This is a genomic window from Siccibacter turicensis LMG 23730 (assembly GCF_000463155.2).
In the GTDB taxonomy this organism is placed as follows: Bacteria; Pseudomonadota; Gammaproteobacteria; order Enterobacterales; family Enterobacteriaceae; genus Siccibacter; species Siccibacter turicensis.
The window spans coordinates 1-57,671 of sequence record NZ_AWFZ01000048.1 but is presented as its reverse complement, the minus strand read 5'-3'; the positions used below and the strand labels follow the sequence as shown (position 1 = coordinate 57,671).

Genomic DNA, 57,671 nt, shown 5'->3' with positions numbered 1-57,671 from the left:
GGGCTGTGAAAATCGGGTGTGGCTGGGGTATCGCCGCTCGCCTGAAGGCACGCTGCACTTTTACGGTGACAGCGAAGGACGCATCGTGCGGGGGTTGCTGGCGGTGCTGTTAACCGCCGTGGAGGGGCAGCCTGCCGCCACGCTGCGCGACGCCGATCCGCTCGCGCTGTTTGATGAGCTGGGGCTGCGCAGCCAGCTGAGCGCATCGCGCAATCAGGGGCTGGCGGCGCTGGCAGCGGCAGTCAGGCAGGCGGCGAGCCAGCCGTAAGGGTTGACTACGCGGCGGCGTCGCGCGCCGCTTTCGCCAGCAGCTTTTTAAGGGCGTGGGACACGGCAACAAAGCCAAAGGTAGCGGTGACCATGGTGGCCGCGCCAAATCCCGAGGCGCAGTCCATGCGTTTCGGGCCTTCCGCCGTACTTTTCGCCGCACACACCGAGCCATCCGCCTGCGGATAGACCAGCGCTTCGGTGGAAAACACACAGTCTACGCCAAGCTTGCCCTTGCTGTTCTTCACCACGCCAAAATCACTTTTCAGCCGCTCGCGCAGCTTCGCCGCCAGCGGATCCTGAATGGTTTTTGCCAGATCCGCGACCTGGATCTGGGTGGGATCGATCTGCCCGCCCGCGCCGCCGGTAGTCACCAGCGGGATCTTGTAGCGGCGGCAGTAAGCGATAAGCGCCGCTTTAGGGCGCACGCTGTCGATGGCGTCAATCACATAGCTGAAGCCCTGATTCATCAGCGTGGCGACGTTGTCCGGCGTCACGAAATCATCCACGACGGTTACGCGGCACTCCGGATTGATCTGCCGAATGCGCTCCGCCATTACTTCGGCTTTAGCCTGGCCCACGGTTTCCCGCAGAGCGTGGATCTGCCGATTGGTGTTAGTGACGCACACATCATCCATGTCTATCAGCGTGATGGCACCGATACCGGTCCGGGCCAGCGCTTCCGCAGCCCATGACCCTACACCGCCGATACCGACCACGCAGATATGGGCCGCCGCAAAGTGGGCCAGCGCGGATTCGCCATATAAACGTGCCGTACCGCCAAAGCGCTGGCGCCATGCGTCGGTGAGAACTACAGACATGAAAACCTCTGGGAATATTAAGTCGTGTCGAAACGGGGCACGCACGACGGAGGGAGGCCCCTCCGTCACGCCGATCAGCCGCTAAAGACGTTACCGGTTCCACCAGTGCCGGGGGCGTTTTTCAGCACCCATACGCGGCCATAATGGTTATACCAGCCGGCACGATGCCCGGCGTCCGGGCCAATGCCCTGATAGATGTCAAAGTGCTGGCCTTTAATTGCTCCGCCAACATCCAGCGCCACCATCAGGCGAAGCTCATATTGTCCGTTAAATTTTCCGTTATTGTCCAGCAGCGGCACTTCAGCCAGCAGGGTGGTGCCCGCCGGAATGATTGAACGGTCTGACGCCACCGAGGCGCGGCCAATCAGCGGCACGGCGCTGGCGCCTTTCACCGGAGCATAGGACTGCGGTTTAAAGAACACAAAGGACGGGTTCTGCTCCAGCAGTTCGCGCACTTCCGCCTCGCTGTGGGTTTCCCCCCAGTGGCGAATCGCCTGCATCGACATATCTTCCCGCTTCACTTCCCCGCGATCGATCAGCACTTTGCCGATGCTGCGGTAGGCATGGCCGTTCTTGCCGGCATAGGCAAAGAAATTGAGCGGGCTGCCGTCGCCGAAATCGATATAGCCGCTGCCCTGTACGTCCATGATGAAGTTATCCATCAGGGAGTTGCTCCAGGCGATGACGTAGTTTTCACTCAGCGCCCCGGCGTAGATCTCCGCGCGTGACGGCAGGCGACCGCGCTTCGGCGGCATACGGTAGATGGGGTACTGGAATTCACCCTGGCGGGTATGGCGCGCCTGTATCACCGGCGTGTAGTAGCCAGTGAACTGTACGTTACCGTAGCGGTCGGCCCCTTCCATCTGCCAGGCATTAATACCGAACTGGTTCAGGTTACGGGTATCGCCCCCGGCGCGTAGCCACTCCTGCACCGCGCTATAGATGTTGTTCTGGCTGCCATAGAGACGCGGCGAGGCGCTGCGGATCTGGTTCACCTGCTCATAGAAGTCGCCGGCGTTAATCGGCGCACCAACGGCGTCCGGCTGGTTAACTAACGAAAAAGGCTGTGTGAATTTACCGTCGCTGTACTGCTGCCCGCGGTCGGTAGGCTTAGAGGTACAGGCGGCAAGCAGCGCAATCATTGCCCCTGTTAACAGATAGTGTGCCCAACGTCCTTTCATGATCTCTCCGGAATTTTCACGGCGTGCGAAGGAAGATAGCAAACCGTACCTGGGATTGAAATGTGAAGCCGCTGCCGCGCGGCAAATGCGCCTGATAATTGAACAAATGGCCGGATAATTAGCCAACCTGAGCCAAACTTCGAGATTTGTTGGAAAAAAGGGTTGCATCAAAGAGCGAGCGGAGTATAGTGCGCTTCCACGGACGCGGGGTGGAGCAGCCTGGTAGCTCGTCGGGCTCATAACCCGAAGGTCGTCGGTTCAAATCCGGCCCCCGCAACCAATTACGATGCTGGCATCAGCCAAAAGCACGTAACAGTAAGTGAAGTAAGATGTAGTTAGACGGACGCGGGGTGGAGCAGCCTGGTAGCTCGTCGGGCTCATAACCCGAAGGTCGTCGGTTCAAATCCGGCCCCCGCAACCAACTACTGATAAATAAGCACCCTTACGGGTGTTTTTTTATGCCTGCTATTCAGCGCCGCCGCAAAAAACGGCGCGTTATCCGCGCCGTGCCATTCTCGCCCCATCGGCAAAATAGGCTTCAATCCCTGCCAGAATAGATTCCGCCACCTGCTGCTGAAACGCCGCGGTGCGCAGCTTCCGCTCTTCCTCAACGTTACTGATAAACGCCGTCTCCACCAGAATCGACGGGATCTCTGGCGCTTTCAGCACCGCAAACCCGGCCTGATCGACGCTGTTCTTGTGCAGTTTGTTAACCCCGCCCAGTCGTTTAAGCACCTCTTTACCAAACTTCAGGCTGTCGTTGATGGTCAGGGACTGCACCATGTCGAACAGCGTGTGGTCGAGGTAGCGGTCACCGCTCTTGCTCACCCCACCGATGAGATCCGCGGCGTTCTGGGTCTGGGCCAGGTATTTGGCGGCGGTACTGGTCGCGCCCTTCGTCGACAGCGCAAATACCGACGAGCCGCGCGCGGCGCGGTTGGTAAACGCATCGGCATGGATCGACACAAACAGATCCGCCCGTTGCTTCTGGGCTTTAGCAACGCGCACCTTCAGCGGGATAAACACATCCTCGTTGCGCGTCATAAAGACCTTCATGTTGGGTTTCTTTTCAATCAGCGTGCGCAGACGGCGGGCAATCTGCAGCACCACATCCTTCTCACGAGTTTTGTATTTGCCGATGGCGCCGGGATCTTCCCCCCCGTGCCCCGGATCGATCATGATGACGATCGGACGGTCGCGCCCCGCCTTGCCTGGCTGCGGCCCGGACGGCGTTTTTTTCTCCAGCTCGCCCTTGTTGTAATCTTCAAGCAGCGCCAGCAGCGGATCCTCGGAGTGATCGCCGTTCGCCGGATAGAGATCCATCACCAGGCGCTCTTTGAACTCTGCCACCGGTGCCAGGGCAAAAAGCTGCGGAGAGACGTTCTGCTTCAGCTCGAACACCATTCGTACCGTGTTAGGGTCAAATTGCCCGACGCGCGCCGACTTAATAAAGGGATCGTCGCTGCGGATCTGGTTTCCAAGCCCTTTTAATACCGAGTTAAGGCTGATGCCTTCGATATCCACCACCACGCGTTCGGGGTTGCTCAGGGCAAACTGGCGGTACTTCAGTACCCGGTTGGATTCGATAGTGACACGCGTATAGGTTGATGCAGGCCAGACGCGGACGGCAATGATCTGGCTCGACGCCGCATGGCCGACCTGACTGACGCTTAGCAACCACATTGCCCCCGCCCCCTGCAACAAATGACGGCGGCTTACGCCTGAGTTGGATCCTGACATGCCACTCCCGAATAAATAACCTGAAATGCTGCGTACATTCTTAAAATTGGAGGAAAACTTTAGCGAAAGGCGCTAACGCTGTCATCTATTAAAGGGTAAACGTTATGTCACATCTCCTTCACGCGTAAGGCTTATCCTGAGGCAGGAATAAAATTCGTGCTTGCACCCTCGGCGATAAAAGAATAAAAATACAAAAATTACGAATAAAAATTCAATGAGGGTGTGCCGTGGTTAAGGAGCGTAGAATCGAACTGGTGCAGGGATTCCGCCATTCAGTTCCTTATATAAATGCCCACCGGGGCAAGACGTTTGTCATCATGCTGGGCGGCGAAGCCATTGAGCATGAAAACTTTTCCAGTATCGTCAACGACATCGGCCTACTGCATAGTCTGGGTATCCGGCTGGTGCTGGTTTATGGCGCCCGTCCCCAGATTGACGCCAACCTGGCGGCGCATCATCACGAGCCGGTTTATCACAAGCACACGCGCGTCACCGATGCCAAAACCCTTGAACTGGTTAAGCAGGCCGCGGGTCTGCTGCAGCTTGATATCACCGCACGCCTCTCCATGAGCCTGAACAACACGCCGCTGCAGGGCGCGCATATTAATGTGGTCAGCGGTAACTTTATCATTGCCCAGCCGCTGGGCGTGGATGACGGCATCGACTACTGCCACAGCGGACGCATCCGCCGCATTGATGAAGAGGCGATTCACCGCCAGCTCGACAGCGGCGCCATCGTGCTGATGGGGCCGGTGGCGGTATCGGTCACCGGCGAGAGCTTCAACCTGACGTCAGAAGAGGTCGCCACCCAGCTTGCCAGCAAGCTGAAGGCGGAAAAAATGATCGGTTTCTGTTCCTCACAGGGCGTAACCGACGACGACGGCAACATCATTTCGGAGCTGTTCCCCAACGAGGCGCAGGCGCGGGTGGAAGCGCTGGAAGAGAAAGGCGACTATCACTCCGGTACGGTGCGCTTTCTGCGCGGGGCGGTGAAAGCCTGCCGCAGCGGGGTTCGCCGCAGCCATCTGATCAGCTATCAGGAAGATGGCGCCCTGCTTGAAGAGCTGTTCTCCCGGGACGGCATCGGCACGCAGATTGTAATGGAGAGCGCCGAACAGATTCGCCGCGCCACGATCAATGACATCGGCGGCATCCTTGAGCTGATTCGCCCGCTTGAGCAACAGGGGATCCTGGTCCGCCGCTCCCGTGAACAGCTGGAGATGGAGATCGACAAGTTCACCATCATTCAGCGGGATAATCTGACTATCGCCTGCGCCGCGCTCTACCCCTTCCCGGAAGAGAAAATCGGTGAGATGGCCTGCGTGGCGGTGCACCCCGACTACCGCAGCTCGGCGCGGGGAGAAGTGCTGCTCCAGCGCATTGAGCTTCAGGCGAAACAGATGGGGCTCAGCAAGCTGTTCGTGCTGACGACGCGCAGCATTCACTGGTTCCAGGAACGCGGTTTTACCCCGGTGGATATTGATTCGCTGCCGGAAAGTAAAAAAGAGATGTATAACTATCAGCGTCGCTCGAAGGTGCTGATGGCGGACCTGACCTGATATTAGCCGGGCTCCTTCGGGAGCCCTGTGCTATTCCTGCGCCTCAAAAATCGCCATTAATCCGCTGCGCCGTTCAATGCGCGTATCAATCGCCTGCTCCAGCACCCGCTCGCTGGCATAGAGCGAGAGCCTGCTGCGCGCCCGGGTGATGGCGGTATACACCAGTTCACGCGTCACTACCGGAGTAAACTGCGTTGGCAGCACCAGCGCCGCGTGATCGAACTCCGAGCCCTGTGACTTGTGCACCGTCATGACCCAGGCGGTTTCGTGCGCTGGCAGTCGCCCCGGCTGCACCGACTTAATGGTGCCGTCCGGCATCGGGAACCAGACGCGCAGTCCCTGGCCGCGATCGAGCGCGATACCAATATCACCGTTGAATAACCCAAGCGCGCTGTCGTTACGGGAGATCATAATCGGCCTGCCCTCGTACCAGCGTGAAAGCGGATCGACCTGTATACGGCGCTTGCGCACCAGCACCTGTTCGATCTGCTCATTCAGCCCTGATACACCAAACGGACCGTCACGCAGGGCGCACAGCACCTGGAAACGGCTGAAGCCGGCCAGCACGGCCTCGGGCGACGCCTGCTGCTTCACGGTCTCCAAAAACGCCTCGTAGCTTTGCGCCAACGCCTCTACCATCGCCACACACTCCTCGCGGCTGTGCAGGGGATGCAGTGCGATGTCGGCATACCCCTGCTGCAGAATGGTGTTCACCGCCAGGGTATCGCTGCGGTTCACCGCCGAGGCCAACTGGCCGATGCCGGAGTCACTCCCGAAGCGGTAGCTCTTTTGCAGCAGGCACAGCGCATCACGCAGCGGCCCGGCTCGCCGCCCTTCGCCGGTCGGCAGTTCGCAGCCAGTGATGCGCTGTAGCTCGCCCGCCCGGGCAGAGGTGTAACCATGGCTGGCAAAATGGCACACGTCGCCCAACACCGCGCCCGCTTCAACCGAAGCCAGCTGATCGCGATCGCCTAAAAAGATCACCCGCGCCGCAGGGGGAAGCGCCTCGATCAGCCGCGCCATCATCGGCAGGTCGATCATCGACGCCTCATCCACCACCAGCACATCAAGGTGAAGCGGGTTCGCGGCGTGATGACGCAGACGCTGGCTACCGGGCTGGGCGCCCAGCAGGCGGTGAAGCGTGCGCGCCTCCGCGGGAAACAGCGTTTTCTGCGCCTCGTCAATCGGCAGCTGGCTCAGCGCCTTACCGAGCGATTCAGTAAGACGCGCCGCGGCCTTACCGGTCGGCGCAGCCAGCTGGATACGCGGCGGTTTGCCGTTCGCCATCTGCACCAGCGCTGCCAGCAGCTTGGCTACGGTGGTAGTTTTTCCGGTACCCGGCCCGCCGGAAATCACCGAGATGCGCCGGGTCAGCGCCACCGCCGCGGCCACTTTTTGCCAGTCGGGCGTCTCCTGATCGGGAAACAGCGCGTTAAGCGTGGCGGCCAGCCTGACTTCATCATGCTCCACCGGCTGGTTGCCGTCCCGGAAGAAGCGCGCCACGCACTGCTCATTGCGCCACATGCGGTTCAGATAGAGGCGGTCGGCGATAAGCTTGAGCGGCGCAGGCGTTTCCTCATGCTCCTGCGCCACCGCCACCGAACGACACAGCGTGTCGCGCCAGTCCTTGGGCGCCCCCGCCTCGCTGAACAGCGCCTGCGCGAGGTCCGGGTCACGCCATGCGAAACAGCGTTGCGGGTTCAGGCGCGCCAGCGGCAGACAAACGTGCCCTTCGCCGGCATCAAAGCTCAGCTGCGCGGCGGCAAGCATCAGCGCCGGTTCATCTTCGCCGGCGATCATCATGGCGAACTGCGCGTCCAGCGCACGCAGCCACTTACGTTCTACGGCCTGCAACAGCAGGTGGCGCATCTTCATAACGCTTCCTCGGCGGATTCACCGGCAAACAGCTGGTCCATTTTTTCAATCAACGCGCGTTCCGGGCGGGTGGAGAAGATGCCCTGTGATAAGCCGTCGCCCTCCACGCCGCGTAAAAAGAGATAGATGACGCCGCCAAAGTGGCGGTCATAGTCGTAATCGGCCATACGGTGGCGTAAATAGCGGTGCAGCGCCAGAGTATAGAGCTGGTACTGCAGGTCATAGCGGTGCGACTGCATCGCGCGCGCCATCGCCTGCCCGGTATAGGCCTCGCTGCTCTCGCCCAGCCAGTTTGATTTGTAATCGAGCAGGTAATAGCGCCCCTGCCAGCGAAACACCAGATCGATAAAGCCTTTCAGCATGCCGCGCACCTGGCGAAAGTTGAGCGGCGGGCAGCCCGCCGAGAGCGGATCGTGCTGGCGGATCGCGGCATCCAATTTCTGCGCCTGCAACGGCGAGGCAATGGGCAGGTAAAACTCCAGCTCGACCTGTTTCTCCCGGGCGCTGAGCTGGCGCAACGATACGCCGGTCTCGTTAAGCGGCGCCTGCAGAATGTTTTCAAGCCAGTCGGTCAGCACCGGCTGCCAGCTTTCATCATATCCACCGAGCTGTAACTGCTCTGCCACCCACAGGGGATCGACCGGCTGCGTGAAATCCAGGGTTTCAAACAGGCTATGCAAAAACGTACCCGGTGACGCACCGCGCGGGAAGGTGTGTGCCGACAGCACAGGGCGTTCCGTCGGCTGCGCTTCTCCGGCGGCGTCCAGATCCAGTTTTGGCATCAGGTCCTGCGCTACGCTCGCGCCGTGCTGTTGCAGGCCCGAGTAGCTGGTGACTCGCCAGTCATCAATGACGTTACGCGCCAGCGCCCGCGCGCCCAGAGGGGATGCTTCTCGGGCTGGCGGCAGCCAGGGCGAATCGTCCTCGGTGTGCGGATATCGCAGCGCAACCGGCCCCTCGCAGAAGGCCTCAAGGCAGCTGACAAGCTGTGAGGCGTCCAGCGCGTCGCCCTGTTGCAGCAGGCGCCCAATCGCGCTCTGGTGAAAATGAGTCGGCCCTTTTTTTGCCCCCCGGCCACGAAACAGCGGGGCAATCCCCAGGCTGCAGTGCCAGATGGAGCGCGTGAGCGCCACGTAAAGCAGGCGAAGATCCTCTGCCAGCCTTTCGGCTTCCGCCAGTTCAATGCTCTGCGGATTTTTGTCGAGATCCAGCACCGCTTCAAAAGTTGTGCGGTCGTGATAGAACGCCTGGTCCTGCTCGCGGAAGTTGGCGATAAACGGCAGCCAGACCAGCGGATACTCAAGCCCTTTGGATTTGTGAATGGTGACAATCTGGACCAGATGGCGGTCGCTCTCGAGGCGCAGCTGCTGGCTTGACGCGTTGGCATCCGGCTCGGCAATGTGCTGCGCCAGCCAGCGCACCAGCGCATGTTCGCTGTCGGTCTGGGCGGAGGCCTCCTGCAACAGCTCGCTGAGGTGCAGGATATCGGTCAAACGGCGCTCGCCGCCTGGGGTCGCCAGCAGATTTTCCGCCACCTGACGGTGGGTCATCAGCGCACGCAGCATCGGCATAACGCCGCGCTTAAGCCAGAGTTGCCGATAGCCGTCAAACTCCTCTACCAGCGCATCCCACGCCTGTTCATCGTTATTCAGCAGTTCAATATCCACGGCGGTCAGGCCGAGCATGCTGGTTGCCATCGCGCTTCGCAGCGCGTTCTCGACTTCAGGCGCCAGCACCGCCTGGAGCAGCCACAGCAGCTCCAGCGCTTCCGGCGTGCTAAAGACGCTGTCGCGGTTCGAGAGATACACCGAGGGAATGTTCAGCGCGTAGAGCGCGTCGCGAATCAGCGCCGCTTCATTACGGCTACGCACCAGCACGGTGATATCCGACGCCGCGACCGGACGAGCCGTTTCACCGCGCCACAGCAGTGCCTGCCCACGAAGTCCGGCGGCAAGCCAGTCGCGGATCTGGCTGGCGCAAACGCGTGCCATGAAATGTTGGTAATCACTTACTCCGACGCCATCGCCCTCCATCAGGCAGAGCGCCATCGCCGGCTGGGTTTCATTCATCAGGGTAAAACGCAGCCCGCTGTTTTTGGGCGCCGCCTTCACTGACAAAAACGGTATCTCGCTGAACAAGAAAGGATTGTCCATGCGGGTAAAGAGGCGGTTCACGCTCTCGATCATCGCTGGCGAGGAGCGCCAGTTAGTATCAAGCGTGTAGTGAGCACTAACTTCACTACGGGCTTTCATGTAGGTGAAGATGTCCGCGCCGCGGAAAGCGTAAATCGCCTGTTTCGGGTCGCCTATCAGCAGTAGCGCGGTTCCCTCCTGGCCATGCCAGATACCATGGAAAATGCGGTACTGCTGCGGGTCAGTGTCCTGGAATTCATCGATCATCGCAGCGGGAAAACGGGTGCGGATCGCGGCGGCCAGCGCCTCGCCCCCCGGCTGTTGCAGCGCATTGTCGAGACGGCTTAGCATATCGTCGAAGCCGAGCTCACCGCGTCGACGCTTCTCTTTTGCCACCGTGGCACGTATTTCTGCCATCGCCCGGGCGATCACCAGATCGCGCAGCGTCAGCGGCTGGGCCAGCAGTGCATCAATAGCGCTGAACAGCGGATGCCGTGGCGGCTCGCCACCCTCTTTGGTTCGGCTGTCGAGAAAACTCTGGGCAAACTTACCCAGCGCCTCTGGGGGCGTGTAGCTGACGGTGCTCTCCTGTGCCCAGGCATTGACCTTATCTATGTATCCCGCCTGGTTTTTACGATTAAACCGCTGACGGTTGATACCCGAATTTTCTATGAGCGCATCAAGCTCGGGCTGGGCTTCACGCCAACGGGCCTTCACGTCGTCAATCAACGCCACCAGCTTTTCATGTCGCGCTTCGATGGTTTCGTCATCGCCAGGCGGCGTTTTAATGCGTGGCGCTTCGCCGCTGAGGTAAAAGTTGATGTCACGCAGCAGCTCGTCCGGGCCTGACCAGGTTTCACTGATCACCTGCGCGATAGCTTTTGGCAGCGGGTAGCAGTGACGACGCCAGAAATCGGCGCAGGCCTGATAGCGCAGCAGGGACTCATCTTCGATTAGCCGTAGCTCAAAGGGCATGCCGGACTCGAAGGCGTTGAGGCTCAGCATGCGCTGACAAAAACCGTGGATAGTGAAGATGGCGGCTTCATCCATCTGACGCTCGGCCAACAGCAGCGTTTTTGCCGCGTGAGGTTTATCGTCAATCTCCGCCAGCAGACTGTCGTACAGCGGGTTATCGCTGTAGCCCCGTACGCAGGCTATGCGCAGTTCGTGAATATTGGCGCGAATACGGCCACGCAGCTCCTCAGTCGCCGCTTCGGTAAAGGTCACCACCAGTAGCTCTTCGACCGACAGCGGGCGAGGAAACGCATGGCTGCCGCCCAGACCGAGCAGTAACCGCAGATAAAGCGCGGCGATGGTAAAGGTTTTACCAGTCCCCGCAGACGCCTCGATAAGCCGCTCACCAAGTAGCGGCAATCGTAGAGGATCGAGAGGTTCTGCGGTGGTGGTCATTTTTTAGCGCTCATCAGAGGTAATGTTTGTTGCAGGCCGCTGATGCTGTCCCAGACCTTCCAGCCCTGGGGCGCGGCATACCCCGCCTTGCCCGGCTGCTGGCCGGAAATCTGCGAGAGAATCGCCATACCCTGCGGAGCAACCACTGCCTGGTGGAAGAAATCAGCCAGCTTTTGCGGCGTCAGCGTTTTAATCTCCGCAACCACGTTGTCACGAGAATCGAAGCGCATGTTACCACGGTCAAAGTCTTTACTCAGTTGCGACGCTTCTTCGCCCAGTGTTTGCGGCGCCTGCAGCATTTCGTTAATGACACCCTGCTTAATCTGATTAAAGGTTGGCTCGTCCAGGTTTCGCAGGCGTTTTTCTACGTCCGGGAAAAAGGCCTGATAGCGCTGCCAGAGGAATGCCGGCTGCTTATCGCTGCTTTGCAGCAGGAACCCCATGCCCCACTGGCGTCCGACGCTCATCGGGAAGGCAAACACCGCATAGCCCAGCTGCTCCTCGGTACGCAGCTGGGTATAGAACCACGGCTGCACTATCTGCCCCAGCATGGCGCTATAGGCTGCGCTGCGCGCCTCGCTGAAGCCCGTCGGGACAAAAACAGCGGCGAGCGCAGAGTCGGTCGTGCTACCCGATTTGTTAAACAGGACCTGCCGGGCATTATCCACTACCACGTCGTCGTTGCGGCACCACGCGTTGCCCTGCGATCCCAGCGTTGACTTCACGTCGCGCGCCAGCGTGATTGCCTGCTCCGGCGTCATGTTACCCACCACCATAAATTCAGGGCGGGTGTTGGTTTTCAACATCTCGCGGTACTCCATTACCTCCTTGAGCGTAATGGATGGCAGCTGGGCACGGCGCTCGTCACGCTGGTAGTAGGGCACCTGGGAGAGCATCTGTACCGGCATAATCGCTTGATCGTAGGCTTTGCCTTTTTCCGCGGAATCCATCATCTGCGTATACCAGGATTTGGCCTGCGCCAGCTGCTCGTCAGTCGCCTGGTAGCTGAAGTAGCCTTTCAGCAACGCCTGATAGAGTTGCGGCAGACGCTGGGTGTAGCCGTTAGCGTTGACCATCAGACCATTGTTGGCATTGGTGGAGAAACTGATGCCGCCCACCGCAGCCTGATTGCTCAGCTCATCCAGCGCCAGCCCCGCAAGGTAGTCGTTAAGCGCGAACAGCACCTGACGACGCGCGCTGTTCATGGCGGTTGGATTACGCAGCACCACCGACACGTCAGCACGCGGCTCACTGGCGAAATAGTGGCTGGGGCGATAAATCACCCGCAGTCCTGGCTCGTCCACCAGCAGTTCAGGCTGGGACGGCTTCTTAACCGGTTTGATCAGCGAGAAATCATCCGGGATGTAAGGGTTAAGGGTTGGCAGCGCCAGGGTAATATCGGCAGCTTTTTTCTGCCAGTCACGCAGCGTGGCGGTAGGTATTTTTTCGACCTGGTATGGCGCTTCAACAAAATAGGCCATTTTGTTGTGCGGCTCGTTTGGGCTGATATACCAGATGCGCGCATTTTCCGGCGTCATCATGTTCAGCCGCGCGTTGATGGCCTCTGGCGCATAGCGATCGGCGATGTTGACCACATCGAGCGTATGTTCAACCGGCACCCTGATCATGGTGTCAGCCAGCCACTCCACGTAGCTCATATCCCGCGTGATGGAGGGGTAACGAAAATCGAGGTCCAGCACATGGGCAAGCTCGTCGAAATAACGCTTATCGATGCCTTTTTCACGCAGCAAATTCAGGTAGCTAAAGATGGCAGCCACTACCTCATCACGCTGCGCCAGCCCTTTATCGGTTAATGCAACCGAAATGGCAAACACGCCGCTATTACCTGTCACCACCGGATCAGAGTCTGCGCGAATACCTTCCGCCAGGCCTTGTGACTGCAACCAGTCTGAGAGCGTGCCGGAAGTGCGATTGCCAATCAGGTATCCAATCAGCTCATCGGTCTTACTGCGAAACCGATCGCTGTTATTCGGAATGCGAAACTCCACGCGCACCACTTTACGCGGCTGGGCAGGCACATAATGCAGAATGAGGCCTTTCTGCTTATCGGTTACCACCGGAACGGTAATTTCGGGTCGTTCAATGGATTTGTTCGGAATACGCCCCCAGCTGGCCGCTGCGATTTTCGCCTGCTCGTCCAGGGACTTATTGCTGTAGATGACCGCTTTCATGATATTGGCGGAGTAGTACTTCTCATGAAAGGCGAGCAGCGCGTCATGCACCGGGCTTCCGGGCTTGTCGCTTAGCGTTTCCAGATTACCGCCGGAGAAGCGCGCGCCGGGGTGGGCCGGGTTAAGGGTTTCGGCGCTGACCTGCGCCATGCGCATCCCATCCCGGGAGCGAGCCAGCGTCAGCTCTGCGTTGACCGCGTTGCGTTCACGCTGGGCGTACTTTTTCGCCAGCAGCGGTTCGGCAATGGCATCTGCAAGCCGGTCAACTGCGCCTTCCAGCGCGTCGTTCTCGACTTCAAGATAGTAGGCGGTTCGATAGGGTGCAGTACTGGCATTATGGCTGCCGCCGTGCATCTTGAGATATTCAGAGAGCGCGTCGGGTTGAGGATACTTTTTCGACCCCATCAGCGACATATGTTCCAGATAGTGAGCGAGGCCCGGGTGCGTATCGGGATCCTGCAGCGATCCCACCGGCACAACCAATGCTGAAAGCGACTTCACAGCCTGAGGATCGGACACCAGCAGCACAACCATGCCGTTATCAAGGCGGATGGCCTGGTACTGACGATTATCCTTTTCGCTTTTCCTGATCGTTTCCTGTAGCGGCTGCCAGCCAGATTCGGCCTGACTCAGCGGTGCCCAGAGGGCGAAAGACAACAGACATGCGTTAATCCAGGTGCGGTACTCAGGCATTCATAAACCTCACAACATGATACTTCAGCTATTCATCATCATTTATCGCCTGCGCCTGTTTACGGCACGGGTCGTTTTACTGCACTGACTCATTCACTGGCCGCTTTGAGGCCTGGCGGGTGGGACAGGTGGCATAACGGTTAATCGGGCTGGTTAAACCGGAACAGGGGCAGCAGATAGCGTTGCGCCTGTTCAATAATCGCCGCGTGGTACTCTGGCACCATACCGCGCCACAGACGCTGATACCAAATATCACTGCCTTCACCCTCGACGATCTGATTGCCTTCAAAAGCCTGGAGCAGCTTATTGTTGGCCTTCTGCTGCGTTTCTTCATCCCACAGGATGGTATCCGAGGCCGCGTCATAGCAGGCCTCAAGCCAGGCGCCACCGCTCTTCGGCAACAGTATGAGTGGCGCGGTCATTCCATGCTGATAGCCTTCCACCAGTGCTTTCAGATAGTGCTCCGCCTGCGCCTGTTCAAGGGTCGGGAAGTGCCACTGGGTATCTTTACGACCGTAAAGCCGGCTCTCCCCCTGATGCCCCATTGCGCAATAGACCAGATGTTCGAGCCAAAGTTGCAATCCATCGCGCACACCCGGTACTGAAGGCCGCCAGCGAAGCAGACCATCTGGCTGAACATGCATCAGCCATCCCGTTAGCCGCACGCCATCCAGCGTAAGGTCAATTTCCAGGCTCTGGCTTTCAGCCCGGCCGGCAAGCACCTTATCGGCCAGCGCCTGCATCTCCGCAAGCTGCGCTTCCCAGAAGATTTCCCCAAAGGCGCCGTAGGGCAGCTCACCCGCGGCGCGGTAGCGTTTGAAAAGCGGTTCGGGGTCGCCCGCCTCTACCAGGGTATTCAACAGCTGCTGATTCAGCTGGTAGCGGCTCAGGCTATCGAGCGTGAAAGGCTCCGCATCAGGCAGCCCGGGCTCCTCAAGCCGGAAGTTGACCCCGAGACGCATCTGGAAAAATGCCCGTACCGGATGGCGCCAGAAGCGCTGAAGCTGATCGAAACTGATTTCTTCTTCAATACGTGCCGGGAGCGTTTTGATGAATGCCTCATGAGGCACACCTTCCTCACAGGCGGCTGGCAGCCACTCCCGGGCATAGCTCTGACGCTCATGGCCCGGCAGAAAATTCGCCGCGTCGAAAGGCGTGCGGGTATGCACCTGCACCAGATGCTCTTTTACGCGTCGCGCGCTCTCATCGCAGTTAAGCGCTTCGTCACCAGCCAGATAGTGACTCTGCCCGATATAGTCGAGTAGCTCCTGGACCAATACCGAAGGGAAACGCTCGCTGTTATCCTGGATGTCGCGGCCGATATAGCTGATATAGAGCTTGCGCTGCGCTGAAATCAGCGCCTCGAGAAACAGATAACGGTCATCATCGCGACGGCTGCGATCGCCGCGGACCGGTTTCTGGCTCATCAGATCAAAGCCCAGCGGAGCAAGGGTTCGCGGATATACCCCATCGTTCATCCCGAGCAGGCAAACTACCTTGAAAGGAATTGAGCGCATCGGCATCAGCGTGCAGAAATTTACCGGCCCGGCAAGGAAGCGCTGGCTGATTCGCTCCTGATCGAGCCGTTGCCCCAGTTCATCGCGCAGCAGCGTTAACGGCACGTCGCTCTGATACTGTGACTCGACGCCCTGTTCGATCATGGCCTGCCACTGTTGTTCAATCAGTGCCAGCGCGGCTTCGGTTTCCGGATCCGGCTGGAAGAATGTGTCAAGCATATCGCGGCATACCGGTAGCCATTCCGCCAGCGGCCGGGACTGAGCCAGCCCTTTGCGCCAGAGATTGAGCTGCATCAGCAAGTCGGCCAGGTGCCCCACCAGCGATGCGATAAGGCCGCTCGACTCATCGTAAGGCAGCACGTCGCGCCACTCGCCGACGCTGCTCTCCATCGCGTAGCCCAGCAGCATACGAGTGAGACCGAATTGCCAGGTATGCTGACCGGTAGCAGGCAGTGAGAAATCACGTACGTTGTCATCGTCCATTCCCCAGCGCACGCCCGACTCGTGTACCCACAACCGCAGGTAGCGAAGCCCCTCTTCATCAATATTGAAGCGAGCGGCAAGCGAAGGCACCTCCAACAGCGCCAGCACATCCTCTGACACAAAGCGGCTGTCGGGCAGCGACAGCAGCGTAAGGAATGCCTGCACGGCGGGGTGAGCCTCGCGCGCACGGCGATCTGAGATAGCAAAAGGAAGCCATCGATCCGGGCTGGCGCTGCCGAATACCGCCTGAATGTAGGGGCTGTAGCTGTCAATGTCCGCCACCATCACGATAATGTCGCGCGGCGTAAGATCGGGATCGTCTTCCAGCATCGCTAACAGACGATCGTGCAGGATCTCAACTTCACGCTGCGGGCTATGGCAGATATGAAAGGTTACGCTCCGATCGTCAAAGGCAAGCTGACGTTTTTGATCGCTGGTTTCATAGGTTTCTAACGTACTGCCTTCGATTGCGGCATTGTGCAATTCAAGCAGATCGTAATGCAGATTTTGCAGCAGCGTGCCGGCGTTGACGTCGACGAAAACGTCAAACTCTTCAAAGCGCTCCAGCCCGGAGAGCAGGAACGTATAGTCGCGCCCCAGTTTTCCCCACGAGGCCAGCAGCGGATTACCCACGTCCTGCTCGCCATCCTCATTGAACAGGGAGGGCGCAGCGTCGTTATCTTTAAACAGCGCCCGGCTTTCTGATTGCGCCGTGCGCTGACGACGCCGACTTTGCAAACGGGCGAGAAACGTCGGATCTTTTATATCGCCCCAGTAGTAACGACACGGGTTGGTAAAAAGCAGATGCACGTCGATATGCCTGCCTAACGCTTCAAGCGCCTGCAGGTAGACCGGCGGCAGCGCGGAGATCCCACAAATAAACACCCGTGAAGGCAGGCCTGCGGGACGGGATTCCGCCTTTTCGAGGGTGCTGATAAAACGTTGATACAGATTCGCACGATGCCAGCCCGACTGTCCGAGCGACGCGGTGTGCTCCACTAGCGCTTTCCACAGCGGGGCCTGCCAGAGCTGGGCATCATCCAGACCGTCTGCGAGTTCGCCTTTCTCCCAACGGCTGAGCCATTCGGGACGGTAGACTAAGTACTGGTCAAAAAGATCCGCAATGCGCGAGGCCAGCTGGAACAGTTTACGGTCATCATCATCCTCCTCCAGATAGTGGCCCAGCATCGCAAACTCGGGCCGGGAGAGCATCTGCGGCAGAATACTCATCAGCTTCCAGCTCATGCTCTGCTTGGTGAAGGCGCTCTCTTTTGGAATGCCTTCCAGTACGCTGACGAACATCTCCCAGATGAAACGCGCCGGGAGTGGAAAATCGATGTTAGCCGCTACGCCAAAGCGGCGCGCAAGGGTCATCTGAAGCCACTGGGCCATGCCGGTGCTCTGTACCAGTACCACTTCTGGTTCAAAGGGATCGTCAAGCCGCTGGCGTTCAACAATGAACTCCATGATCTCTTCCAGAACATCCAGGCGGTTTGAGTGATAAACCCGTAACATGCGTGCTCCTGACAACCCTACTGAGAAACTTCATTTATCTGACAGTGACGACGCATCACCTGCCCTTGCCGGCCCAGGGGGCTGGTTACCGTAACGGTGATGCTGACACATCCATCCGCGGATGTCTGCATCCGGCTTGCCTGCCAGCCCGGCGGTAACGGTGGCGCTATCAGATCGGCCTGGCTACTGGCGATACGCCAGAGCTGACGATACTGCCATTGCGCGGCAAAACCCTGCGTCAGAACACGGTAATAGCCCATCAACGAGGTGCTAATCACCACAATCAGCACCATCGCTACCATGACTTCAATAAGGCTAAAACCCGCCTGTGATTTCAGGGAAGCGTACATTTGCCGACCTCCCTGAAAGGGCAAAAATCACTCCAGCCATTAGAACTGGCGCTAACGCTACCGTTTTCAAGGATTGCGGCCTGCCAGAGCGTAATCGCATTGCCTTCTGCCCCGCTTTGCCCGACCAGCATCACGCGATGTTTGTCTGTCCGGCGGAGACATGCGCGGCCAGGACCATTTTCAGCGGCTCGACACTGCCATTGATCATCAGGCTGCCAGCGTTGATACGTTGCCCATGCCAGCGCGGCTTCCGCCTGTGCAAAAGCCCTGATGGCATGACTTTCGCTGGCCACCGCAAATCCGTGTGCGCTCAACTGTCGCTGCAAGCTCCCGAGCATGAGCGTGCCGGGAAGCAGCAGCATCATCGCCATGCCGATAGTTGAAAAGCCCGTTGCGCGGTTCATGGCAGGTTATAACCGGTGACCTGATGCATGACCGTTCGCGGCGTTTCACCGTAGCGTGCTGATACACCCTCAAGCGCAATGACGAACCGCGGCGCATACCCTTTTAGCGGACGCTGGCTAACCTCGAAACGCGTTACCGTAAACAGCGCGGGTTCACTGATCTTCTCCCAACCGTTACCGTTACAGGATGCAGTACCGCGTGCAATTTCGAGCGCTCCCTCGAGCAGCCGAAAGCCCGTCTGCTCCGGCTCGGCTGAGCTGGTATCCCAGGAGCCGTTGTTATTCGCATCCCAGCGGGAAATGACGCACTGCCCATCCCTGCTTAAAACCAGCCCGTCACCGCGACAGTTTCCGGCGCAATACCCCGCCCGCTGCAGATGTTTCCCCACCAGCAACGCCAGCTGCCAGAGGTCTTCCTGCACAGCAACATCCTGTGTCTGACGCAGCACGGCCAGTTGAAGGGCGGGAAGTAGCTTAACCGTGCTCAACATCAGGGTACTGCCAATCGCCACAGAGATAAGAACTTCCGGCAAAGAGAAACCATGCGTCAGTGACATGTTGTCTCTCCCGGCGTTTCGACAATACGAATCCGCCCCCACACCGAGGTCAGCACCTGCCACTCGCCGGCAGAGTTGCAAATACGAATATGGCCAGGCCAGGCGGAGTTTCGCAGACCAAAGAACGCGAGTCCTTCCGTTATTTCCACCAGGCGGATTTCGCGCCATTGCGGCATAAACTCCGTGGCGCTCCCACTGCCGCATCCCTGACTCCCGGCAGCGTCACTCGTCAGACACCATCTTTCGCCATCCCGTTTTACCCGGACCTGGCGTTCGCGGTTATGCCAGTTCGCATCGTTTCGCAGCAGCGTCAGATAGCTGCGCAGCTGGTGCACGGTTTGTATTAAGCGCTGTTGCGCCTGCCACCCCTGCCAGACGGTGAACCCGCCTGCGCTGAGGATAAGCACGATTGCCATCGCTACCATCATTTCCACCAGGCTAAAGCCCTGCTGTTTTCTGTTCATGGGCCGCAGTCTGACAGAAACATCCAACGCTTCCAGACAGAAAACCCTATTCTGGAAAGCGCCTCGGAGGAAATTTACCCCATTACATATCGGTTCAAAAAAGCTGGAAGCAAGTCCGAAGAATGACAAACAGGCATAAAAAAACCGGCGCATTGCTGGCGCCGGTTGTGCAAGGATAGGCTTCGTCAGATAGCGACGGGCGCTTTTATACCCGGGTGCGGGTCGTAGCCTTCGATTTCGAAATCGTCGAAACGGTATTCGAACAGCGAGGCAGGCTTACGCTTGATGATTAACTTCGGCAGCGGGCGGGGTTCACGGCTCAGTTGCAGGTGCGTCTGCTCCATGTGGTTGCTGTACAGGTGGGTATCACCCCCGGTCCAGACGAAATCACCCACTTCAAGGTCGCACTGCTGCGCCATCATGTGCACCAGAAGCGCGTAGCTGGCGATGTTAAACGGCAATCCCAGGAACACGTCGCAGGAGCGCTGGTACAGCTGACAGGACAGCTTTCCATCCGCTACGTAGAACTGGAAGAAAGCGTGGCAAGGCGCCAGCGCCATTTTATCCAGTTCGCCTACGTTCCACGCAGAGACAATGATCCGGCGCGAGTCGGGATCGTTTTTGAGCTGGTGAAGCACGTTGGACAGCTGATCGATATAGCGGCCATCCGGCGCGGCCCAGGAGCGCCACTGCTTGCCGTAAACCGGGCCAAGGTCGCCGTTTTCATCTGCCCATTCGTCCCAAATCGTGACGTTGTTTTCATGCAGATACGCCACGTTGGTGTCGCCATTGAGGAACCACAGCAGTTCATGAATGATGGAGCGCAAATGACAACGTTTAGTCGTTACCAGCGGGAACCCCTGCTGCAGATTAAAACGCATCTGGTGGCCGAATATAGAGAGCGTGCCGGTGCCGGTACGATCGTTTTTAGGCGTGCCCTCATCAAGCACTTTTTGCATCAGTTCAAGATACTGCTTCATGGATCCTCACGAAATTTGCTGCTGCGGGCGGCGACGGTACGCCCAGACCATCATTGCGATACCTGCCAGAATCATCGGGATGGAGAGGATTTGCCCCATGCTGATGTACTGCACCCACTCGCCGGTGAACTGCGCGTCGGGCTGGCGGAAAAATTCAACAATGATACGGAAAGCGCCGTAACCGATCAGGAACAGGCCAGAGACAGATCCCATCGGGCGCGGCTTGCGAATGAAGAGGTTGAGGATGATAAACAGCACAATACCCTCAAGCACCATCTCATACAGCTGGGAGGCGTGGCGCGGCAGAACACCGTAAGTGTTAAACAGCGTTTGCCATTCCGGATGCGTAGCCAACAGTGCGGCGTCTTCGCTGCGCGAGCCGGGGAACAGCATCGCCAGCGAAAAGTTGGGATCGACACGTCCCCAGAGCTCACCGTTAATAAAGTTGCCCAGACGACCTGCGCCCAGACCAAACGGAATCAGCGGCGCGATAAAATCAGCGACCTGGAAAAAGTGACGTTTTGTACGTTTGGCAAAGACCATCATGACAATGATCACGCCGATAAGCCCGCCGTGGAAGGACATGCCGCCGTCCCAGACGCGGAACAGATACAGCGGATTCTCCAGGAAAAGCGGCAGGTTATAAAACAGCACATAACCAATACGTCCGCCCAAAAAGACGCCAAGGAATCCCGCGTACAGCAGGTTTTCGACTTCGTTCTTTGTCCAGCCGCTGCCGGGGCGATTCGCACGGCGTACCGCAAGCCACATGGCAAAAACAAAACCAACCAGGTACATAAGGCCGTACCAGTGAAGCGAGAGCGGACCGATAGAGAAAATTACCGGATCAAACTCAGGAAAATGCAGATAGCCACTATTCATCTGTCACCACGATTCGTTGTTATACCGCTGAAGTGGACAGCGGGTGATAAGCATGCCCGCGTTGCGGACGCCATAAGGGGGCGAATCATAACATAAACGTAACCGCCGCGGGTGCTGGCGACTTTTAAAAGATGTGTAATAAACGCGACCAACACCCTGTCTGGAAAAAGGGTAATGCACACGGTTTGCGTTGTATCAGAAGCGTAAGGGACGCGTTGTTTGTTGCCATTATCCCGGTGCGCCGGAATTAACGACCGCCGCGGATGAGGCCGCCCATCCCACGTCGCTCCATAAACGCCGCGACCTGATGGCGCACTTCGGTGGCCAGCTGCGCCTCAAGGCTGCGGCGGGCCAGCGTCCGGGCATCCTCAAGATCGATATGGCGCAGCAGATACTTAACGCGCGCTACCGAGCGTCCGTTCATCGACAAGTGGCGATAGCCCATGCCCACCAGCAGCGCAACGCACATCGGATCGCCGGCCATTTCGCCACACAGGCAAAGCGAGATCCCGGCCCGTTCGGCTTCCTGTGCGATGTGCGAGAGTACGCGCAGCATGGCGGGGTGCAGGTTGTCATAGAGGTTGGCTACCCGCGTATTGTTGCGGTCTACCGCCAGCAGATACTGGGTCAAGTCGTTAGTACCGACCGAGATAAAATCGACCCGGCGCGCCAGATTCGGCAACATGAAGACCATGGACGGTACTTCAATCATCACGCCAATCGGCGGAGCGGGAATGGGGTAGCCGAGCATCTCTTCGACTTCACGTCCGGCGCGATCGATAAGCCGGCGCGCTTCGTCGATTTCATCGATGCTTGAGATCATCGGTAACAAAATGCTCAGGTTGCCGGTGGCCGCGTTGGCGCGCAGCATGGCGCGCACCTGCACCAGGAAGATCTCCGGCTGGTCGAGCGTAATACGAATACCGCGCCACCCGAGGCAGGGGTTTTCTTCGCTGATGGGCATATAGGGCAGCTGCTTATCCGCCCCGACATCGAGCGTACGCAGCGTCACCGGCTTATCATTGAACATCTGAAGCATGCCCTGGTACTGCGCGACCTGCTCCTCTTCGGAAGGGAAGCCGCTTTGCAGCATAAAGGGAATTTCGGTGCGGTAGAGGCCGATCCCATCAATGCGGCTGCCAAGCTTTTGCTCATGCTCCGGGCTTAAGCCGGCGTTTAACATCACCTGCACCCGTTCGCCGCTTTTTAGCTCGGCAGGCTGCTCAACGTCATCTTCGGCAATTCGGCTTAACTCATTTTCCTGAGTGATAAGCCGCTGGTACTCCTGCAGCAGCAGTGGCTCGGGATCGACCAGTATCTCGCCGCGGTATCCGTCCACCACCAGGGTACGCTGATGGAGAACAGAAGGCTGAATATCGGCGCCCATTACCGTCGGGATGCCGAGCGCCCGCACCATGATCGCGGCGTGAGAGTTGGACGCACCGTCGCGAACGACTACCCCGACCAGACGATCCTGGGGCAGCTCGGCGAGGGTGGTGGCAGAGAGTTCATCTGCCACCAGCACGAAACGTTCCGGCCAAGTATTTGGCCCCTGAATGGTATCATCGAGATGGAACAGCAGCCGCTGCCCGAGCGCGCGCAGGTCGCCGGCCCGCTCTTTGAGATAGCCATCGGTAAGCGCGGCAAACTGCTCGGCAAATTTCTCGACGACTTTCTTTACTGCCCACTCGGCTACCGAACCTTTATCGACTTCGTCGAACAGCTCCCGGCGCAGCCGCGCATCGGATAACAGGTGCGAGTAGAGATCGAATATCGCTGCCGTCTCTTTCTGTGCCCCCGCGGCAAAGCGTTTGCTATAGCGGCGGAACTCGGCGGCGGCTTCTTCAAGCGCGGCGGTCAGGCGTTCACGTTCAAGGCCGGTATCGAGCGTTGACGCCGCGGAGACCTGCTCCATAAGCGGCAGCGTGGAATCCATCCACCCCTGCGCCACTGCCACGCCGGGAGACGCCGCCAGGGCGCGAATACGCGTGTGACGGTACTGACCAAACAGCGCGGTAAGTTGGGACTGCGAGAGAATCGCGGCCATCTGCGTGGCAAGGGTAACGAGGAAGGACTCTTCGCTTTCGTCGTACTGACGCAGCTCACGCTGCTGAACCACTAGCACGCCCAGCAGCTGGCGCCGCTGGATGATAGGTACGCCGAGGAACGCGCGAAAACGCTCTTCTTTTACCGAGGGGATGAACTTGAAGCTGGGGTGTTTTTGGGCATCCGCCAGGTTAATGGGTTCAGCGAGTCGGCCCACAAGGCCAACGATGCCTTCATCAAAGGCGAGAGCGATAGTGCGACCGCGCGGCTTCTTAAGGCCGCGGGTCGCCATCAGGTAGTAACAGCGCCGATCGTGATCCGCGAGATAAACCGAGCATACCTCGGTATCCATAGCGAGGCAGATATCGGTTACCAGAATGTTCAGCGCCTCATTGAGGCGCGGCGCACTGGCAACCTTTTCAACTATTTCTCGCAGGCGGGTGAGCATGATTACGCGGCTTAACCTCTTTTCCGTCGATAAGCAGGAGGCGCACTGCGTTGCGGTGCCGTCTCCTGCAAAGCCATCACTACACTGGCGAACTCTTTCATCACCCGACGATATACATCGCGTTTGAACGATACAACCTGACGCACCGGATACCAGTAACTGACCCAGCGCCAGCCGTCGAACTCCGGCGTGCTGCTGGCCTGCATGTTGATATCCGCATCGTTACTCATTAACTGCAGAAGAAACCATTTTTGCTTCTGGCCGATACATACCGGCTTTGTGTCCCAACGCACCAAACGTTTTGGTAATTTGTAACGTAACCAGTTTCGGGTGGAAGCCAGTATGCGGACATCTTTTCTCTGCAAACCGACTTCTTCGAAAAGCTCCCGATACATTGCCTGCTCTGCCGACTCACCGGGGTTGATTCCCCCCTGCGGGAACTGCCAGGAGTGCTGACCAAAACGTCTGGCCCACATCACCTGTCCCTGACGATTACAGATTACGATACCAACATTCGGGCGGTAGCCATCATCGTCGATCACGGGACTACCTCAAATAAACCTGGATATTAATGATTGTTTCATACTCCTTTGTGACGGTAAACCACTCTCTTACAGCCCCGTTATCCGAATAACATTTAAATAACTCACAAAAAACAACAGAGTTATGAACAGACACCGGGAACCGCATCCGGTTTTATTCACTTTTTCTGTGGATATCACTGTGAAGAAGTGGATGATTACCGGAGGACAAGTAAGAAAGCTCCTGGTAATCCTGTTTGCCGCCAAAAATTATTCTTACCTTAATTCATTAGGTTAATCGATATAAACGGCCTTAAGCAGCCATAAACGTGACGATCGTCACACTGCGGATCCGGGTGATGATGAAAGATCGACCAGCGGCGTATTTATCCACAGAGAATGCCACTTTCCTGGCCATCAATTGGGTAAAATTTGCATTTTCACCCGCCGTCAAGGCTGTGGATCGAACCAGTAGTGGCAAGTTTTCCCAGTTATCCCATTTTTCTGTGGATAACATGGTGTAAGATCCTGTTCATTGTCAGTGACCAGTTTTGGAAAACCCCCGCTTGTGTACGCTGCGAGTAAAATTATACTAAAAAAAAGTGCGTTAAATCATGAGATTGCCATAGGATTTACCGCAGGTAATGATGTTTTCCACATGTCACTCTAACGCTGTTCATTTTTTCGCCACAGGTCAGAAACGCTATGCACACCTTCCAGCCTCTGCAACATCCCCCTGAAAACGAAGCGGAACTTCTGCTGCAGGCCCGGCGTCTGGCCGGCCTGACGCTGGGTGAACTGGCGCTTCTGGCGGGTCTGACGCCGCCTGCCGATCTTAAACGGGATAAGGGCTGGATCGGGATGCTGCTCGAACGCTGGCTGGGTGCCAGCGCAGGCAGCAAACCCGAGCAGGACTTCGCCGCGCTGGGCATTGAACTCAAAACCATTCCCATCGACAGCCTCGGGCGGCCGCTGGAGACCACGTTTGTGTGCGTGGCGCCGCTGACCGGGAATACCGGGGTCATCTGGGAAACCAGCCACGTGCGGCACAAGCTCCAGCGCGTGCTGTGGGTGCCGGTGGAGGGCGAGCGAGCCATTCCCCTTGCGGAGCGGCGCGTGGGCAGTCCGCTGCTGTGGAGCCCGGATCCGCACGAGGACGAACAGCTGCGCCGCGACTGGGAGGAGCTGATGGATCTGATTGTGCTGGGTCAGGTGGAGCGCATTACCGCACGGCACGGGGAGGTGCTGCAGCTGCGGCCAAAGGCGGCCAACAGCAAAGCGCTCACCGAGGCAGTTGGCGCCCAGGGTCAGCCGATCCTTACGCTGCCGCGTGGTTTTTACCTTAAAAAGAACTTCACCGCCGCCCTGCTGGCGCGCCACTTCATCACCTGAACCCCGCCCCGACGGGCGCAATAAGTTTTGTATGCACCCGCGCCCACGGCATATAATTGTCGTTTTCTTTTCTGGCAGGACTTATTTTGATGTTTGCATGGATAACGGATCCCAACGCATGGCTCGCGCTCGGCACGCTGACGCTGCTCGAGATCGTGCTTGGGATCGATAATATTATTTTCCTTTCTCTGGTCGTGGCGAAGCTGCCCAGGCACCAACAGGCGAAGGCCCGCAGGCTGGGTCTGGCAGGGGCGATGATCATGCGCCTGTCGCTGCTGGCGTCTATTGCCTGGGTGATCCGTCTGACCAATCCGCTGTTTACCGTACTGGGCCAGGCGATCTCCGCTCGCGATCTCATTCTGTTGCTCGGGGGGCTGTTCCTGATCTGGAAAGCCTGTAAAGAGATCCATGAAACGATCGAGGGCGAAGAAGAGGGGCTGAAAACCAACGTTCACTCCTTTTTCGGCGCCATCTTCCAGATCATGCTGCTTGATATCATCTTTAGTCTGGACTCGGTGATTACCGCTGTCGGCCTGTCCGATCACCTGTTTATTATGATGGCCGCCGTGGTAATTGCCGTTGGGGTGATGATGTTCGCCGCCCGACCAATCGGTGAATTTGTTGAACGCCATCCGTCGGTTAAAATGCTGGCGCTGTCGTTCCTCATCCTGGTTGGCTTCACCCTGATGCTTGAGAGCTTCGACGTGCATGTGCCTAAGGGCTACATCTATTTCGCGATGTTCTTCTCCATCGCAGTAGAAACCCTTAACCTGCTGCGCAGTAAGAAAAATCCGCTCTGATTCCTGCTGCAATGCACCTTCCCTTCCCCGCTTCGGGGAGGGGAAAATCGCCCCTTTCGCGGCTTTCACGGGCAAAGCCCGACTTTTTTTAAGATTTCCCTCCTTTACCTCACCCATACTTAACAGTTATTACTACACTCTATAATTATTTATCCGAACCATAAGAGGCGTATAACGATGAAAAAATGGGCTGTAGCAATTTCCGCTGTCGGTTTGGCATTTGCTGTTTCCGGCTGTAGCAGTGACTATGTGATGGCAACCAAAGATGGCCGTATGATCCTGACCGAAGGCAAACCGCAGGTCGATGACGACACAGGCCTTGTGAGCTACCGCGATCCGCAGGGTAATGAGATGCAGATTAACCGCGACGACGTGTCGCAGATTATCGAACGATGACAGCGTAAGGTCAGCCCGCCGCTGGCCTTTTGACTTTTATTGCCCTGCCCTCTTCCCCTTTACCGCCCCCTCTGCCATGTTTATATCCCCTCGTCATGCGTAGCGTGAACCGAGGATGACGCATGTCGTCAGGAGATCCTGACGCTGACAGACCGATAACAGGAAGCTGGCTATGCACTATCACCGTATCCCCCACAGTTCACTTGAAATAAGTCAGCTCGGGCTGGGCACAATGACGTTTGGTGAACAGAACAGCGAAGCCGATGCCCATGCGCAGCTTGATTACGCCGTCAGTCAGGGCATTAACCTGATCGACGTAGCTGAGATGTACCCTGTGCCGCCGCGCCCTGAAACGCAGGGGCTGACCGAAACCTATGTCGGCAACTGGCTGGCCCAACGCGGCAACCGTGAAAAATTAATTATCGCCTCCAAGGTAAGCGGCCCTTCCCGCAATAACGACAACGCGATTCGCCCCAACCAGGCGCTCGATCGCAAGAACATCCGCGAGGCGCTGGACGCCAGCCTGAAGCGTCTGCAAACCGACTACCTCGATCTCTATCAGGTTCACTGGCCGCAGCGCCCGACCAACTGCTTCGGCAAGCTGGGCTATACCTGGACCGACGCCGCGCCGCCGGTCACGCTGCTGGAAACCCTCGAAGCCCTGGCCGAGTGCCAGCGCGCCGGGAAGATCCGCTATATCGGCGTCTCGAACGAAACCCCGTTTGGCGTGATGCGTTATCTGCACCTGGCGGAGAAGCACGATCTACCGCGCATCGTCACCATCCAGAATCCGTACAGCCTGGTGAACCGCAGCTTTGAAGTGGGCCTTGCCGAGGTGAGCCAGTACGAAGGCGTTGAACTGCTGGCCTACTCCTGCCTGGCGTTTGGTGTGTTAACCGGGAAGTACCTGAACGGGGCGAAGCCGGCCGGTGCGCGCAATACGCTTTTCAGTCGTTTTACGCGCTACAGCGGTGAACAGACGCAGAAAGCGGTGGCGGCCTACGTGGACATCGCGAAACGTCACGGGCTGGACCCGGCCCAGATGGCGCTCGCGTTTGTACGCCAGCAGGCGTTTGTGGCCAGCACGCTGCTCGGTGCCACCACGCTTGAACAGCTGAAAACCAACGTGGAGAGCCTGAACGTGACGCTCAGCGGCGAGGTGCTGGCAGAGCTGGAAGCGGTGCATCAGGTTTATACCTACCCGGCCCCCTGAGCTACATTGCTCAACGGTGACCAAAAAAAGACCCGCTCAGGCGGGTCTTTTTTATTACTGCTTGCCGCGCCACAACCACAGCCCGCCGATCGCCAGCGCAAACAGCACGCCGAAGCCGACACCGATACCGACCACCGGCGCCCCCGCTTTTACCGCCAGCGAGTAGAGGCCCAGCATCAGCAGCATGGCGGTGTTTTCACCGAGATTTTGCACCGCGATGGCATTACCGGCGCCCACGGTATGCTTGCCGCGCTCCTGCAGCAGGGCGTTGAGCGGCACCACAAAGAAGCCGCCCAGCACGCCAATCAGGATAAGCAGCGCGTAGGCCGGGAGCAGCGCCTGCTGCACCGCGAAGATTGCGACGGCCACACCAATCAGCACGCCGGCAGGCATGCAGCGCGCCACGTTCTCCAGCGTGACCAGCTTCGCCGCGGCACCGGCACCGATGACGATACCGATAGCGACCATCGCGTTCAGGTAGGTCGGCGTGGCGTTATCGGTAATGCCCAACGCATGGGGCACCCACAGCACCAGCAGGAAGCGCAGCGTAACGCCTGCACCCCAGAACAGGCTGGTGCCCATCAGCGAGAAGCGGGTTTCATCGTTGCGCCACAGGGTCAGGCTGGCGCAAAAGAAGCTGCGCGTCATCGGACCGAACCGCCAGGACTGACCGGGACGTGCCGCGACCAGCGTCGGAATAAACAGGTTGGCGACCACCGCCGCCGCATACATCACGGCGCACAGCCCCAGCGCCAGCAGCAGGTTAAGATCCGCCAGAATGCCGCCCGCCACCGAACCCAGCAGGATCGCCGCAATGGTGGAGGACTCCATCAGGCCGTTGGCCTTCACCAGCTTATCGCCGGAGGTCAGTTCGCCAAGAATACCGTACTTCGCCGGGGAGTAAGCCGCCGCGCCAATGCCCACCAGGGTATAGCCGATGAAGGGATTCACTCCGATGCAGATTGACGCCGCGCCCAGCAGCTTGAGGCTGTTGGCAAACATCATCACTCGCCCTTTGGCGAAGCTGTCGGCAATCTGCCCCACGAACGGGGCAAACAGAATATAGGCGCCGACAAACACCATCTGCAGCACCGGCTGGCTCCAGTCAGGATAAAACTGCGCTTTCAGCACCGCGAGGGTGACAAACAGCAGCGCGTTATCACCAAAGGCGGATAAAAACTGGGCGGCGATAACCGCAATCATGCCCCGGGACCAGATGGACGAGCCGTGTACGGCGTTATTCATGAGTGGAATCTGCCTGTTTAACCATGGTTTTAAGGGTGACGAAATCCGGTTTACCGCTGCCCAACAGCGGCAGCTGTTTGATATAGCGGATATCGCGCGGCACGGCCAGCTCTGGTACGCCGCTGCTGCGGGCCTGACGCTGGAGCACGTCGCGCTTCAGGTCAGGATCGGTGGTGTAAAGCACCAGCGCCTCTCCTTTAGCCTCGTCGCTTTTGATGACCGTGGCATGAAGCTTATCGGGTGACACCGCCAGCGCCAGCTGCTCCACCATCTCCAGCGACACCATTTCGCCGGCGATTTTGGCAAAGCGCTTCGCGCGCCCCTGAATGGCAACAAAGCCCTGGTCGTCAATGGTCACGATATCGCCGGTGTCATACCAGCCCGCTTCCGACACGCCCTGGGCGTTTTCCGCGGCGGGCGCTTCCAGCACGCCGGGATTTTCCACCCGCAGGTAGCCTTTCATAATGTTCGGCCCTTTCAACTGGAGGCGACCGCCCTGCTCAATGCCCGGCACGGCCAGCAGGCGCGCGTCCATCGCCGGAAGAATGCGGCCCACGGTGTGCGGTTTAGCGGCCATCGGCACGTTAATCGACACTACCGGCGCGCATTCGGTCACGCCGTAGCCCTCGAGGATGCGCAGACCAAACTTGTCCTGCCATAGCGTGCGCGTGCTCTCCTGAAGCTTCTCGGCCCCGGCAACCACATAGCGCAAGCGGTAGAAGTCATACGGATGGGCGAAGCGGGCGTAGTGGCCGAGGAAGGTGGAGGTCCCGAACAGCACGGTGCAGTTCCGGTCGTACACCAGTTCCGGCACGATGCGGTAATGCAGCGGGCTTGGGTAGAGGAACACTTCCGCCCCGGTGAACAGCGGCGTGAACAGGCCCACGGTCAGGCCAAAGGAGTGGAACAGCGGCAGGGCCGACATAAACCGGTCGTTGGCGGTGAAATCCGCGATGGTGCGTATCTGCTCCACGTTCGCCAGCAGGCTTTTGTGGCTGTGCACCACGCCCTTCGGGTTGCCTTCGGAGCCAGAGGTAAACAGCACGATAGCCGCATCTTCCGGTTGCTGCTCAACCTGCGCCAGATGCGGCATCAGCAGGTGGCTGAAAATCCACAGCTTATCCTTCAGCGTCACCTCGGACTTCAGATCCTCCAGAAACACCCAGCGCACCTGGTCAATCTGCTCCACCAGCGGCCAGAGCTTGCCTTTATCGAGGAACTGACGCGAGGTGAACACGGTTTTGATTTGCGCGGCGGTAATGGCGCTGGTCATGCCTTTAACGCCTGCGGTGTAGTTCATCATCGCCGGAATGCGGGCGCGGGAAACCGCCCCGAAAATCACCGCCGGGGTGATGGCGGCGTTGGGCAGCATCAGACCAATGGTTTCACCCTGCTGGCTGTACTTTTCGAGGATACGCCCCACAAACAGCGTTTTGAGCAGCAGCCCGCGGTAGCTGTCGGGTTTGAAGCTGATGTCCTGCACGCAGGGCTTGCGCTCGCCGTAGCGATACTGGGCAGAGAGCAGCGCCTCGAACAGGGTTTCGCGCGGGCGCACCGCCATTCGGGCTTCCATCATGATCTGGTGCAGCATCTCGCCGGCAATCTTGCGGCGATCCCGCGCCCGCGGCGCATCCGGCATCGGCAGCGAGGTCGGCGGCAGGATATGCAGCGTGATTTTCGGGAACAGGCGGCGTTTAACCAGCCCCTTGAGACGGCTAAAGAAGGTCAGCTCCGCGCCGTCAATGCGCACCGGCACCACCGTGGCGTCGGCTTTTGCGGCGACAAACCCGGCCCCTTCGTAGATTTTCATCAGCGAGCCGCTCACCGAGATGCGGCCCTCAGGGAAAATCACGACCGGGCGGCCCTGGTTCACCAGCCGCACCAGATGCTTGATGGACATCGGTCGGGTGGGATCGAGCGGGACGACATCAATGAAGCTCCTGACCCAGCGCATGTACCACTGCTGGCTTATCGAGGTGTAGACCGCAAATACCGGGCGCACCGGCAGGAACAGGGCCAGCAGGACGCCATCAATAAACGAAACGTGGTTCGGCGTGATGATGACGCGCTGCTCGCGCAGCGCCTGGGCATCACCCAGCACCTCGACGCGAAACAGTACGCGGAACAGTGAACGGAAAAGACCTGTCAGCATAGCAACTCCCTGTGTGGCTCCCCTGTCAGATGGGGACGAAATCCAGGCAGTGTATATGAGTTAAAAGCGAGGGGCGACCCTAAAAAAAGGCGAAAAAAAACCTGCGCATCCGCGCAGGTTGGTGCAAAGCAATGTACGTGAAGTACAGGAATTCTCACCAATCAATACCTCTGGGATCTTGATTGTGTCTGGATCACCTGCCCCTCGCCACCCAAAAAACGCAAAGGAATGCGCCTAAGTGCAACCAGGTGTGAAAATAATGAGTAACTGTTACAAGTTCTCGGAAAACTAAGGAAAAAATGCGCTTTCGCTTAAGAATTTGCGCTAAGCGTGAGGCGATTCGCATTCACCGGCTACAGGATTGCCTGAATCTGCACGGTGATTTTCATCGCGCTTTGCGACACCCGCCACCGTGCTGCCCTTGAACTACCCCTGCTTTTCCGCAACACTATTCTTAGTGTAACCGTTTACCCAACAGGAAGAGTGATATGGCGACAATAAAGGATGTAGCCCGACTCGCAGGCGTGTCGGTCGCCACGGTATCCCGCGTTATCAACGACTCTCCAAAAGCCAGCGACGCTTCACGCCAGGCGGTGCAGAGCGCCATGGAGCAGCTCAACTACCATCCCAACGCTAACGCCCGCGCGCTGGCGCAGCAGAACACCGAGACGGTCGGTATTGTGGTCGGTGATGTCTCCGACCCGTTTTTTGGGGCGATGGTGAAAGCCGTGGAGCAGGTTGCCTATCGCACCGGTAACTTCCTGCTTATCGGCAACGGTTACCACAACGAGCAAAAAGAGCGCCAGGCCATTGAGCAGCTGATCCGCCACCGCTGCGCCGCGCTGGTGGTGCACGCCAAAATGCTCTCGGACGACGAGCTGATCGGTTTGATGAAGCAGATCCCCGGCATGGTGCTGATCAACCGCATCGTAGCGGGTTATGAGAAGCGCTGCGTGGCGCTGGACGATCGCTACGGCGCCTGGCTTGCGACCCGGCATTTAATCTCCCAGGGTCACACCCGCATCGGTTACCTCTGTTCTAACCACCCGATTTCCGATGCCGACGACCGGCTGCGCGGCTATTACGACGCGCTCAAAGAGCACGGCCTGCCCTGCAACGACCGGCTGGTGAGCTACGGTGAACCGGACGAGAGCGGTGGAGAGCACGCCATGACCGAACTGCTGGGCCGCGGGCGCCACTTCACCGCCGTCGCCAGCTATAACGATTCGATGGCGGCGGGCGCGTTAGGGGTATTGAACGACAACGGTATCGACGTGCCGAACGACATCTCGATTATCGGCTTTGATGATGTGCTTATCTCCCGCTACGTGCGCCCACGGCTTACCACGGTGCGCTACCCTATCGTGACGATGGCGACCCAGGCGGCGGAGCTGGCGATGTCGCTGGCAGAGAACCGGCCCGCGCCGGAGGTGACCCACCTGTTCAGCCCGACGCTGGTGCGTCGGCACTCGGTAAGCGGGCCGGCTGAAGATTAAAGCGTGTAGCGGTAAAGATTGACGCGGGTATCGGGGTAGTCGATGCCCTCGCCAATGTACTCCCAGCCAAAGCGTTCGTAGTAATCCCGGAACGCCGCATAGAGATGCAGGTGGCTGAAGCCCTGCTGGCGCGCGTACGCAATGACGTGCTGCTGTAGCGCCTGGCCGATGCCCTCCCCGCGCCGTCCTTCCTCCACGTAGAGTGCCGCAAGCCAGGGAAAGAGATCCTGACGGCTTATCAGATCACAGCGCCACAGGCCCACGGTGCCCAGCAGCGTCTCGCCCTCGGTGGCGATGAACGTCAGCGGCAGCGCGTCCGGCTGCTGGCTGTGTTCCACCACCGAGGCGAAAAACGCCCGGTTCAGGCCGGTGCCAAACGCGGCCCATATCCGGTCAATCACGCGGTCGGCGTGCTGAGGTGCCTGCCACAGCGGCTGGATAATCACAGTACTTTGCCCTGAAAGATGGGGACCGATTCAAACAGATAGCCGTCAAAGTCCGGCGCATCGGCATCGGACAGCTCAAGCAGGCTGTTTTTCACGTTTTCCAGGTGCTGCCACATCGCCTGCCACGAGCCCATCACATCCCGACGGCGCAGCGCGGCGAGAATCGTTTGCTGATCGCTCAGCCATTTGAGGCGATGCGCGCGGCTTTCGATGTGCACGCTGAGCTTTTGCCACAGCGGGCTGCTGTCCATGTGGTGCCAGATGCTCTCCACGGTAGCCAGCAGCATCTGGTTCTGTGAGGCGCCGGCCAGCACCAGGTGGAACATCTTCTGGTTGTCCTGGCTGGTGTCATTGATGGCGATAGCGCGCTGCTCCTGTTCGAGGATGCGCTTCAGATTGTCGATATCGGCTTTGGTCGCCATTTTGGCAGCAAAGGCCGCAATGTTGCTCTCCAGTAGCTGACGCGCCTGGAGCATTTCGAATGGCCCGATGTCGCTACTGAGAAAGCGATCCTCTTCGACATCGCGCTCCTCGGGAATGCGCATCACGTATACGCCGGAACCCTGACGGATATCTACCGTCCCCTGTAGCTCCAGCATCAGCAGCGCTTCACGCACGATGGTACGGCTGACGCCGTAGGTCTCTGCGATGTTGCGCTCGGGCGGCAGTCGCGATCCCACCGGGTAGTGGCCCGCGATAATTTGCGATCTGAGATCGTCGCCGATTTCCTGGTACTGTTTTTTTTCGGGCGGGACTACAGCCTTATCCACGATATCACCTGTGCTCGGAAAAGAGATCTACCCGCCAGGCCTTGCGCTGCCGGGTAGTGAACCACGACGAACCGGGGCGATACCCGGCGCGTCGTGGGCCGCTAGCTTACCAAACTCAGTGCCTGATCGAGAACTTTCGCGCCGTTTAACGTGCCGTACGCCACCGTATCGATCACCGCAATCGGGATCCCATGCTCATCGGTCAGCTTCTTGTTTTCCGCCAGCTTGAAGCGTACCTGCGGCCCCAGCAGCACCGCCTGGATGTCAGCGGCGTAGCTCTCCAGCTCATCGCGCAGGTTCTGCTCGGGAATGGCGTAGATTTTCAGTTCCAGCCCGCGATCGGCGGCGCTTTTCTCCATTTTTGTCACCACCAGCGAGGTGGACATGCCCGCGGAACAACACAGGATAATGCGTTTCATCGGCGCTCCTTATTTCCATTCGTCATCAAGGTTCAGGGTCAGACTGCGCGATTCACTCACGCCGCGATACCAGCTGGCTGACTTCTTCAGCCGACGCGCGCGCTGGTGTTGCAGATCGATCTCCACCAGCCCGTAGCGGTTTTTAAAGGCGTTCATTGGCGAGACGTTGTCGGTAAACGCCCACAGCATATAGCCCTGACAGTTGGCGCCGTCTTCACGGGCGCGCAGCGCTTCGAAGAGATGCTCGCCGATAAAGGCAATGCGGTAGTCGTCCTGAATCACGCCGTCGTTATCGCGGAACTGCCCTTCGTTCTCAATGCCCATGCCACTTTCGGCGATAAACCACGGAATGTTGCGATACTCGTCTTTAATACGCATCGCCATGTCATAGATGATGCGCGGATAGATCTCCCAGCCGCGGGATTTGTTCATGCGGCGGCCCGGCAGCTCAAAGGGTTCGTAGTACCAGGCCGGGTGGAACGGCGTTTCCGGGTTCCAGGCGCGGGACGGGGCTTTGACACGGTGCGGGTAGTAAAGATTGATACCCAGCTCATCAACGGTATTGTCGCGGATAATCGCCAGCTCATCGGCGGTGTATTCCCACTTCACGCCGTGGTGATCCAGCAGCCGCACCAGCTCCGCCGGATACTCGCCCTTCACCATCGGGTCGAGGAACACGCGGTTGTAGAACAGGTCATAGCGCTCCGCGGCCTTCAGGTCGTGCGCGGCGCTGGAGCGCGGATAGGTCACTTCCGGGTTGAGGATCGCCCCGACGCTGCCCTGGTAGCCCTTCTCGCGGAACAGCTTCACCACTTTCGCCGTGGCGAGGTTTTTATGGTGGTTCCACTGCATCCAGGTGTCGGTACTCTGCTGATACGGCCAGCGCAGCGCGTCGAGATAGACACGGGTCTGCACCACAATCGGCTCGTTGAAGGTGAACCAGCGCGTAACCTTGTGGTGGTAACGCTCAAACACCTTTTCGGCATAGAGCACAAACAGCTCGACCACCTTCTTCGACGACCAGCCGCCGTAGGTTTCAAACAGATACCCCGGCAGCTCGTAGTGCTCCAGACAAATCATCGGCTCGACGCCGGCGGCGCGGATCGCCTCCAGGAAACGGTCGTAATACGCGGCGTACTCTTCGTCAATCACGCCGTTTTCGTAGTCGGTAAAGAAGCGCGACCAGTTGATCGAAGTGCGATAGTGCGTGAGGCCCGCCTGCTTCATCAGCGCGACGTCCTCCTCATAGCGATTAAACAGATCGGTGGCGACCGCCGGGCCGTAGCCGTCGTGCCAGACGTGGCGGTCATTTTTGTACCAGAGATCCATGTACGAGTCCTGGCCCTCTTTCTTACCGCTCCATCCTTCGGTCTGCCAGGCAGACGAGGCGGCACCCAGAATAAAGTCCTGCGGCAGGGCCACGGTTTTTTTGCTCATGTCATCCTCACGCGTTGTTAGCCATTGCCGTTTTTTCAGCCTGAAGCTGCGCCTGCTCGGCACGACGCGAGGCGATTTTCACAAACGGCAGGTAGATCAGAATCGAAACCAGAATGCAGATAAGCTGCGTCACCACTGCGCCCATCGAACCGGCGGTGGAGAGCCAGGCGTTGATCAGCGGCGGTGTGGTCCAGGGCACCATCACTACCGCCTTGCCGGCGAAGCCCATGACGGTGGCGAAGTAGCCGATGGTACCGGTCACCAGCGGGGTAATAATGAAGGGGATCGCCAGGATCGGGTTCAGCATGATCGGCATGCCGAAGATCACCGGTTCGTTGATGTTGAACACCCCTGGCCCGAAGGAGAGTTTGGCGATCTCTTTCATCTCTTTGCGCTTGCTGGCAATCATCACCGCAATCAGCAGGCCGATGGTCAGCCCGGAACCGCCGATGCTCATGTAGACGTCCCAGAACGGCATGGTGATGATGTTCGGCACCTCTTTGCCCTGCTCGAACGCGCTCATGTTGACGGTGATTGCCCCCAGCAGCAGCGGCTCGCGGATCGGTTTGATCATCTGGTTACCGTGAATGCCGATCACCCAGAACAGCTGCGCCACGAACATCAGCAGCAGGATCCCCGGCAGGCTCTGCATCACGCGCTCCAGTGGCTGCTGCACCACCTGGTACACCGCATCGTAGAGGTACATGCCGGTGGTCTGGTGGAACACAAAGCCGAAGGTGGCGATAACGGTGGTGGTGATGATGGCCGGGATCAGCGCCGAGAACGACGCGGAGACGTTAGGCGGCACCGTGTCGGGCATTTTGATTTTCAGGCCGGGCCGGGTTTCCAGCCAGCAGTAGATCTCCACCGAGAGAATGGCGATGAACATGCCGAGGAACAGGCTGCGGGTGTCAGAGAACTGGCGCAGCAGCACGTCCTTCACCACGTGCATTTCGCCGTCCACCAGCATCTCCACGGTGGTGGGCGTCACGCAGATAAAGCAGATGACCGCCAGCAGGCCGGGGAACAGCGTCTTAATGCCGTTGATGCGCCCGAGTTCAACGCCGATCAGGAAGACCGCACCGATGTTCAGAAAGTTGAGCGTGGCGTAGTTAATCGCGCTGGTAATGGGTTTCAGCACCGCGAGGAACGACAGCGATTCAAAGCTGGCAAGACCGTTTTTCGGATCGAGCACCATATTGGAGATCAGTACCGAGAACGCGCCGACGATAATGACCGGCATCAGGGTGATGAACGCCGCCTTGATGGCCATGATATAGCGGTAACTATTGAATTTCGTTGCAAAACTGCCCAGAGAATCGATCAGCTTTTCCTGGAGTGCCATGGGGTGATACCTCAGTTGGGTGGCTTATTTTGTTGTGTAGGGTTACAGCTGAGTACCGTTTTGGTATGCCAAAACATAGTGGGGGCGGCGGGATTATTCTGTGACACCCTTCTCACAACCGGGATCTGGTATTCCAGTCGTCCCGTTTAATGGGGCAATTGGTATGCCAGATAAAATAGTGCGCGGCAGCGTCAGCGGGACGACGATCGTTTGCGGGGTCGGGGCGTTGCGCGAGGTCAGGAATGTGAGGGGGGCAACGGGCGGCAGATCTTACCTGGCGGCGGAGTGTGGTAAACTGCATAAAAAATGAGGCTAATCAGGAATGTCGTTGATGGTAACAATGCGGGATGTCTCTGCGCGCGCGGGCGTATCGAAAGCGACGGTGTCGCGCGTGCTGAACGGCACCGGGCAGGTGAAGGAGTCCACCCGCCAGCAGGTTTTCAACGCCATGGAGGAGCTGGGCTACCGCCCCAACTTTCTCGCCCGTTCGCTGGCGCACCGCACCAGCAACAGCATCGGCCTGGTGGTGTCCACCTTTGACGGCTTCTACTTTGGGCGTCTGCTTCAGCAGGCGTCACGCCAGACCGAATCCCACGGCAAGCAGCTGATTGTCACCGACGGGCACGACACCCCGGAGCGCGAACGCGAAGCGGTACAGATGCTGGCCGACCGCCAGTGCGACGCCATCATCCTCTACACCCGCCACATGAGCGAGCGCGCCATCATGGCGCTTATCGACAGCATCAGCGTGCCGCTGGTGGTGATCAATCGCGACGTGAAGGATGCCCGCGAGCGCTGCGTGTTCTTCGAGCAGCAGGACGCGGCGTTTCAGGCGGTGGAGTACCTGATCGCGCAGGGCCATCGCGAGATCGCCTGCATTACGGTTCCTCTCTCCACCCCTACCGGCCAGGCGCGCCTGCAGGGCTACCGCGCGGCGCTGGAGAAACACGGCATCGCGTGGGATGAAGATCGGGTCAGAAACGGGGATTCCACCATGACGCGCGGGTATGAGCTGTGCAACGCGCTGCTGGAGAGCGGTACGCGGTTCAGCGCGCTGTTCACCTGTAATGACGATATGGCACTCGGCGCGTCGAAGGCGATTTACCAGGCGGGGCTGCGCATTCCGCAGGATATCTCGCTGTTTGGCTTTGACGATGCGCCCAGCGCTCGCTGGCTGGAGCCGGGGCTGTCGACGGTCTATTTGCCCATCGACAATATGATCATGACCGCCATCGATCAGGCGATTAAGTTCGCAAGCGACAGCCCCCTGCAGCCGATCCCGCCCTTCACCGGCACGCTGGTGCTGCGCGAGTCGGTGGCGACCGGGCCCTGGTACCGCGACCCGGCGGCGTGATTACATCAGTTCGAGCGCCAGCAGTTCGCTGATGGTCTGACGACGGCGGATCAGGCGCGCGGTCTCACCCTCCACCAGCACTTCCGGCAGCAGCGGGCGGCTGTTGTAGTTAGAGGACATCGACGCGCCGTAGGCACCGGTGTCGTGGAACACCAGATAATCCCCCGGGGCCACCGCAGGCAGCGCGCGGGTTTCCACCTTACCCCCCTCCTGCTGGGTAAACACATCCCCCGATTCACACAGCGGCCCGGCGATAACGCTCTCCACCACCGCCGCATCGGCCAGGCTGCGGCCATCGGCACCGATGGCGGTAATGTGGTGATAGCTGCCGTACATCGCCGGGCGCATCAGGTCGTTGAACCCGGCGTCCACCAGCACGAAATGTCGGCTGCCCATGTCCTTAACGCTGCGCACCTGCGCTACCAGCACGCCGGATTCGGCCACCAGAAAACGTCCCGGCTCGATCTCCAGCTTCACCGGGTGCCCAAGATGCGCGGCGATTTTTTCCCGCGCCGCGTTCCACAGGCCGTAGTAGTGCCCGGTGTCGATATCCTCTTCCCCGTCGCGGTAGGGAATCGACAAGCCGCCACCGGCCGAGATCGCCTCCAGATCCTGCCCGGACTCCAGCACCTGACGCACCATCGCCCCGCACACCTGCTCCAGATGACCGTAATCCACCCCGGAGCCAATGTGCATATGAATGCCGGCCAGCTTCAACTGGTAGCGCTGCATGGTGGCAAACGCCGCGGGCAGATCGCTGTGCCAGATGCCGTGTTTGCTGTTCTCCCCGCCGGTATTGGTTTTCTGGCTATGGCCATGACCGAAACCCGGGTTCACGCGCAGCCACACGCGGTGCCCCGGCGATACCTCGCCAAGCTGTGCCAGCATGTCGATCGAACCAGCGTTAACCGGGATCGCCAGTTCGCGCACCCGGGCCAGCGTCGGAGCGTCGATCAGATCGGCGGTAAACACGATGTCGTCCGGCCGCGTAGCGGGATCGAATCCGGCGGCCAGCGCACGTTCGATCTCCCCGAGCGAGACCGAATCCACCTTCACGCCCTGCTCGCGCATCAGGCGCAGAATATGAATGTTTGAGCAGGCTTTCTGCGCGAAGCGCACCACGTCAAACTGACGCAGCCGGGCAATCTGGCGACGGATGGTATCGGCGTCATAGACCCAGACCGGGCAGCCGTATTCATGGGCTAACCCCAGCAGGCGGGTCTCATTCAGGGCGGAATCGGGGGTCGGGCGCGGCATCGGAAGGCTCCTTACTGTGTTTTCGCCATTACGCCACAGCCGGAAATGAATAAAAAATATCGGTTTCTCTATTGTCTATGCAAAAATGATATGGTTTTACCACTGGAGCCTGCCATGCCCGCCATTAACCTGCGCCATATTGAGATCTTTCATGCGGTGATGACCACCGGCAACCTCACCGAGGCCGCCGCGCTGCTGCACACCTCTCAGCCCACCGTCAGCCGGGAGCTGGCGCGTTTTGAGAAGGTCACCGGTCTGGCGCTGTTCACGCGCAGCCGGGGCCGTCTGCACCCCACGGTGCAGGGGCTGCGGCTATTTGAAGAGGTGCAACGCTCCTGGTACGGGCTGGATCGCATTGTCAGCGCGGCGGAAAGCCTGCGCGAGTTTCGCCAGGGGGAACTCTCCATTGCCTGCCTGCCGGTGTTTTCCCAGTCGTTTCTGCCGCCGCTGATGCAGCCGTTTCTGGCGCGCTATCCCGATCTCAGTATCAATATCGTGCCCCAGGAGTCGCCGCTGCTGGAGGAGTGGCTGTCGGCCCAGCGCCACGATTTAGGCCTCACCGAAACCGTCACGACCCCGGCCGGCACCACGCGCGAAACCCTGTTAACGCTAAATGAAGTGTGCGTCCTGCCGGAAGATCATCCCCTGGCGCAGAAAAGCGTGCTGACGCCGCAGGATTTTGTCGGGGAAAACTATATCAGCCTGTCGCGCAGCGACAGCTACCGGCAGCTGCTCGACGCGCTGTTTCACGAGCACGACGTCAGGCGCAGGATGGTGATGGAGACCCACAGCGCAGCGTCGATCTGCGCGATGGTGAAAGCGGGGATCGGGATGTCGGTCGTGAACCCGCTGACCGCCCTCGACTACGCGCAAAGCGGCGTGGCCGTCAGGCGCTTCAGCGTGGACGTGCCCTTTACCGTCAGCCTGATTCGCCCGCAGCACCGCCCCGCCTCGGCGCTGGTGGATGCCTTTTGTCAGCATCTGCTCGAGGCCATGACCCGCTTTACCGCCCCGCTGGAGCAGCTGCTGGCGCGTCGCTGAGCATAAAGTCTACCGCCTCTCTGGCGTGCAGCGCGGCGGTATCGAACACCGGCAGCGGCGAGGCGTTTTCCGGGATCAGCAGGCCAATCTCGGTGCAGCCAAAGATCACCCCCTGTGCGCCCTGCTGCGCCAGCTCGCGGATGACGTCCAGATAATAGTCCCGGGATGCCGGGGTGATTTTCCCGAGGCACAGCTCGTCGAAAATGATCTGGTTGATGCGCGCCCGGCGGGTCTCGTCGGGGATAAGCGTTTCAATGCCGCTGCGCTCCAGCAGCCTGCCGCGGTAGAAGTCCTGCTCCATAGTGTAACGGGTGCCGAGCAGCGCCACGCGCGTCATGTTCTGCGCCGTAATGGCCCGCCCGGTAGCGTCGGCGATGTGCAGCAGCGGAATGCGACACGCCTCTTCAATCTGCGCCGCCACTTTATGCATGGTGTTAGTGCAGAGCACGATGGCCTGAGCGCCGACCTGCTCAAGCCCCTGCGCGGCGCGGGCCAGCATCTCCCCGGCTTTTTCCCATTCACCGCGCGCCTGGTACTGTTCGATCTCGTGGAAATCCACGCTGTGCAGCAGCAGCGCGGCGGAGTGCAGCCCACCGAGGCGGTCGCGTACCCCTTCGTTAATGTGTCGGTAATAGGGAATCGTCGACTCCCAGCTCATGCCGCCCAGTAAACCGATGGTTTTCATCTTCTTCTCCCTGCCGAGTCAATCTGTGGTTATACCGCTAAACGCCCGCGGTACAAAACCGAAACAAATGTGATCCACTTTCCAGTTCCGCCGACGCTCATTTCCTTTTCATCCGGCCCAGGATAAATTCTTTGAAACGATGTTTCACTCTTAACAGGACGCGATAATGTTTATTTTTCACCAGGACACCCGGCTGGAAGATTTAGGCAACGGCGTAACGCGCCGCATTCTGGCGCACGACGGCAAAATGATGCAGGTGGAAGTGAATTTTGAAGAGGGCGCGGTCGGGCCGCTGCACAACCATCCTCACGAGCAGCTGACCTACGTGCTGAGCGGTGAGTTTGAGTTCACCATCGGGGACGAAACCCACCGCGTGAAGGCGGGCGATACGCTGTATAAGAAGCCGCACGTCATGCACGGCTGCGTCTGCCTGAAGCCCGGTACGCTGCTGGATACCTTCACGCCGATGCGTGAAGATTTCCTCAAGTAAAAGCGCGTCTGGTAACGCCGGGGTTGCGCATCCGTCGCACGCCTGGCGTTATTCTCTTCGTCAGCCACGCTGACGCTGTTCCTGTCGTAACGCCGCTCTCCTTTCCGCGCTGCCTCTCATTTTGCGATCCCGCTTGCGGGCGCGATGTCATATTTCTGTCACAATCCGTTAACTATTTGCCGTACCACTCGCTGAGGACGCAAGAATGAAAAAGAATATCGTGGTCGCCATGCTGGCGCTGGCCGGCATCGCGCCGGGAGTCTCTCTGGCGCAAGACGCCCCGGAAGGTTATCAACTGGAACAGGTGCTGGTGATGAGCCGTCATAACCTGCGCGCCCCGCTGGCGAATAACGGCAGCGTGCTGGAGCAGTCCACCGCCAAAGCCTGGCCGACGTGGGATGTGCCGGGCGGGCACCTCACCACCAAGGGCGGCGTGCTTGAGGTCTATATGGGGCACTACATGCGCGAGTGGCTGGCGCAGCAGGGGCTGCTCGCCAGCGGGGAGTGCCCGACGCCAGCCAGCGTTTATGCGTATGCCAACAGCCTGCAGCGCACCGTGGCCACCGCGCAGTTCTTTATCACCGGCGCGTTCCCTGGCTGCGACGTGCCGGTGCACCATCAGGAAAAGATGGGCACCATGGACCCGACCTTCAACCCGGTTATCACCGATAACTCACCGGAATTTAAGCAAAAAGCCCTCAAGGCGATGGAAACCCAGCGCCAGCATTATCCGCTGACCGACAGCTACGCCCTGCTGGAAAAGGTTACCGACTACGCGGCGTCGCCGAGCTGTAAAGAGAAGCAGCAGTGCGATCTCAACGCCGGGAAAGATACTTTCAGCGCCAACGCCACTGAAGAGCCCGGCGTCAGCGGCCCGCTGAAGGTGGGGAACTCGCTGGTGGATGCCTTCACCCTGCAATATTACGAAGGTTTCCCGCTCGATCAGGTGGCCTGGGGGCAGATCAAAACCGACGCCCAGTGGCGCACCCTGTCACAGCTGAAAAATAGCTATCAGGATACGCTGTTCACCTCCCCTGAGGTGGCGCGCAACGTGGCGGCCCCGCTGGTGAGCTACATCCGTCAGGCGCTGGTCGAGAAGCCGCAGCCGAAGAGCGCAAAATTCACGCTGCTGGTGGGCCATGACTCCAATATCGCCTCGCTGCTGACCGCGCTGGCGTTCAAACCCTATCAGCTTCCGGGCCAGAACGAACGCACGCCGATCGGCGGGAAGATCGTCTTCCAGCGCTGGCATGATGCAAAAGCGGATCGCGATCTGATGAAGGTGGAATACGTCTACCAGAGCAGCGAGCAGCTGCGCAACGGTGCGCCGCTGACCCTGGAACACCCTCCGCAGCGCGTGGTGCTTCAGCTTGAAGGCTGCGCCACCGATGCCCAGGGCTTTTGCCCGTGGGATGCCTTTACCGGGGTGCTGAACAACGCGGTGAAATAGCGATCCGCGCCGCCTTAGCCTGACCAAAAAAACGGGAACCGCTGCGTTCCCGTTTTTTTATCCCGCGCTGTTTTCCTTCGATAAACTGGTAATTCAGAAAAGCAATTATTATGCCGCAAATTAATAATGTGATATTGCGCAAGCAACGTAAATTCCCCGCCAACTCAACCCTTAAATTCAGAATTTGTCACCTGCTTCAATTTATTGAAATGCCGTTTCGACCCCGATCACATTTCTGTGATGAATAGAATGACGCAGAAATAAATAGCAATAAGATAAATTAAAACGGTGTTTTACAAACCAGGAACGATGGTTCATCCGTTTCACAACACCACCATCTTCCGGCATGCCGCATTCGCACGGCATAGAAAAAAGGCATTTAAAAACATGATGATGTCCGCCATACGCGTTGAGCGCCGGGCGGGCAGCAGCCGCGCAGCACCACCGCTGCGCTGGCGTCATAACGCTTCTATTAACTCTGGAATGCCAGGTAGGTATGTATGAATGAAAACAAGCTGCTGGGGCTGGCGTGGATATCACCCTATATAATTGGGTTGATTGTCTTTACCGCCTTCCCCTTTGTCTCATCGTTCTTCCTCAGTTTTACTGAGTACGACCTGATGAATCCGCCGGTATTTAACGGGATAGAGAATTACCGTTACATGCTCACCGAAGACGACCTTTTCTGGAAGTCGATGGGAGTTACCTTTGCCTATGTGTTTATCACCATTCCGTTAAAGCTGGCGTTTGCCCTCGGCATTGCCTTTGTCCTGAATTTCAAACTGCGCGGCATCGGCTTTTTCCGTACCGCCTATTACATTCCGTCGATTCTCGGCAGCTCGGTCGCCATCGCGGTGCTGTGGCGCGCGCTGTTTGCCATCGACGGCCTGCTGAACAGTTTCATCGGCGTGTTTGGCCTCGACCCGATCAACTGGCTGGGCGAGCCGTCGCTGGCGCTGATGTCCGTTACCCTGCTGCGCGTCTGGCAGTTCGGCTCGGCCATGGTGATCTTCCTTGCTGCGCTGCAGAACGTGCCGCAGTCGCAGTATGAAGCGGCGATGATCGACGGCGCGTCGAAGTGGCAGATGTTTATGAAAGTGACCGTGCCGCTGATCACACCGGTGATTTTCTTCAACTTCATCATGCAGACCACGCAGGCCTTCCAGGAGTTTACCGGCCCGTACGTGATTACCGGCGGTGGCCCGACCTACTACACCTATCTGTTCTCGCTCTACATCTACGACACGGCGTTTAAATACTTTGATATGGGCTACGGCGCCGCGCTGGCGTGGGTTCTGTTCCTGGTCGTCGCGCTGTTTGCGTCGATAGCGTTCAAATCGTCGAAGTACTGGGTGTTCTACTCTGCCGACAAGGGAGGCAAAAATGGCTGATATCCAACAGAGTCAGTTATCCGCAGCGCAGCAGTCTGCCGACGTGGAAGTGGCGCGCACCCTGCGCCGCGAGAAGGTCAGCGCCTGGTTCCGCTACACCATCCTGCTGATTGTCGGCCTGCTGATGCTCTACCCGCTGGCGTGGATGTTCTCGGCGTCGTTCAAACCGAACCACGAGATCTTTACCACGCTCGGGCTGTGGCCGACCCACGCCACCTGGGATGGGTTTATCAACGGCTGGAAAACCGGTACCGAGTACAACTTCGGCCACTACATGCTGAACACCTTCCAGTATGTGATCCCCAAAGTGCTGCTGACCATTATCTCCTCGACGGTGGTGGCCTACGGCTTCGCCCGCTTTGAGATCCCGTGGAAGAAGTTCTGGTTCACCACGCTCATCGCCACCATGCTGCTGCCGAGCACCGTCCTGCTGATCCCGCAGTACCTGATGTTCCGCGAAATGGGGATGCTGGACAGCTATCTGCCGCTCTACCTGCCGCTGGCGTTCGCCACTCAGGGGTTCTTCGTCTTCATGCTGATCCAGTTCCTGCGCGGCGTCCCGCGCGATATGGAAGAGGCGGCGCAGATTGACGGCTGCAACTCCTTCCAGGTGCTGTGGTACGTGGTCGTGCCGATCCTGAAACCGGCGATTATCTCGGTAGCGCTGTTCCAGTTCATGTGGTCAATGAACGACTTTATCGGGCCGCTGATTTACGTCTACAGCGTGGACAAATACCCGATCGCACTGGCGCTGAAAATGTCCATCGACGTCACCGAAGGTGCGCCGTGGAATGAGATTCTGGCGATGGCGAGCATCTCCATCCTGCCATCCATCATTGTGTTCTTCCTGGCTCAGCGCTACTTCGTGCAGGGCGTTTCAAGCAGCGGAATTAAAGGTTAACGAGGAAATATCATGGCTGAAGTTATTTTCAACAAACTGGAAAAAGTTTACTCCAACGGCTTCAAAGCGGTACATGGTATCGACCTGACCATCGCAGACGGTGAGTTTATGGTTATCGTCGGGCCGTCCGGCTGCGCGAAATCCACCACGCTGCGTATGCTCGCCGGGCTGGAAACCATCAGCGGCGGCGAAGTGCGCATCGGCGACAAGCTGGTGAACAACCTGGCGCCGAAATCGCGCGGTATTGCGATGGTGTTCCAGAACTACGCGCTTTACCCGCACATGACGGTACGCGAAAACCTGGCCTTTGGTCTGAAGCTCAGCAAGATGCCGAAAGAGCAGATCAACCAGCAGGTGGACGAAGCCGCGAAGATCCTTGAGCTGGACGAGCTGATGGATCGCCTGCCGCGCCAGCTCTCGGGCGGCCAGGCGCAGCGCGTGGCGGTAGGCCGCGCCATCGTGAAAAAGCCGGACGTGTTCCTGTTCGATGAGCCGCTCTCCAACCTGGATGCCAAGCTGCGCGCCTCCATGCGTATCCGCATCTCCGACCTGCACAAGCAGCTGAAAAGATCCGGCAAGCCGGCGACCACGGTCTACGTAACCCACGATCAGACCGAAGCGATGACCATGGGCGACCGCATCTGCGTGATGAAGCTTGGCCATATCATGCAGGTGGATACCCCGGACAACCTCTATCACTACCCGAAAAATATGTTCGTGGCGGGCTTTATCGGCGCGCCGGAGATGAACATCAAATCCAGCAAGCTCATTGAAAAAGAGGGGCGCCTTTATCTCACCCTGGGAGATGAAATCCTGCCGCTGAACGACCGTTTGCAGGCGAAAGCCGCCGGTTATCAGGGCCAGGACATCTTCTTTGGCGTGCGCCCCGAATTTGTGTCGCTGTCAGATGAGCCGACGGCTGGCGACTACGTCACCGGTGAGATGGTGCGCGTTGAGAATATGGGTCACGAATTCTTCGTCTACCTGAAAGTGGCGGACTACGAGCTGACCTGCCGCATTCCTTCCGATGAGGCAAAACCCATGATTGAAAAGGGGCTGAATCGTAAGGTGTATTTCACGTTCGATATGAATAAGTGTCATCTTTTTGACGCAAAAACTGAACAGAACATCTCCCTCTGACAGGAGTCCTACATAATGAAAAAAGTCCTGATTAGCACAGCCATTGCCTCTGCGGTTACGCTCTGTGCATTTCCTTCACATTCGGCTGACGACGTGACCCTGCGTATGTCCTGGTGGGGCGGCAACGGTCGTCACCAGGTCACGCTGAAAGCGCTGGAGGAGTTTCATAAACAGCACCCGAACATCAACGTCAAAGCCGAGTACACCGGCTGGGACGGGCACCTTTCCCGCCTGACCACGCAGATCGCCGGCGGCACCGAGCCGGACGTGATGCAGACCAACTGGAACTGGCTGCCGATCTTCTCGAAAAAAGGCGACGGCTTCTACGATCTGAACCAGGTGAAAGACGTTATCGATCTGAGCCAGTTTGACCCGAAAGAGCTGCAAACCACCACCATCGATGGCCGACTCAACGGCATTCCGATTTCGGTGACCGCGCGCGTGTTCTATTACAACGACGAAACCTGGGGCAAAGCGGGCGTTGACTACCCGAAAACCTGGGACGACCTGATGGCCGCGGGCAAAGCGTTTGAAGCCAAGCTCGGCAAGCAGTACTACCCGGTGGTGCTGGAGCACCAGGACACCCTGGCGCTGCTGAACTCCTACATGGTGCAGAAATACAACATTCCGGCGGTGGATGAGAACACCAAAAAATTCACCTACAGCAAAGAGCAGTGGGTCGAGTTCTTCGGCATGTATAAAAAGCTGGTGGACAGCCACGTGATGCCGGACACCAAGTACTACGCGTCATTCGGCAAGAGCAACATGTACGAGATGAAGCCGTGGATCGCCGGTGAGTGGGGCGGCACTTACATGTGGAACTCCACCATCACCAAGTACTCCGACAACCTGAAGCCGCCGGCGAAGCTGGTGCTGGGCGCCTATCCAATGCTGCCGGGTGCCAAAGACGCGGGCCTGTTCTTCAAACCGGCGCAGATGCTCTCTATCGGCAAATCCACCAAAAACCCGAAAGAGGCCGCCGAGCTGATCAACTTCCTGCTCAACAGCAAAGAGGGCGTACAAACGCTGGGTCTGGAGCGCGGTGTGCCGCTCAGCAAGCAGGCAGTAGCGCAGCTGACCCAGGACGGCGTCATCAAGGATGAAGATCCAGCGGTCGCGGGCCTGAAGCTGGCGCAGTCGCTGCCAACCACGCTGTCGGTATCGCCGTACTTTGACGATCCGCAGATCGTGTCTCAGTTCGGTACCGCGATTCAGTACATCGACTACGGCCAGAAATCCGTGGAAGAGACCGCCGCCGAATTCCAGCGTCAGGTTGAGCGTATCCTGAAACGCGCCATGCGCTAATAGCCCGCGATCGACCTGCTACCCTGCCCCGCAAAGGCAGGGTATTTTTTTACTGCAAGGAGATGGAGCATGAAAGGCAAAATCCTGCCGCTTACCTTCCGCGTTCAGCTCGATCCGGTAACCGGACATCAGGTGATCCGCCTTACGCCGCCGCACATTATCTGCCATCGCAACTACTTCTATCAGAAGTGCTTCACCGCCGACGGCACGAAGCTGATCTTTGGCGGGGCGTTTGAGGGCCACTGGAACTACTACCTGCTGGACTTAACCACCTCCACCGCCAGGCAGCTCACCGAAGGGCCAGGGGACAACACGTTTGGCGGGTTTCTGTCGGCCGACGATCGCTATCTGTGGTACGTGAAGCACAACCGTGAACTGCGCCGGGTCTGTCTGGCAAGCGGAGAAGAGCGCGTGGTGTATGAGGTGGACAACGCGTGGGTGGCCTACGGTACCTGGGTGGCCAACAGCGACGACTCCCGGCTGGTCGGGGTGGAGATTAAAAAAAACGACTGGCAGCCGCTCACCGACTGGCAGAAATTCCGCGCGTTTTACTTTACCAACCCGACGTGTCGGCTGATTAGCATCGATCTCATCACCGGGGAGCGCACCACGCTGCTCGAGGAAAAACGCTGGCTCGGGCACCCTATCTGGCGTCCTTTTGATGACCACACTGTTGCGTTTTGTCACGAAGGCCCGCGCGATGCCATCGATGCGCGCATGTGGCTGATAAACGCCGACGGCACGCAGGTGCGGAAGGTGCGCCAGCATGCGGAAGGCGAGAGCTTTACCCATGAGTTCTGGGTGCCGGACGGCAGCGCGCTGTTTTACGTCGCGCATAAAGAAGGCTCGCCGCACCGCTACCTGTGCGCGGCCGACCCCGTTACGCTTGAGAATCGCGAGCTGATGACCATTCCGCCCTGCTCGCATCTGATGAGCAACCACGACGGGTCACGGGTGGTAGGCGACGGCGCACCGCACAAGACCGGCGCTATCGACCTTAACGATCCCTTTATCTGGGTATTTGACGTGCAGCGCGGCAGCCAGACCGCGGTGTGCCAGCACAACACCTCCTGGAAGGTGCTGGACGGCGACCGCCAGGTTACCCATCCGCATCCGTCGTTTTCACCGGACGGCAAATGGGTGCTCTACACCTCGGATGCCGAGGGGATGCCGGCGCTCTATCTGGCGGCGGTCTGAACGCACGCCTGACAGACAACGCATAAAAAAAGGGTGGGTATGCGCTCGCTTACCCACCCAACCCTCCTGCATAACGTTACGGCAACTACACCCCAATATCGCGCAGCTTTTTGCCCTTCATCAGGTTGCGCTCAATATGCTCCAGGGTGACGTTTTTGGTTTCCGGAATAAGCCAGAACGTCACCCCGACGAAGGCGATATTCAGGGCGGTGTAAAGCCAGAAGGTGCCCGCGGCCCCGATGCTGTCGAGCAGCGTCAGGAAGGTGGCGCCGATGATCATGTTCGACACCCAGTTGGTGGTGGTCGAGCAGGTGATCCCGAAGTCGCGGCATTTCAGCGGCTGGATCTCCGAGCAGAGGATCCACACCACGGGGGCTGCGCTCATGGCGTACCCGGCGATACACATCATGGTCATCCCGACCGACAGCCACGACAGCCCGCTTGACGCGGTACCGTTGTCGAACTGCATCAGGCAGTAGCCCAGCACCAGCGTCCCCAGCGCCATCACGCTAAAGCCGATTTTCAGGGCCGGTTTGCGCCCGGCTTTATCCACCATAAAGATGGCGATAAAGGTGGCGAACATAAAGGTCAGGCCGACCACCAGCGTGGCGATCATCTGCTGTTCGGTGGTGGTAAACCCGGCCATCTTAAAGATGCGCGGGGCGTAATACATGATGATGTTCATGCCGGTGAACTGCTGCATCGCCTGGAGCAGCATGCCGAGAAACACCGCCCGACGCACGTTGCGGTTGGCTTTAAACAGCTTCCAGCCGCCCTGCTTAAGCTTCAGGCTTTCGCGGATCTCGTTGAGTTCCTCGCGCGCTTTTTCCGAGGTGTCGCGCAGCATGCGCAGCACCTCTTCCGCTTCAACGTGCCGCCCCTTCTCCGCCAGCCAGCGCGGGCTGTTTGGCAGGAAGATAACCAGCACGATCAGCACCAGCGCCGGAAGCGCCAGCACGCCCAGCATCGCGCGCCAGTTGCCGCTGTAGCTGAAAGCGGTATCGGAGAGAAACGCCATCACGATGCCCAGCGTCACCATCAGCTGATACATGCTGATCATCTTGCCGCGCACGTTTTCGCTGGCCATTTCCGACAGATAAAGCGGAGCGGTATAGGAGGCGATGCCCACCGCGACCCCAAGCAGAATGCGCGAGATAATCAGGATCTCCACGCTCGCGGCGAACGCCGAGCCAATCGACCCGGCCACGAACAGTATGGCACCCACCATCAGGCTGTATTTACGCCCCAGCCGAAACGACAGCCAGCCGTTGGCAAGCGCCCCGAGCGCGGCACCCAGCATCATGCTGCTGACCACCCACTCCTGAAGCCGGCTGCTCAGGGCAAAATGGTCGGTGATAAACGGCAGTGCGCCGGCGATGACGCCGATATCCAGTCCGAACAGCAGACCGGCCACCGCCGCCGACACGGAGACAAACAGATTCATGCGGCGCGTATCCTGGAGCGCACGCGGCACAGAGGTAGCGTTTTGAGTAAGCGAAGACATTTTTCCTGCCTCAACGGGTATGACGTTATCTGAAGTTAGGGTATCGACGGAAAAAGGTGTCAGGTGGGAATCGCCGTAGATATGGACTTTACGACTGTGGCGTTGCGATCTGTGATGGACATTTCACTTTGCGTTTTTAGATTAATCTCATAAATAGTTCACAACACGCTCATTTTGCTCACTATTAATACAAGACCTGGAAGGCAGAGCAGAAATACTATGGATATTTCAGCATTAGCCATATGGATATAATTACGCTCAGGCAATAAAAAACCCCGCCGGGGCGGGGTTGCAGGTCAGGCAGGCGGATTAACGTGCCAGCCAGCCGCCGTCTACGGCCACAGTGTAGCCGTTGATGTAGTCAGAGGCGCTGGAGGCCAGGAACACGACCGGCCCCATCAGATCGCTCGGCAGACCCCAACGTCCCGCCGGGATACGGTCGAGGATCTCGGCGCTGCGCTGTTCGTCGGCGCGCAGTTGCTGGGTGTTGTTGGTTGCCATGTAACCCGGCGCAATCGCGTTGACGTTGATGTTGTGCTTCGCCCACTCGTTCGCCAGCAGACGGGTCACGCCCATAACGGCGCTTTTTGACGCGGTGTAAGACGGAACGCGGATGCCCCCCTGGAAGGAGAGCATAGAGGCGATGTTAACAATCTTGCCGCCGTTGCCCTGGGCAATAAACTGCTTCGCCACGGCCTGAGACATAAAGAACACGCTCTTGATGTTCAGGTTCATCACGTCATCCCAGTCTTTTTCACTGAAGTTGATCGCGTCTTCGCGGCGGATGAGGCCGGCGTTGTTGACCAGCACATCCACGTGACCATATTCGGCGACCGCACGTTCAATCAGGGACGGGATCGCGTCAATCTGACGCAGGTCAGCGGTCAGGCTCAGGAAGCGACGGCCCAGCGCGGTGACCTGCTCGATGGTATCGGTCGGCTCAACGATGTTAATCCCGACGATATCGCACCCGGCCTGCGCCAGACCAACTGCCATCCCCTGCCCTAAACCGGTGTCACACCCGGTGACGATGGCGACTTTACCTTGAAGAGAAAATGAATCCAGAATCATGTGATTTCCTTAGTGTCAGGCCTGTCCCGGACAGGCACAGGTTCATGCTGTCCGCGATTAGCGCAGATCTTTAACAGCGACGTGGTCCATGTCATCAAAGACCTGGTTTTCACCAACCATGCCCCAGATGAAGGTGTAAGCGCGGGTGCCCACGCCTGAATGAATCGACCAGCTCGGTGAGATCACCGCCTGCTCGTTATGCATAATGATGTGACGCGTTTCCTGCGGCTGCCCCATCATGTGGAACACGCAGGCGTCCTCATCCATGTTGAAGTAGAAGTACACTTCCATGCGGCGTTCGTGCGTGTGGCACGGCATGGTGTTCCACAGGTTGCCCGGCTCCAGCTCGGTCAGCCCCATGCTGAGCTGGCAGGTTTCCAGCACGTCAGGCACGAAGTACTTATTGATGGTACGGCGGTTGCTGGTCAGCGGATCGCCCAGCGTCACCGGCGAGACGTCGGCCGGGGTCACTTTCTTCGTCGGGTAGGTGGTGTGTGCCGGCGCGCAGTTGTAGTAATACTTCGCAGGCTGTGACGCATCGACGCTGGCAAACACCACTTCTTTGGCGCCCTTGCCCACGTACAGCGCATCGCGGTGACCGATCTCGTAGCGCTCCCCGTCAACGGTGATGGTGCCCGCGCCGCCAATGTTGATCACGCCCAGTTCACGACGCTCCAGGAAGTAGGTCACGCCCAGCTGCTTACCGACTTCGCCGCCCACGGAGACGGTGTTGGTTACCGGCATCACGCCGCCGACAATAATGCGATCAATGTGGCTGTACACCATGGTGTACTCATCGGCCACAAAGACCTTCTCAACTAAAAATTCGTCGCGCAGACCCTGGGTATCGAGAGTTTTGGCGTGTGCGCTATGGATACTTTGTCTGACTTCCACAATAACCTCCTGAGGAAATAAGGTGGGTGCGTTTTGACCTGCTGCTTCTTAGCAAAACGCTGTTCCGTTTCTTAACTGCGGCCATCTTATCCCGGTTAAAACAGGTTTTCAATTATATCTAAAACGTTGTTTCAATTTTTAACAAGGGAATTGAAAGATTTGGAATTGCGATCACGGTTAGCGGGCATAGCAGGGAGAGGGGATGATTAAAAATTATTTATAAACAATACATTAGATGTATTTTGCCGCTGACGGAAAATGCGCGAGGAGATCGATCTGTGGTATTACACGCGGTTAACCACTTCCAGGGTGAATGGGTAACCCTCTATTAATAAAGGTGACAAATAAATTGTGCGCCGTCTGGCAAAGTGCGTAAGCAATCACACACATTGAAACGTTGTTTTGATAAATTACCACCTACATTTTAGGCGATATCATAATCAACGCGCCGGGGACGGCAATAAAGGAGTGCATGATGGCTAAAGGTATGAAGGTTAAGCTTAATTACGAGGTCAGCCGGGATCCGGATACCGGCGCGGAAGTCACACGCTTAACCCCACCGGAGGTAACCTGTCACCGTAACTACTTCTACCAGAAGTGTTTCAGCCAGGACGGTAACCGTCTGCTGTTCGCAGGTGATTTCGATGGCAACTGGAACTACTATCTGCTTGATATTGCCAGCGCCAGCGCCACCCAGCTTACCGAGGGGCCGGGCGACAACACCTTTGGCGGCTTTCTCTCCCCGGATGACGCCTCACTTTACTATGTCAAAAACGAACGCTCGCTGTTTCAGGTGGATCTGATCACCCTGGAAGAGCGTGAGGTCTACCGTGTGCCGGACGACTGGGTCGGCTACGGCACCTGGGTGGCAAACAGCGACTGTACCAAACTGGTCGGCATTGAAATTGCGAAAAGCGACTGGGTGCCGCTCAATGACTGGCAAATCTTCCAGGAGTTCTTCCACAAGGGGCCGCACTGCCGCCTGCTGCGCGTCGATTTACAGACCGGCGACAGCGCCGTTATTCACGATGAGCGCATCTGGCTCGGCCACCCTATCTATCGCCCGTTTGATGACAACACCGTTGCGTTCTGTCATGAAGGCCCGCACGACCTGGTCGATGCGCGCATGTGGCTGGTGAACGAGGACGGCAGCAACGTGCGCAAAGTGAAAAATCATGCGCCGGGAGAAAGCTGCACCCACGAATTCTGGGTACCGAACGGCTCGGCGCTGGTGTACGTCTCCTACCTGAAGGGCAAGCAGGGCCGCACCATTTATCGCTTCGATCCTGAAACCGGTATTAATGAAGAGCTCATGCAGATGCCAGCCTGCTCTCACCTGATGAGCAACTTCGACGGCACATTACTGGTAGGTGACGGTTCAGGCACGCCGGTGGACGTGAAAGACACCAGCGGGTACAGCATCGAAAACGATCCTTACCTCTACGCCTTCGACGTGAAACGCAAAGCCTGTTTCCGGGTAGCGCGCCATGACACCTCCTGGGCAACCTTCGCCAACAGCCGTCAGGTGACCCATCCCCATCCGTCATTTACGCCGGATGACAGCGCGGTGTTATTCAGCTCCGATAAAGACGGTAAGCCGGCGCTCTATATTGCAAAACTTCCTGAGAATCCTGAGATGATTACCCTGTAAGGGGATATTTTTCTGTAACTGGCCTTGCCCTCCTTCGGGAGGGCCTTTTTTTATTGCCATAAAGAAAAAAGAAATTTCCCTGGTGGGAGATATAAAAAAGCCCCAGAAATAAACCGGGGCGTAATTGAGGGTAGATTATCAGAAGGAGTAAGCAACACCTAAACGGAAGCGCGTCTGGCGCTCATCGGTTTCTTTTACGCCTACGTTACCGACTTCAACATACGGCGACCAGTTTTTATCGATTTTATACGCCAGCTTGGCGTTATATTCGGTAGAGTAGTCTTTGTTGTTATTTCGGATGGTCCCTTCGGTACTCTTGGCATACACATAGTTAAGCTCGGTACGCCAGTCGCCCAGTGCGAAACCAACCCATGCATCGCCGCGGTTAACCTTGTCATCTTCACGGTCCGGCGTGCTCGGATTGCGTGTATATTCATAACGATAGCGGCCTGCCACATAGAAGCCATTATCGAAGCTGTACTGTACGTGAATATTAGGTTTATAGATGGTACGACTATCGCTGCTTTCAATGGTGAATGCCGGGGTAATAGCAATATTGTCGGTAGCTTTCCAGCGCCAGCTAATTTGGTCTTCGTGACCGTTACCTACCATATCGGAGAAAGGCTGGTCCTGTTTATCTCCGCCAGATTTCCATTTTGCTTCGACGGAAAAACCCAGCCCATTATCAAAACGGTGTGAAACCGCAACGCGATCGGCATTCGATCCGCTATCAATATACTCATGACGCAAATCAACGGTAACCGCATGAGCTGCAAAAGTAGATCCACACAACACTGCCAGCGCTAATGTTTTCTTAAACATACCTTTCCCCTATTGAAATAATGTTTCGTTTTTATGGAATAGGATTTTATTTTTTTAAAAGAATTATTTTGGTGATCGCGATCGTACTTGGCTGTTTCAAAAAAAATGGCATACCGCAGCGTGACAGGCATCAATAATTGTCGGTAACGGGCGTAAAAATATGGAGAGGATCACACTCTTCAAAGTGCGACCAAATAATAACGGATGGGAAAGCGATAAATGTAGCCTATTGATATAAAACGCTTTTCTGTCAATCTATGTTTAATATCGTATATTTCTATTTATTTCTACGTATATAGTTCAGTGCGTTATCATTACGCATGGACGAACAGAGCGCTATTATTATCACCGCATAACGGTTCAGCAAAAGAAGGAATAACCCAATAATGGGAGCGGGCTGCAGCCCGCGATGCGTCAGTCGCACCGCGGTTTACCCGACAGAAAGCCCGTTATGCCAGCCGAATGGCCTGGTTTTCCGAATCCCATGCGCCCTGAAAGCAGAGATCCACAGGCCAGGGTTCCCAGTAAATCAGCGCCCTGATCTCAAACAGGATCACCCCGTACCGGGACGGATTGCTTTTATCCAGCAGCGGCCGCACCACCAGCGATTCCGGCACGATGCGGGGTTCAAACCGGGTTAGCGCGTTGCGCACCGCGGCTTCAATGCGCGCCCAGGAGTGAGCATTGCTCCATCCACCGGTCACCGCGCTCACCCCGTAGTTGAGCACCGACCCCGCCACCGCCTTATGGCGATGCTCATCCAGCCGGTCGTCGATGTTTGTGTTGTTGAGAATCGCCAGCACGTCACGCAGCACGATGGCCCGCATGGTCCGGCTGTCAAAATGAAATTTATCCGGCGCCTCACGTCGACTTTTCGGCTCATCATCCAACAGCCGATCGAGTAGCGTAGGTAAATATTTGATCTTCTGCCCCATTTTACACTCCCTTGTTAACCCGGTACGCGCCCGGGAAGCAGAATTAGATGCAGACGCTACAGCAGCGTATCCAACCCCGCTTTGTAGAATTCCTGTAGCATTAATGAAGGAAGCTGGTGCGCGGACTTACGCTGGAGGTGCGGCGGGGCCAGCAGCAACAGAATGTCATGCTTAGGCTCTTCGGCCAGCACGATATGATTCTGCTTTTCCAGATCCAACTCCTCACACACCCGCTCCATCAGATTGTGGGAAGCGAGGATGCACTCGGTCACGGTTTTTCCTTCCATCTGCTCACGCAGGGCCTGAAAGGGGGCGCTATCCGCCGACCAGCTTTTATTGTCACGCGTTTCCGTTGCCGTACTTTCACGCCGCTGTTCGCCCCACAGCACGACGTTCTTATACTCCCCGGCCAGAGCTTTAAGCGGATTGTCATCCACTGCCTCCCCGATAGTTGGCTCCCGCCAGGCGGAGTAATACCCGATGGTGGACAGTAAGTCGTCCGGCTCCGGCATCTCCGACACCGCACCTTGTACCGCGCTGCTGAACACGCGCTTTGCCAGGGCGTGCGCCGGCGCCTGAACGCTAAACCGCTGCTGGACCTGCAATCGATACTGACCGACCTGCACCTCTACCCCCGACGGTAACGGCCGCGATTGCCCATAGGCCAGCGTGTGCTCTCCGACGCGACACAGATAGTCGTACGATCGGTTAACCACCACCGGCGTTGAAAACAGCCAGTAAAACAGCACCCTGTCGCGCTCATCCGCAGCCGACTCCAGCGAGAACTGCCCCTGTTCAGGGCAGAACCAGGCAGGCTGTTCGGCGTTACGGTGCGCATCCACCGTAAAAAGCGTAAAGGTTTCAGGCCAGGTCAGCATCAGTTCCATTGTGGTTAGCCTATCAGTACGTCCCCGGAGCCGCTGGATATCGCGGCGCCACAGCCGGTTGAATCCCCCATTCGGGCGGCAGGCGCGCCGTTGATGGTGACGCTGCCCGAGCCGCATGCCACTGAACTGCCGCCGTGTATAGAACAGTTCGCGCTGTCGCCCACCCGGGCGGCAGAAATACCGTTAATAAAGACGTCGCCGGAGCCGCTGGTTACCGCTCCGCCGTGGCTGATGGAATCGCTTAAGCGCGCTGCGTTTTGCATAGGTTTTCTCCAGATAGTGTATGTCGATACTCAACCCGGACAGGGCTCTGCCGCTGTCCGGGCATAATGATTGCCGTCGCCGGTTTACGCTTCAGGTGTATCCGTTGGGTTCACGGTCGGCTCTTCGGTCGGCTCTTCGGTTGGCGTCTCGGTCGGCGTCTCGGTCGGCGTCTCGGTTGGCGTCTCGGTTGGCGTCTCGGTCGGCGTCTCAGTCGGCGTCTCGGTTGGCGTCTCGGTTGGCGTCTCGGTCGGCGTCTCGGTCGGCGTCTCGGTCGGCGTCTCGGT

Annotated in this window: 50 protein-coding genes, 2 tRNA genes and 1 pseudogene (1 of these 53 running past the window's edge); 20 read left to right on the top strand and 33 right to left on the bottom strand. The window is 58.2% G+C overall.

The features are described from left to right. Window positions 1-268: the 3' portion of a cysteine desulfurase sulfur acceptor subunit CsdE gene (gene csdE, locus DW58_RS15065; RefSeq protein WP_024550691.1), read on the top strand. It extends 176 nt beyond the left edge of the window; the window shows 268 of its 444 coding nt (coding positions 177-444); the start codon falls outside the window, past its left edge; it ends in the stop codon at window positions 266-268. A 7-nt stretch (window positions 269-275) separates the two neighbouring features. On the opposite strand, the gene tcdA is transcribed toward csdE, so the two are convergent. Beyond that, window positions 276-1,088 (bottom strand): tRNA cyclic N6-threonylcarbamoyladenosine(37) synthase TcdA, encoded by an 813-nt coding sequence (tcdA, locus tag DW58_RS15060; RefSeq protein WP_024550692.1) that lies wholly within the window; start codon window positions 1,086-1,088, stop codon window positions 276-278. A gap of 74 nt (window positions 1,089-1,162) precedes the next feature. After that, window positions 1,163-2,269, bottom strand: coding sequence for a murein transglycosylase A (gene mltA / locus DW58_RS15055; RefSeq protein ID WP_024550693.1), 1,107 nt, complete (start codon window positions 2,267-2,269; stop codon window positions 1,163-1,165). Between the two features lie 203 nt (window positions 2,270-2,472). Between mltA and DW58_RS15050 the strand changes: the two genes are divergently transcribed. Together DW58_RS15050 and DW58_RS15045 are read left to right on the top strand one after the other, a co-directional pair. Continuing rightward, window positions 2,473-2,549, top strand: a tRNA-Met gene (locus DW58_RS15050). Between the two features lie 64 nt (window positions 2,550-2,613). Next, window positions 2,614-2,690: transfer RNA gene (locus DW58_RS15045), tRNA-Met, on the top strand. A 74-nt stretch (window positions 2,691-2,764) separates the two neighbouring features. Here DW58_RS15045 and amiC read toward each other — a convergent pair. After that, the gene (gene amiC, locus DW58_RS15040; protein ID WP_024550694.1) at window positions 2,765-4,009 is read right to left on the bottom strand and encodes an N-acetylmuramoyl-L-alanine amidase AmiC; all 1,245 of its coding nucleotides are present in this window, start codon (window positions 4,007-4,009) and stop codon (window positions 2,765-2,767) included. Window positions 4,010-4,236: 227 nt separating this feature from the next. On the opposite strand from amiC, the gene argA reads away from it, so the two are divergent. Then, entirely contained in the window at window positions 4,237-5,568 is a 1,332-nt protein-coding gene (argA, locus tag DW58_RS15035) for an amino-acid N-acetyltransferase (protein WP_024550695.1), read from the top strand. Window positions 5,569-5,598: 30 nt separating this feature from the next. On the opposite strand, the gene recD is transcribed toward argA, so the two are convergent. From recD to DW58_RS21155, 13 genes are all read right to left on the bottom strand, one after another. Further along, entirely contained in the window at window positions 5,599-7,443 is a 1,845-nt protein-coding gene (gene recD, locus DW58_RS15030) for an exodeoxyribonuclease V subunit alpha (RefSeq protein WP_024562360.1), read from the bottom strand. Further along, on the bottom strand, window positions 7,440-10,985 hold the full coding sequence (gene recB, locus DW58_RS15025) for an exodeoxyribonuclease V subunit beta (protein ID WP_024549417.1): 3,546 nt from the start codon (window positions 10,983-10,985) through the stop codon (window positions 7,440-7,442). Before recB ends, recD begins: the two co-directional genes overlap by 4 nt. Beyond that, window positions 10,982-13,870, bottom strand: a complete 2,889-nt coding sequence (gene ptrA / locus DW58_RS15020) for a pitrilysin (RefSeq protein WP_024549416.1) — start codon at window positions 13,868-13,870, stop codon at window positions 10,982-10,984. Before ptrA ends, recB begins: the two co-directional genes overlap by 4 nt. 140 nt (window positions 13,871-14,010) lie before the next feature. Further along, window positions 14,011-17,385: an exodeoxyribonuclease V subunit gamma gene (gene recC, locus DW58_RS15015; protein WP_024549415.1), complete on the bottom strand. Its 3,375-nt coding sequence runs from the start codon at window positions 17,383-17,385 to the stop codon at window positions 14,011-14,013. A 17-nt stretch (window positions 17,386-17,402) separates the two neighbouring features. Continuing rightward, window positions 17,403-17,735 carry a prepilin-type N-terminal cleavage/methylation domain-containing protein gene (locus DW58_RS15010; protein WP_024549414.1) on the bottom strand — a complete coding sequence of 111 codons (333 nt, stop codon included), beginning with the start codon at window positions 17,733-17,735 and terminating at the stop codon, window positions 17,403-17,405. Continuing rightward, window positions 17,720-18,139, bottom strand: coding sequence for a DUF2509 family protein (locus DW58_RS15005; protein WP_024549413.1), 420 nt, complete (start codon window positions 18,137-18,139; stop codon window positions 17,720-17,722). The genes DW58_RS15010 and DW58_RS15005 overlap by 16 nt, the downstream gene beginning before the upstream one ends. Next, window positions 18,136-18,696 (bottom strand): prepilin peptidase-dependent protein, encoded by a 561-nt coding sequence (locus DW58_RS15000; RefSeq protein ID WP_024549412.1) that lies wholly within the window; start codon window positions 18,694-18,696, stop codon window positions 18,136-18,138. Before DW58_RS15000 ends, DW58_RS15005 begins: the two co-directional genes overlap by 4 nt. Continuing rightward, window positions 18,687-19,160 carry a prepilin peptidase-dependent protein gene (locus tag DW58_RS14995; protein ID WP_024549411.1) on the bottom strand — a complete coding sequence of 158 codons (474 nt, stop codon included), beginning with the start codon at window positions 19,158-19,160 and terminating at the stop codon, window positions 18,687-18,689. The genes DW58_RS15000 and DW58_RS14995 overlap by 10 nt, the downstream gene beginning before the upstream one ends. Window positions 19,161-19,345: 185 nt before the next feature. Further along, window positions 19,346-20,140, bottom strand: coding sequence for a thymidylate synthase (gene thyA, locus DW58_RS14990; protein ID WP_024549410.1), 795 nt, complete (start codon window positions 20,138-20,140; stop codon window positions 19,346-19,348). Between the two features lie 6 nt (window positions 20,141-20,146). Then, window positions 20,147-21,022 (bottom strand): prolipoprotein diacylglyceryl transferase, encoded by an 876-nt coding sequence (lgt, locus tag DW58_RS14985; protein WP_024549409.1) that lies wholly within the window; start codon window positions 21,020-21,022, stop codon window positions 20,147-20,149. Between the two features lie 247 nt (window positions 21,023-21,269). Next, on the bottom strand, window positions 21,270-23,516 hold the full coding sequence (gene ptsP, locus DW58_RS14980) for a phosphoenolpyruvate--protein phosphotransferase (RefSeq protein ID WP_024549408.1): 2,247 nt from the start codon (window positions 23,514-23,516) through the stop codon (window positions 21,270-21,272). 11 nt (window positions 23,517-23,527) lie between these two features. After that, a complete protein-coding gene (gene rppH / locus DW58_RS14975) occupies window positions 23,528-24,058 on the bottom strand; it encodes an RNA pyrophosphohydrolase (protein WP_024549407.1) in 531 nt (176 codons plus the stop codon). 292 nt (window positions 24,059-24,350) lie between these two features. Then, window positions 24,351-24,554, bottom strand: coding sequence for a hypothetical protein (locus DW58_RS21155; protein WP_024549406.1), 204 nt, complete (start codon window positions 24,552-24,554; stop codon window positions 24,351-24,353). On the opposite strand from DW58_RS21155, the pseudogene DW58_RS21595 reads away from it, so the two are divergent. From DW58_RS21595 to DW58_RS14950, 5 genes and pseudogenes are all read left to right on the top strand, one after another. Beyond that, window positions 24,536-24,598, top strand: a pseudogene (locus DW58_RS21595) (hypothetical protein); the annotation flags it as partial. The gene DW58_RS21155 and the pseudogene DW58_RS21595 overlap by 19 nt on opposite strands. Window positions 24,599-24,742: 144 nt before the next feature. Next, window positions 24,743-25,429, top strand: a complete 687-nt coding sequence (gene mutH / locus DW58_RS14965; protein WP_024549405.1) for a DNA mismatch repair endonuclease MutH — start codon at window positions 24,743-24,745, stop codon at window positions 25,427-25,429. An 86-nt stretch (window positions 25,430-25,515) separates the two neighbouring features. Further along, the gene (locus DW58_RS14960) at window positions 25,516-26,229 is read left to right on the top strand and encodes a TerC family protein (RefSeq protein ID WP_024549404.1); all 714 of its coding nucleotides are present in this window, start codon (window positions 25,516-25,518) and stop codon (window positions 26,227-26,229) included. Window positions 26,230-26,406: 177 nt separating this feature from the next. Next, entirely contained in the window at window positions 26,407-26,625 is a 219-nt protein-coding gene (locus tag DW58_RS14955; RefSeq protein ID WP_024549403.1) for a YgdI/YgdR family lipoprotein, read from the top strand. 172 nt (window positions 26,626-26,797) lie between these two features. Next, window positions 26,798-27,838 carry an NADP(H)-dependent aldo-keto reductase gene (locus tag DW58_RS14950; RefSeq protein ID WP_024549402.1) on the top strand — a complete coding sequence of 347 codons (1,041 nt, stop codon included), beginning with the start codon at window positions 26,798-26,800 and terminating at the stop codon, window positions 27,836-27,838. Window positions 27,839-27,892: 54 nt separating this feature from the next. Here the strand turns inward: DW58_RS14950 and lplT are convergent, their stop codons facing one another. Together lplT and aas are read right to left on the bottom strand one after the other, a co-directional pair. Next, on the bottom strand, window positions 27,893-29,083 hold the full coding sequence (lplT, locus tag DW58_RS14945; protein WP_024549401.1) for a lysophospholipid transporter LplT: 1,191 nt from the start codon (window positions 29,081-29,083) through the stop codon (window positions 27,893-27,895). Further along, on the bottom strand, window positions 29,076-31,235 hold the full coding sequence (gene aas, locus DW58_RS14940) for a bifunctional acyl-ACP--phospholipid O-acyltransferase/long-chain-fatty-acid--ACP ligase (RefSeq protein WP_024549400.1): 2,160 nt from the start codon (window positions 31,233-31,235) through the stop codon (window positions 29,076-29,078). Before aas ends, lplT begins: the two co-directional genes overlap by 8 nt. A gap of 488 nt (window positions 31,236-31,723) precedes the next feature. Here aas and galR point away from each other — a divergent pair, with 488 nt between their 5' ends. After that, a complete protein-coding gene (gene galR, locus DW58_RS14935) occupies window positions 31,724-32,731 on the top strand; it encodes an HTH-type transcriptional regulator GalR (RefSeq protein WP_029696472.1) in 1,008 nt (335 codons plus the stop codon). Here galR and DW58_RS14930 read toward each other — a convergent pair. The 5 genes from DW58_RS14930 to DW58_RS14910 all read right to left on the bottom strand — a co-directional run bounded on the left by DW58_RS14930 (window position 32,728) and on the right by DW58_RS14910 (window position 37,148). Continuing rightward, window positions 32,728-33,177: a GNAT family N-acetyltransferase gene (locus DW58_RS14930; protein ID WP_029696471.1), complete on the bottom strand. Its 450-nt coding sequence runs from the start codon at window positions 33,175-33,177 to the stop codon at window positions 32,728-32,730. The two genes, galR and DW58_RS14930, sit on opposite strands and share 4 nt — an antisense overlap. Continuing rightward, window positions 33,174-33,947, bottom strand: coding sequence for a GntR family transcriptional regulator (locus DW58_RS14925; protein WP_024549399.1), 774 nt, complete (start codon window positions 33,945-33,947; stop codon window positions 33,174-33,176). Before DW58_RS14925 ends, DW58_RS14930 begins: the two co-directional genes overlap by 4 nt. A gap of 101 nt (window positions 33,948-34,048) precedes the next feature. Beyond that, entirely contained in the window at window positions 34,049-34,366 is a 318-nt protein-coding gene (locus DW58_RS14920; RefSeq protein ID WP_024549398.1) for a PTS sugar transporter subunit IIB, read from the bottom strand. Between the two features lie 9 nt (window positions 34,367-34,375). Then, on the bottom strand, window positions 34,376-35,803 hold the full coding sequence (locus DW58_RS14915) for a glycoside hydrolase family 1 protein (protein ID WP_024549397.1): 1,428 nt from the start codon (window positions 35,801-35,803) through the stop codon (window positions 34,376-34,378). Window positions 35,804-35,810: 7 nt separating this feature from the next. Then, on the bottom strand, window positions 35,811-37,148 hold the full coding sequence (locus DW58_RS14910) for a PTS sugar transporter subunit IIC (protein ID WP_024549396.1): 1,338 nt from the start codon (window positions 37,146-37,148) through the stop codon (window positions 35,811-35,813). 340 nt (window positions 37,149-37,488) lie between these two features. Between DW58_RS14910 and DW58_RS14905 the strand changes: the two genes are divergently transcribed. Beyond that, window positions 37,489-38,502 carry a LacI family DNA-binding transcriptional regulator gene (locus DW58_RS14905; protein ID WP_161629193.1) on the top strand — a complete coding sequence of 338 codons (1,014 nt, stop codon included), beginning with the start codon at window positions 37,489-37,491 and terminating at the stop codon, window positions 38,500-38,502. Here the strand turns inward: DW58_RS14905 and lysA are convergent, their stop codons facing one another. Continuing rightward, on the bottom strand, window positions 38,503-39,759 hold the full coding sequence (gene lysA / locus DW58_RS14900; RefSeq protein ID WP_024549394.1) for a diaminopimelate decarboxylase: 1,257 nt from the start codon (window positions 39,757-39,759) through the stop codon (window positions 38,503-38,505). It abuts the gene before it with no gap. Between the two features lie 114 nt (window positions 39,760-39,873). Here lysA and DW58_RS14895 point away from each other — a divergent pair, with 114 nt between their 5' ends. Beyond that, complete coding sequence (locus DW58_RS14895; protein WP_024549393.1) at window positions 39,874-40,800, top strand: LysR family transcriptional regulator; 927 nt, start codon at window positions 39,874-39,876, stop codon at window positions 40,798-40,800. Here the strand turns inward: DW58_RS14895 and DW58_RS14890 are convergent. Further along, the gene (locus DW58_RS14890; RefSeq protein WP_024549392.1) at window positions 40,763-41,485 is read right to left on the bottom strand and encodes an aspartate/glutamate racemase; all 723 of its coding nucleotides are present in this window, start codon (window positions 41,483-41,485) and stop codon (window positions 40,763-40,765) included. The two genes, DW58_RS14895 and DW58_RS14890, sit on opposite strands and share 38 nt — an antisense overlap. A 166-nt stretch (window positions 41,486-41,651) precedes the next feature. On the opposite strand from DW58_RS14890, the gene DW58_RS14885 reads away from it, so the two are divergent. From DW58_RS14885 to DW58_RS14855, 7 genes are all read left to right on the top strand, one after another. Further along, a complete protein-coding gene (locus tag DW58_RS14885) occupies window positions 41,652-41,975 on the top strand; it encodes a cupin domain-containing protein (RefSeq protein WP_024549391.1) in 324 nt (107 codons plus the stop codon). 205 nt (window positions 41,976-42,180) lie between these two features. Then, window positions 42,181-43,425, top strand: coding sequence for a bifunctional glucose-1-phosphatase/inositol phosphatase (gene agp / locus DW58_RS14880; protein ID WP_024549390.1), 1,245 nt, complete (start codon window positions 42,181-42,183; stop codon window positions 43,423-43,425). A 500-nt stretch (window positions 43,426-43,925) separates the two neighbouring features. After that, complete coding sequence (locus tag DW58_RS14875) at window positions 43,926-44,816, top strand: carbohydrate ABC transporter permease (RefSeq protein WP_024549389.1); 891 nt, start codon at window positions 43,926-43,928, stop codon at window positions 44,814-44,816. Further along, on the top strand, window positions 44,809-45,717 hold the full coding sequence (locus tag DW58_RS14870; RefSeq protein WP_024549388.1) for a carbohydrate ABC transporter permease: 909 nt from the start codon (window positions 44,809-44,811) through the stop codon (window positions 45,715-45,717). The genes DW58_RS14875 and DW58_RS14870 overlap by 8 nt, the downstream gene beginning before the upstream one ends. A 12-nt stretch (window positions 45,718-45,729) precedes the next feature. Beyond that, window positions 45,730-46,857: an ABC transporter ATP-binding protein gene (locus DW58_RS14865; protein ID WP_024549387.1), complete on the top strand. Its 1,128-nt coding sequence runs from the start codon at window positions 45,730-45,732 to the stop codon at window positions 46,855-46,857. A gap of 15 nt (window positions 46,858-46,872) precedes the next feature. Then, window positions 46,873-48,162 (top strand): ABC transporter substrate-binding protein, encoded by a 1,290-nt coding sequence (locus tag DW58_RS14860; protein WP_024549386.1) that lies wholly within the window; start codon window positions 46,873-46,875, stop codon window positions 48,160-48,162. 69 nt (window positions 48,163-48,231) lie between these two features. Further along, complete coding sequence (locus DW58_RS14855; RefSeq protein WP_024549385.1) at window positions 48,232-49,359, top strand: oligogalacturonate lyase family protein; 1,128 nt, start codon at window positions 48,232-48,234, stop codon at window positions 49,357-49,359. Between the two features lie 85 nt (window positions 49,360-49,444). On the opposite strand, the gene araE is transcribed toward DW58_RS14855, so the two are convergent. The 3 genes from araE to kduI form a co-directional block, all read right to left on the bottom strand. After that, on the bottom strand, window positions 49,445-50,863 hold the full coding sequence (araE, locus tag DW58_RS14850; protein WP_024549384.1) for an arabinose-proton symporter AraE: 1,419 nt from the start codon (window positions 50,861-50,863) through the stop codon (window positions 49,445-49,447). A gap of 309 nt (window positions 50,864-51,172) precedes the next feature. Beyond that, complete coding sequence (gene kduD, locus DW58_RS14845; RefSeq protein ID WP_024549383.1) at window positions 51,173-51,934, bottom strand: 2-dehydro-3-deoxy-D-gluconate 5-dehydrogenase KduD; 762 nt, start codon at window positions 51,932-51,934, stop codon at window positions 51,173-51,175. Between the two features lie 57 nt (window positions 51,935-51,991). Then, entirely contained in the window at window positions 51,992-52,828 is an 837-nt protein-coding gene (kduI, locus tag DW58_RS14840; RefSeq protein WP_024549382.1) for a 5-dehydro-4-deoxy-D-glucuronate isomerase, read from the bottom strand. 475 nt (window positions 52,829-53,303) lie between these two features. On the opposite strand from kduI, the gene DW58_RS14835 reads away from it, so the two are divergent. Continuing rightward, window positions 53,304-54,479: an oligogalacturonate lyase family protein gene (locus DW58_RS14835; RefSeq protein ID WP_024549381.1), complete on the top strand. Its 1,176-nt coding sequence runs from the start codon at window positions 53,304-53,306 to the stop codon at window positions 54,477-54,479. 138 nt (window positions 54,480-54,617) lie between these two features. Here the strand turns inward: DW58_RS14835 and DW58_RS14830 are convergent, their stop codons facing one another. The 5 genes from DW58_RS14830 to DW58_RS14810 all read right to left on the bottom strand — a co-directional run. Beyond that, window positions 54,618-55,301, bottom strand: coding sequence for an oligogalacturonate-specific porin KdgM family protein (locus DW58_RS14830; protein ID WP_024549380.1), 684 nt, complete (start codon window positions 55,299-55,301; stop codon window positions 54,618-54,620). 449 nt (window positions 55,302-55,750) lie between these two features. Beyond that, window positions 55,751-56,236 (bottom strand): type VI secretion system baseplate subunit TssE, encoded by a 486-nt coding sequence (locus DW58_RS14825; RefSeq protein WP_024549379.1) that lies wholly within the window; start codon window positions 56,234-56,236, stop codon window positions 55,751-55,753. Between the two features lie 56 nt (window positions 56,237-56,292). Beyond that, window positions 56,293-57,114, bottom strand: a complete 822-nt coding sequence (locus DW58_RS14820; protein WP_160319219.1) for a TagK domain-containing protein — start codon at window positions 57,112-57,114, stop codon at window positions 56,293-56,295. Between the two features lie 14 nt (window positions 57,115-57,128). After that, window positions 57,129-57,386: a PAAR domain-containing protein gene (locus tag DW58_RS14815; protein ID WP_024549377.1), complete on the bottom strand. Its 258-nt coding sequence runs from the start codon at window positions 57,384-57,386 to the stop codon at window positions 57,129-57,131. Window positions 57,387-57,470: 84 nt separating this feature from the next. Next, the coding region (locus DW58_RS14810) for a hypothetical protein (RefSeq protein WP_035894868.1) at window positions 57,471-57,671 on the bottom strand (201 nt) is incomplete at its 5' end.

Coding starts and splice junctions, on each gene's coding strand:
- tcdA (WP_024550692.1), bottom strand. CDS start 1,088: ATGTCTGTAGTTCTCACCGACGCATGGCGCCAGCGCTTTGGCGGTACG.
- mltA (WP_024550693.1), bottom strand. CDS start 2,269: ATGAAAGGACGTTGGGCACACTATCTGTTAACAGGGGCAATGATTGCG.
- amiC (WP_024550694.1), bottom strand. CDS start 4,009: ATGTCAGGATCCAACTCAGGCGTAAGCCGCCGTCATTTGTTGCAGGGG.
- recD (WP_024562360.1), bottom strand. CDS start 7,443: ATGAAGATGCGCCACCTGCTGTTGCAGGCCGTAGAACGTAAGTGGCTG.
- recB (WP_024549417.1), bottom strand. CDS start 10,985: ATGACCACCACCGCAGAACCTCTCGATCCTCTACGATTGCCGCTACTT.
- ptrA (WP_024549416.1), bottom strand. CDS start 13,870: ATGCCTGAGTACCGCACCTGGATTAACGCATGTCTGTTGTCTTTCGCC.
- recC (WP_024549415.1), bottom strand. CDS start 17,385: ATGTTACGGGTTTATCACTCAAACCGCCTGGATGTTCTGGAAGAGATC.
- DW58_RS15010 (WP_024549414.1), bottom strand. CDS start 17,735: ATGTACGCTTCCCTGAAATCACAGGCGGGTTTTAGCCTTATTGAAGTC.
- DW58_RS15005 (WP_024549413.1), bottom strand. CDS start 18,139: ATGAACCGCGCAACGGGCTTTTCAACTATCGGCATGGCGATGATGCTG.
- DW58_RS15000 (WP_024549412.1), bottom strand. CDS start 18,696: ATGTCACTGACGCATGGTTTCTCTTTGCCGGAAGTTCTTATCTCTGTG.
- DW58_RS14995 (WP_024549411.1), bottom strand. CDS start 19,160: ATGAACAGAAAACAGCAGGGCTTTAGCCTGGTGGAAATGATGGTAGCG.
- thyA (WP_024549410.1), bottom strand. CDS start 20,140: ATGAAGCAGTATCTTGAACTGATGCAAAAAGTGCTTGATGAGGGCACG.
- lgt (WP_024549409.1), bottom strand. CDS start 21,022: ATGAATAGTGGCTATCTGCATTTTCCTGAGTTTGATCCGGTAATTTTC.
- ptsP (WP_024549408.1), bottom strand. CDS start 23,516: ATGCTCACCCGCCTGCGAGAAATAGTTGAAAAGGTTGCCAGTGCGCCG.
- DW58_RS21155 (WP_024549406.1), bottom strand. CDS start 24,554: ATGTTATCCACAGAAAAATGGGATAACTGGGAAAACTTGCCACTACTG.
- mutH (WP_024549405.1), top strand. CDS start 24,743: ATGCACACCTTCCAGCCTCTGCAACATCCCCCTGAAAACGAAGCGGAA.
- DW58_RS14955 (WP_024549403.1), top strand. CDS start 26,407: ATGAAAAAATGGGCTGTAGCAATTTCCGCTGTCGGTTTGGCATTTGCT.
- DW58_RS14950 (WP_024549402.1), top strand. CDS start 26,798: ATGCACTATCACCGTATCCCCCACAGTTCACTTGAAATAAGTCAGCTC.
- lplT (WP_024549401.1), bottom strand. CDS start 29,083: ATGAATAACGCCGTACACGGCTCGTCCATCTGGTCCCGGGGCATGATT.
- aas (WP_024549400.1), bottom strand. CDS start 31,235: ATGCTGACAGGTCTTTTCCGTTCACTGTTCCGCGTACTGTTTCGCGTC.
- galR (WP_029696472.1), top strand. CDS start 31,724: ATGGCGACAATAAAGGATGTAGCCCGACTCGCAGGCGTGTCGGTCGCC.
- DW58_RS14920 (WP_024549398.1), bottom strand. CDS start 34,366: ATGAAACGCATTATCCTGTGTTGTTCCGCGGGCATGTCCACCTCGCTG.
- DW58_RS14915 (WP_024549397.1), bottom strand. CDS start 35,803: ATGAGCAAAAAAACCGTGGCCCTGCCGCAGGACTTTATTCTGGGTGCC.
- DW58_RS14910 (WP_024549396.1), bottom strand. CDS start 37,148: ATGGCACTCCAGGAAAAGCTGATCGATTCTCTGGGCAGTTTTGCAACG.
- DW58_RS14905 (WP_161629193.1), top strand. CDS start 37,489: ATGCGGGATGTCTCTGCGCGCGCGGGCGTATCGAAAGCGACGGTGTCG.
- lysA (WP_024549394.1), bottom strand. CDS start 39,759: ATGCCGCGCCCGACCCCCGATTCCGCCCTGAATGAGACCCGCCTGCTG.
- DW58_RS14895 (WP_024549393.1), top strand. CDS start 39,874: ATGCCCGCCATTAACCTGCGCCATATTGAGATCTTTCATGCGGTGATG.
- DW58_RS14890 (WP_024549392.1), bottom strand. CDS start 41,485: ATGAAAACCATCGGTTTACTGGGCGGCATGAGCTGGGAGTCGACGATT.
- DW58_RS14885 (WP_024549391.1), top strand. CDS start 41,652: ATGTTTATTTTTCACCAGGACACCCGGCTGGAAGATTTAGGCAACGGC.
- agp (WP_024549390.1), top strand. CDS start 42,181: ATGAAAAAGAATATCGTGGTCGCCATGCTGGCGCTGGCCGGCATCGCG.
- DW58_RS14875 (WP_024549389.1), top strand. CDS start 43,926: ATGAATGAAAACAAGCTGCTGGGGCTGGCGTGGATATCACCCTATATA.
- DW58_RS14870 (WP_024549388.1), top strand. CDS start 44,809: ATGGCTGATATCCAACAGAGTCAGTTATCCGCAGCGCAGCAGTCTGCC.
- DW58_RS14865 (WP_024549387.1), top strand. CDS start 45,730: ATGGCTGAAGTTATTTTCAACAAACTGGAAAAAGTTTACTCCAACGGC.
- DW58_RS14860 (WP_024549386.1), top strand. CDS start 46,873: ATGAAAAAAGTCCTGATTAGCACAGCCATTGCCTCTGCGGTTACGCTC.
- DW58_RS14855 (WP_024549385.1), top strand. CDS start 48,232: ATGAAAGGCAAAATCCTGCCGCTTACCTTCCGCGTTCAGCTCGATCCG.
- araE (WP_024549384.1), bottom strand. CDS start 50,863: ATGTCTTCGCTTACTCAAAACGCTACCTCTGTGCCGCGTGCGCTCCAG.
- kduD (WP_024549383.1), bottom strand. CDS start 51,934: ATGATTCTGGATTCATTTTCTCTTCAAGGTAAAGTCGCCATCGTCACC.
- DW58_RS14835 (WP_024549381.1), top strand. CDS start 53,304: ATGGCTAAAGGTATGAAGGTTAAGCTTAATTACGAGGTCAGCCGGGAT.
- DW58_RS14830 (WP_024549380.1), bottom strand. CDS start 55,301: ATGTTTAAGAAAACATTAGCGCTGGCAGTGTTGTGTGGATCTACTTTT.
- DW58_RS14825 (WP_024549379.1), bottom strand. CDS start 56,236: ATGGGGCAGAAGATCAAATATTTACCTACGCTACTCGATCGGCTGTTG.
- DW58_RS14820 (WP_160319219.1), bottom strand. CDS start 57,114: ATGCTGACCTGGCCTGAAACCTTTACGCTTTTTACGGTGGATGCGCAC.
- DW58_RS14815 (WP_024549377.1), bottom strand. CDS start 57,386: ATGCAAAACGCAGCGCGCTTAAGCGATTCCATCAGCCACGGCGGAGCG.